The 54,471-nt window shown below is 72.2% G+C and carries 46 protein-coding genes; 30 read left to right on the top strand and 16 right to left on the bottom strand.

The window, feature by feature from the left end; translation table 11 throughout:
* Positions 1–59: 59 nt before the first annotated feature.
* The 12 genes from LZF96_RS22010 (at position 60) to pgi (ending at position 13,922) form a co-directional block, all read left to right on the top strand.
* Positions 60–713: an MBL fold metallo-hydrolase gene (locus LZF96_RS22010; RefSeq protein ID WP_233875744.1), complete on the top strand. Its 654-nt coding sequence runs from the start codon at positions 60–62 to the stop codon at positions 711–713.
* 54 nt (positions 714–767) lie between these two features.
* Positions 768–2,813, top strand: a complete 2,046-nt coding sequence (gene uvrC / locus LZF96_RS22005) for an excinuclease ABC subunit UvrC (protein WP_233875742.1) — start codon at positions 768–770, stop codon at positions 2,811–2,813.
* Positions 2,814–3,116: 303 nt separating this feature from the next.
* Positions 3,117–4,055 carry an RNase adapter RapZ gene (rapZ, locus tag LZF96_RS22000; protein WP_233875740.1) on the top strand — a complete coding sequence of 313 codons (939 nt, stop codon included), beginning with the start codon at positions 3,117–3,119 and terminating at the stop codon, positions 4,053–4,055.
* A complete protein-coding gene (gene yvcK / locus LZF96_RS21995; protein WP_374203305.1) occupies positions 4,055–5,134 on the top strand; it encodes a uridine diphosphate-N-acetylglucosamine-binding protein YvcK in 1,080 nt (359 codons plus the stop codon). The genes rapZ and yvcK overlap by 1 nt, the downstream gene beginning before the upstream one ends.
* On the top strand, positions 5,125–6,102 hold the full coding sequence (gene whiA / locus LZF96_RS21990) for a DNA-binding protein WhiA (RefSeq protein ID WP_233875738.1): 978 nt from the start codon (positions 5,125–5,127) through the stop codon (positions 6,100–6,102). The genes yvcK and whiA overlap by 10 nt, the downstream gene beginning before the upstream one ends.
* 373 nt (positions 6,103–6,475) lie before the next feature.
* Positions 6,476–7,480, top strand: a complete 1,005-nt coding sequence (gene gap / locus LZF96_RS21985) for a type I glyceraldehyde-3-phosphate dehydrogenase (protein ID WP_233875736.1) — start codon at positions 6,476–6,478, stop codon at positions 7,478–7,480.
* A 154-nt stretch (positions 7,481–7,634) separates the two neighbouring features.
* Positions 7,635–8,858, top strand: a complete 1,224-nt coding sequence (pgk, locus tag LZF96_RS21980; protein ID WP_233875734.1) for a phosphoglycerate kinase — start codon at positions 7,635–7,637, stop codon at positions 8,856–8,858.
* Between the two features lie 257 nt (positions 8,859–9,115).
* A complete protein-coding gene (tpiA, locus tag LZF96_RS21975; RefSeq protein WP_233875732.1) occupies positions 9,116–9,892 on the top strand; it encodes a triose-phosphate isomerase in 777 nt (258 codons plus the stop codon).
* A gap of 246 nt (positions 9,893–10,138) precedes the next feature.
* The gene (gene secG / locus LZF96_RS21970) at positions 10,139–10,369 is read left to right on the top strand and encodes a preprotein translocase subunit SecG (protein ID WP_233875730.1); all 231 of its coding nucleotides are present in this window, start codon (positions 10,139–10,141) and stop codon (positions 10,367–10,369) included.
* A 149-nt stretch (positions 10,370–10,518) separates the two neighbouring features.
* Entirely contained in the window at positions 10,519–10,854 is a 336-nt protein-coding gene (locus LZF96_RS21965; RefSeq protein WP_308294262.1) for an RNA polymerase-binding protein RbpA, read from the top strand.
* Positions 10,855–11,081: 227 nt separating this feature from the next.
* Positions 11,082–12,074 (top strand): class I SAM-dependent methyltransferase, encoded by a 993-nt coding sequence (locus LZF96_RS21960; RefSeq protein ID WP_233875727.1) that lies wholly within the window; start codon positions 11,082–11,084, stop codon positions 12,072–12,074.
* Positions 12,075–12,245: 171 nt separating this feature from the next.
* Complete coding sequence (gene pgi, locus LZF96_RS21955) at positions 12,246–13,922, top strand: glucose-6-phosphate isomerase (protein ID WP_233875725.1); 1,677 nt, start codon at positions 12,246–12,248, stop codon at positions 13,920–13,922.
* A gap of 166 nt (positions 13,923–14,088) precedes the next feature.
* On the opposite strand, the gene pgl is transcribed toward pgi, so the two are convergent.
* The 5 genes from pgl to tkt are packed head-to-tail and all read right to left on the bottom strand — an operon-like array spanning position 14,089 to position 20,789.
* Entirely contained in the window at positions 14,089–14,892 is an 804-nt protein-coding gene (gene pgl / locus LZF96_RS21950; protein WP_233875723.1) for a 6-phosphogluconolactonase, read from the bottom strand.
* Positions 14,889–15,992, bottom strand: a complete 1,104-nt coding sequence (opcA, locus tag LZF96_RS21945; protein ID WP_233875721.1) for a glucose-6-phosphate dehydrogenase assembly protein OpcA — start codon at positions 15,990–15,992, stop codon at positions 14,889–14,891. The genes pgl and opcA overlap by 4 nt, the downstream gene beginning before the upstream one ends.
* The gene (gene zwf, locus LZF96_RS21940; RefSeq protein ID WP_233875719.1) at positions 15,989–17,551 is read right to left on the bottom strand and encodes a glucose-6-phosphate dehydrogenase; all 1,563 of its coding nucleotides are present in this window, start codon (positions 17,549–17,551) and stop codon (positions 15,989–15,991) included. Before zwf ends, opcA begins: the two co-directional genes overlap by 4 nt.
* On the bottom strand, positions 17,548–18,678 hold the full coding sequence (gene tal / locus LZF96_RS21935; protein WP_233875717.1) for a transaldolase: 1,131 nt from the start codon (positions 18,676–18,678) through the stop codon (positions 17,548–17,550). The genes zwf and tal overlap by 4 nt, the downstream gene beginning before the upstream one ends.
* Positions 18,679–18,710: 32 nt before the next feature.
* Positions 18,711–20,789: a transketolase gene (gene tkt / locus LZF96_RS21930; RefSeq protein WP_233875715.1), complete on the bottom strand. Its 2,079-nt coding sequence runs from the start codon at positions 20,787–20,789 to the stop codon at positions 18,711–18,713.
* Between the two features lie 674 nt (positions 20,790–21,463).
* Between tkt and LZF96_RS21925 the strand changes: the two genes are divergently transcribed.
* Together LZF96_RS21925 and LZF96_RS21920 are read left to right on the top strand one after the other, a co-directional pair.
* On the top strand, positions 21,464–22,441 hold the full coding sequence (locus tag LZF96_RS21925; protein ID WP_374203304.1) for a heme o synthase: 978 nt from the start codon (positions 21,464–21,466) through the stop codon (positions 22,439–22,441).
* Between the two features lie 111 nt (positions 22,442–22,552).
* Positions 22,553–22,984 (top strand): hypothetical protein, encoded by a 432-nt coding sequence (locus tag LZF96_RS21920; RefSeq protein ID WP_308294261.1) that lies wholly within the window; start codon positions 22,553–22,555, stop codon positions 22,982–22,984.
* Between the two features lie 232 nt (positions 22,985–23,216).
* Here the strand turns inward: LZF96_RS21920 and LZF96_RS21915 are convergent, their stop codons facing one another.
* From LZF96_RS21915 to LZF96_RS21905, 3 genes are all read right to left on the bottom strand, one after another.
* On the bottom strand, positions 23,217–24,299 hold the full coding sequence (locus LZF96_RS21915; RefSeq protein ID WP_233875708.1) for a heme A synthase: 1,083 nt from the start codon (positions 24,297–24,299) through the stop codon (positions 23,217–23,219).
* Between the two features lie 156 nt (positions 24,300–24,455).
* A complete protein-coding gene (locus tag LZF96_RS21910; protein WP_233875750.1) occupies positions 24,456–25,187 on the bottom strand; it encodes an ABC transporter permease in 732 nt (243 codons plus the stop codon).
* An 83-nt stretch (positions 25,188–25,270) separates the two neighbouring features.
* Complete coding sequence (locus LZF96_RS21905; protein WP_233875706.1) at positions 25,271–26,194, bottom strand: ABC transporter ATP-binding protein; 924 nt, start codon at positions 26,192–26,194, stop codon at positions 25,271–25,273.
* 17 nt (positions 26,195–26,211) lie between these two features.
* On the opposite strand from LZF96_RS21905, the gene LZF96_RS21900 reads away from it, so the two are divergent.
* A complete protein-coding gene (locus LZF96_RS21900; RefSeq protein WP_233875704.1) occupies positions 26,212–26,910 on the top strand; it encodes a hypothetical protein in 699 nt (232 codons plus the stop codon).
* Positions 26,911–27,151: 241 nt separating this feature from the next.
* On the opposite strand, the gene LZF96_RS21895 is transcribed toward LZF96_RS21900, so the two are convergent.
* The 8 genes from LZF96_RS21895 to LZF96_RS21860 form a co-directional block, all read right to left on the bottom strand.
* The gene (locus tag LZF96_RS21895; RefSeq protein ID WP_233875702.1) at positions 27,152–28,465 is read right to left on the bottom strand and encodes a Gfo/Idh/MocA family protein; all 1,314 of its coding nucleotides are present in this window, start codon (positions 28,463–28,465) and stop codon (positions 27,152–27,154) included.
* A 63-nt stretch (positions 28,466–28,528) separates the two neighbouring features.
* Positions 28,529–29,821 carry an extracellular solute-binding protein gene (locus LZF96_RS21890; RefSeq protein WP_233875700.1) on the bottom strand — a complete coding sequence of 431 codons (1,293 nt, stop codon included), beginning with the start codon at positions 29,819–29,821 and terminating at the stop codon, positions 28,529–28,531.
* A gap of 56 nt (positions 29,822–29,877) precedes the next feature.
* A complete protein-coding gene (locus tag LZF96_RS21885; protein WP_233875697.1) occupies positions 29,878–30,738 on the bottom strand; it encodes a carbohydrate ABC transporter permease in 861 nt (286 codons plus the stop codon).
* 58 nt (positions 30,739–30,796) lie between these two features.
* The gene (locus tag LZF96_RS21880) at positions 30,797–31,765 is read right to left on the bottom strand and encodes a carbohydrate ABC transporter permease (protein ID WP_233875695.1); all 969 of its coding nucleotides are present in this window, start codon (positions 31,763–31,765) and stop codon (positions 30,797–30,799) included.
* Positions 31,762–32,919, bottom strand: coding sequence for a Gfo/Idh/MocA family protein (locus tag LZF96_RS21875; RefSeq protein ID WP_233875693.1), 1,158 nt, complete (start codon positions 32,917–32,919; stop codon positions 31,762–31,764). Before LZF96_RS21875 ends, LZF96_RS21880 begins: the two co-directional genes overlap by 4 nt.
* Positions 32,916–34,124 carry a mandelate racemase/muconate lactonizing enzyme family protein gene (locus LZF96_RS21870; protein WP_233875691.1) on the bottom strand — a complete coding sequence of 403 codons (1,209 nt, stop codon included), beginning with the start codon at positions 34,122–34,124 and terminating at the stop codon, positions 32,916–32,918. Before LZF96_RS21870 ends, LZF96_RS21875 begins: the two co-directional genes overlap by 4 nt.
* Positions 34,121–35,026 carry a 5-dehydro-4-deoxyglucarate dehydratase gene (locus LZF96_RS21865; RefSeq protein WP_233875689.1) on the bottom strand — a complete coding sequence of 302 codons (906 nt, stop codon included), beginning with the start codon at positions 35,024–35,026 and terminating at the stop codon, positions 34,121–34,123. Before LZF96_RS21865 ends, LZF96_RS21870 begins: the two co-directional genes overlap by 4 nt.
* A gap of 76 nt (positions 35,027–35,102) precedes the next feature.
* Positions 35,103–36,023, bottom strand: coding sequence for an NAD(P)-dependent oxidoreductase (locus LZF96_RS21860; protein WP_233875687.1), 921 nt, complete (start codon positions 36,021–36,023; stop codon positions 35,103–35,105).
* 119 nt (positions 36,024–36,142) lie between these two features.
* On the opposite strand from LZF96_RS21860, the gene LZF96_RS21855 reads away from it, so the two are divergent.
* The 15 genes from LZF96_RS21855 (at position 36,143) to LZF96_RS21785 (ending at position 54,364) form a co-directional block, all read left to right on the top strand.
* On the top strand, positions 36,143–37,201 hold the full coding sequence (locus LZF96_RS21855; protein WP_233875685.1) for an aldose epimerase family protein: 1,059 nt from the start codon (positions 36,143–36,145) through the stop codon (positions 37,199–37,201).
* Complete coding sequence (locus LZF96_RS21850; protein ID WP_233875683.1) at positions 37,192–38,187, top strand: LacI family DNA-binding transcriptional regulator; 996 nt, start codon at positions 37,192–37,194, stop codon at positions 38,185–38,187. Before LZF96_RS21855 ends, LZF96_RS21850 begins: the two co-directional genes overlap by 10 nt.
* A gap of 649 nt (positions 38,188–38,836) precedes the next feature.
* Positions 38,837–39,733 (top strand): helix-turn-helix transcriptional regulator, encoded by an 897-nt coding sequence (locus tag LZF96_RS21845; RefSeq protein WP_374203303.1) that lies wholly within the window; start codon positions 38,837–38,839, stop codon positions 39,731–39,733.
* Positions 39,730–41,151: a Fe-S cluster assembly protein SufB gene (gene sufB / locus LZF96_RS21840; protein WP_233875681.1), complete on the top strand. Its 1,422-nt coding sequence runs from the start codon at positions 39,730–39,732 to the stop codon at positions 41,149–41,151. The genes LZF96_RS21845 and sufB overlap by 4 nt, the downstream gene beginning before the upstream one ends.
* 169 nt (positions 41,152–41,320) lie before the next feature.
* Positions 41,321–42,502 (top strand): Fe-S cluster assembly protein SufD, encoded by a 1,182-nt coding sequence (gene sufD, locus LZF96_RS21835; protein WP_233875678.1) that lies wholly within the window; start codon positions 41,321–41,323, stop codon positions 42,500–42,502.
* The gene (locus LZF96_RS21830; RefSeq protein WP_233875676.1) at positions 42,499–42,855 is read left to right on the top strand and encodes a non-heme iron oxygenase ferredoxin subunit; all 357 of its coding nucleotides are present in this window, start codon (positions 42,499–42,501) and stop codon (positions 42,853–42,855) included. Before sufD ends, LZF96_RS21830 begins: the two co-directional genes overlap by 4 nt.
* A gap of 7 nt (positions 42,856–42,862) precedes the next feature.
* Positions 42,863–43,627 carry a Fe-S cluster assembly ATPase SufC gene (sufC, locus tag LZF96_RS21825; protein ID WP_233875673.1) on the top strand — a complete coding sequence of 255 codons (765 nt, stop codon included), beginning with the start codon at positions 42,863–42,865 and terminating at the stop codon, positions 43,625–43,627.
* A gap of 123 nt (positions 43,628–43,750) precedes the next feature.
* Complete coding sequence (locus LZF96_RS21820) at positions 43,751–45,007, top strand: cysteine desulfurase (protein WP_233875671.1); 1,257 nt, start codon at positions 43,751–43,753, stop codon at positions 45,005–45,007.
* A gap of 90 nt (positions 45,008–45,097) precedes the next feature.
* Positions 45,098–45,604, top strand: coding sequence for a Fe-S cluster assembly sulfur transfer protein SufU (sufU, locus tag LZF96_RS21815; RefSeq protein ID WP_233875669.1), 507 nt, complete (start codon positions 45,098–45,100; stop codon positions 45,602–45,604).
* A gap of 43 nt (positions 45,605–45,647) precedes the next feature.
* Positions 45,648–45,977 (top strand): metal-sulfur cluster assembly factor, encoded by a 330-nt coding sequence (locus tag LZF96_RS21810; RefSeq protein ID WP_233875667.1) that lies wholly within the window; start codon positions 45,648–45,650, stop codon positions 45,975–45,977.
* Between the two features lie 303 nt (positions 45,978–46,280).
* Entirely contained in the window at positions 46,281–47,750 is a 1,470-nt protein-coding gene (locus tag LZF96_RS27170) for a glycosyltransferase family 29 protein (RefSeq protein WP_233875665.1), read from the top strand.
* Positions 47,747–50,095 carry a glycosyltransferase gene (locus LZF96_RS21800; RefSeq protein ID WP_233875663.1) on the top strand — a complete coding sequence of 783 codons (2,349 nt, stop codon included), beginning with the start codon at positions 47,747–47,749 and terminating at the stop codon, positions 50,093–50,095. Before LZF96_RS27170 ends, LZF96_RS21800 begins: the two co-directional genes overlap by 4 nt.
* 193 nt (positions 50,096–50,288) lie before the next feature.
* Complete coding sequence (gene dapD, locus LZF96_RS21795) at positions 50,289–51,275, top strand: 2,3,4,5-tetrahydropyridine-2,6-dicarboxylate N-succinyltransferase (protein WP_233875661.1); 987 nt, start codon at positions 50,289–50,291, stop codon at positions 51,273–51,275.
* 152 nt (positions 51,276–51,427) lie between these two features.
* The gene (locus tag LZF96_RS21790) at positions 51,428–52,990 is read left to right on the top strand and encodes a hypothetical protein (RefSeq protein WP_308294260.1); all 1,563 of its coding nucleotides are present in this window, start codon (positions 51,428–51,430) and stop codon (positions 52,988–52,990) included.
* Positions 52,991–53,101: 111 nt separating this feature from the next.
* Complete coding sequence (locus LZF96_RS21785) at positions 53,102–54,364, top strand: serine hydrolase (RefSeq protein ID WP_233875659.1); 1,263 nt, start codon at positions 53,102–53,104, stop codon at positions 54,362–54,364.
* The last annotated feature ends 107 nt before the right edge of the window (positions 54,365–54,471 follow it).

Genomic DNA, 54,471 nt, shown 5'->3' with positions numbered 1-54,471 from the left:
CCACCCCGCCCCACCACTGCCCGTCCTCCCGTCACGGGCACCGGAAAGGACCGCATCCCATGACCTACACCGGTCGGGTCGCCGTCGGCGGCCCACCCGACGTCCACGAACTGACCGACCTGCTGATCAGCAAGGTCGCCGTCGGTCCGATGGAGAACAACGCCTACCTCCTGCGCTGCCGGACCACCGGGGAGCAGCTCCTGATCGACGCCGCCGCGGAACCCGGCACCCTGCTGCGCCTCATCGGCCCGGACGGCCTCACCGGTGTGGTCACCACCCACCGCCACGCCGACCACCGGCAGGCGCTGGCGGAGGTCGTCGCCGCGACCGGCACCCCCACCCTCGCCGGCCGTCACGACGCCCCCGGCATCCCCGAGCCCACCGACCGCCCGTTGGACGATGGCGACACCGTCACCGTGGGGCGCTGCGAACTGCTGGTGCGGCACCTGGTGGGCCACACCGAGGGATCGGTGGTCCTGATCTACGACGACCCGCGCGGCCACCCCCACGTCTTCGTCGGCGACTGCCTGTTCCCCGGTGGTCCCGGCCGGACAACACGGCCGGAGGAGTTCAACTCCCTCATGGACGATCTGGAGGCCAAGGTGTTCGGCGTCCTCCCGGACGAGACCCGGGTCTACCCCGGCCATGGCAACGACACCACCCTCGGCGCCGAACGTCCCCATCTGCCCGAGTGGCGCGAACGCGGCTGGTGAGCACCCGACCCGGACGGGGCGGGGTTGTCGGCGCCGCCGATTAGGGTGGTCGGCATGGCCGATCCCTCCACCTACCGCCCCGCGCCGGGAGAGGTGCCGGACACCCCCGGTGTCTACCGCTTCCGCGACGAGCACCGTCGGGTGATCTACGTCGGGAAGGCCAAGAGTCTGCGCCGCCGGCTGGCCTCGTACTTCCAGGACATCGCCGCCCTGCACCCGCGCACCGCGACCATGGTCACCACCGCCGCCTCGGTGGAGTGGACGGTGGTCTCCACCGAGGTGGAGGCCCTCCAGCTGGAGTACGGCTGGATCAAGGAGTACGACCCCCGGTTCAACGTCAAATACCGCGACGACAAGAGCTACCCCTCCCTCGCGGTCACCCTGAACGAGGAGTTCCCCCGGGTCCGGGTGATGCGCGGCCCCAAGCGGCGCGGGGTGCGCTACTTCGGCCCCTACCCCCACGCCTGGGCGATCCGCGAGACCGTGGACCTGTTGTTGCGCGCCTTCCCCGTCCGCACCTGCTCCGACGGCGTCTTCAAGCGCGCCCGTCAGGTGGGCCGGCCCTGCCTGCTCGGCTACATCGAGAAGTGCGCCGCTCCCTGCACCGGCCGGGTCACGCCCGACGAGCACCGGGAACTGGCCGAGCGGTTCTGCGAGTTCATGGCCGGCCGCACCGGCACCCACCTGCGCCGGCTGGAGGGGGAGATGGCTGCGGCGGCCGAGGCGATGGAGTACGAGCGGGCCGCCCGGCTGCGCGACGACATCGCCGCCCTGCGCCGCGCCATGGAGAAGAACGCGGTGGTACTGGACGACGCCACCGACGCCGACCTGCTCGCCGTCGCCGCCGACGAACTCGAGGCGGCGGTGCAGATCTTCCACGTGCGCGGCGGCCGGGTGCGCGGCCAACGCGGCTGGATCAGCGACCGGGTCGAGGACGTCTCCGTCGCCGGTCTGGTCGAGCACGCGCTCCAGCAGCTCTACGGCGACGAGTCCGGGGCCGGGGAGGACGTCGGTGGCGGGGGAGGAGTGCCCCGCGAGGTGTTGGTCCCCGAGTTGCCCGGGTCCGCCGAGGCGTTGACGGACTGGTTGGCGGAGCGGCGCGGGTCGCGGGTCGAGCTGAGGGTGCCCCGGCGAGGGGACAAGAGGGAGCTGTTGGCCACCGTCACCCGCAACGCCGAGCACGCCCTCGCCGTCCACAAGACCAAGCGCGCCTCCGACCTGACCACCCGCTCCCGTGCGCTGGAGGAGATCACCGAGGCGCTGGGCCTGGACTCGGCGCCGCTGCGCATCGAGTGCTTCGACATCTCCCACCTGCAGGGGGAGGAGGTCGTCGGCTCGATGGTGGTCTTCGAGGACGGCCTCGCCCGCAAGGGCGAGTACCGGCGGTTCAAGATCCGGGGCTTCGAGGGCCAGGACGACGTCCGGGCCATGCACGAGGTGGTCTCCCGCCGCTTCCGCCGGTACCTCAGGGAGATGGAGAACACCGACGAGTGGTCCACCGGCGACACCGGCGACACCGGCGCGCCGGGCACCGCGCCCGCCCCCGGCGGGGACGACGAGCCACTCCCCACCGGCACCGTCCGGGACGAGGAGGGTCGCCCGCGCCGTTTCGCCTACCCGCCGCAGCTCGTGGTCGTGGACGGCGGCCCCGCCCAGGTGGCCGCCGCCCGTCGGGCCATGGACGAGCTGGGCATCGACGACGTGGCCGTCTGCGGCCTCGCCAAGCGGCTCGAGGAGGTCTGGCTGCCGGACGAGGAGGACCCGGTCGTGCTGTCCCGCACGAGTGAGGGCCTCTACCTCCTGCAGCGGGTCCGAGACGAGGCCCACCGCTTCGCCATCCGCTACCAGCGCACCCGCCGTTCGGCCACCGTGCGGCGCGGCCCGTTGGACGACGTGCCCGGTCTCGGCGAGACCCGTCGCACGGCGCTGCTGCGCCACTTCGGCTCGCTCAAGCGGCTGCGCGCCGCCGACGTGGACCAGCTGTGCGAGGTGCCGGGCATCGGCCGACGCACCGCCGAGACGATCGTGGCCGCCCTCGCCGCCGAGCCGGTCCCCGCCCCCGCAGTCAACACCGCCACGGGTGAGATCATCGAGGGGTGAGGTGTGACGGGAGCCACGCCCCCGATGCCCCCCGCCGTCCCTTTCCGGGGTGTGCGGCGGAGGGGACGGGGCAGGTGGCACCATCGGTGGCGGAGGAGCGGATCGTGATCGACCGGCGAGCCGGGACGACGATCCGCCCGATCGGCGCGTCCGCGCGCCCATCGGGCCCCTCCCGTCCGAGCCGGCCCGTGCCCGTACGGGTCGTCGCACCGTCCGCACATCCGTCACCACGGTTCACCGATGAGTCGTGCCCAACCCGCCGCGCGTCACACCGTGCGGCGACCGCCCCGGGGGAGCCCCACGATGAGTGATCAGACACCCGAGACCGCCACCACTCCCGACGGGCGCGAACCCGGCCCCGCCCCGCTTCTCGAGGAACCGACCCTGCCCGAACTGGTGATCATCTCCGGGATGTCCGGGGCCGGCCGCAGCACCGCGGCCAAGTGCCTGGAGGACCTGGGCTGGTTCGTCGTCGACAACCTCCCGCCCGCCCTGATCACCACCATGGTGGACCTGGGCGCCCGCTCGCAGGGCAACGTGGCCCGGATCGCCGTCGTCGTCGACGTGCGGGGCCGCGGGTTCTTCGACAGCCTGCGGGAGTCCCTGGCCGACCTCACGGCGATGGGCGTCACCCGCCGCACCGTTTTCCTGGAGGCATCCGACAACGCCCTGGTGCAGCGGTTCGAATCGGTCCGCCGCCCCCACCCCCTGCAGGGGGAGGGGCGCATCGTCGACGGCATCGCCGCCGAGCGGGACCTGCTGCGCGAACTGCGCGGCGACGCCGATCTGGTGATCGACACCTCCTCGCTCAACGTGCACGAGTTGCGGGCCAAGATGAACGCCCACTTCACCGGCAACGACGAACCGGAACTGCGTGCCACCGTGATGTCCTTCGGGTTCAAGTACGGCCTGCCGGTGGACGCCGATCACGTCGCCGATGTCCGCTTCCTGCCCAACCCGCACTGGGTGCCGGAGCTGCGGGCGTACACCGGGACCAGCGACCGGGTGGCCGGCTACGTGTTCGACCAGCCGGGTGCGAAGGACTTCCTGGAGCGTTACGCCGAGTTGTTGGAGCTGATCACGGCCGGCTACAAGCGCGAGGGCAAGCGCTGGGTGACCATCGCGATCGGCTGCACCGGCGGAAAGCACCGGAGCGTGGCGATGTCCGAGCGATTGGCCCGCAGGCTGTCCGCGGCGGGGATGGAGACCTCGGTCGTCCACCGCGACATGGGACGCGAGTAATGCCGACGGGCGGCCGGGGGCCGTACCGATCATCCGGCGGGGCGCGCCCGGTACGGGTCCTGCGCCCCGGCCGCGCTCCCGGGCGCCCCGGTCGCGACGGGCGCGGTGCCGGCCCGCCCAAGGTGGTGGCCCTGGGTGGGGGGCGGGGCCTGTCCGCCTCGCTCACCGCCCTGCGCCGAATCACCGGCGACGACCTCACCGCGGTGGTGACCGTCGCCGACGACGGCGGTTCCAGCGGCAGGCTGCGGGACGAACTCGGGGTGCTCCCGCCCGGCGACCTGCGCAAGGCCCTCGCCGCGCTGTGCGGTGACGACGACTGGGGCCGTACCTGGGCGAGCCTGGTGCAGCACCGCTTCACCAGCCACGGGGACCTGCACGACCACGCGGTGGGCAACTTGCTGATCGTGGCGCTGTGGGAGCAACTGGGCGATCATGTCGCCGCGTTGGACCTGGTGGGCAGGTTGCTGCGGGCCCGGGGGCGGGTACTGCCGATGGCCGGTGTGCCACTGGAACTGTGCGCCGAGGTGCGCGGCCACGACCCGGATCGCCCCGACGACACGACCTCGGTGTACGGACAGGCGACGGTGGCGTTGACCCCCGGCGAGGTGCAGCGGGTGCGGTTGGTTCCCCCCGATCCGCCGGCCGTTCCCGAGGCCGTGGCCGCCGTCCGGGAGGCCGACTGGGTGATTCTCGGTCCCGGTTCCTGGTTCACCTCCGTCATTCCCCACCTGCTGGTACCCGACCTGCTCTCGGCCCTCACCGAGACCCGGGCCCGCAGGGTGCTGTGCCTCAACCTCGCGCCGCAGCCCGGTGAGACCGACGGGTTCTCACCGCAGCGTCATGTGGAGGTTTTGGTACAACACGCCCCTAAACTCACCTTCGACGTGGTGTTGGCCGACACGGCCGCCACCCGGGACCACCAGGCGGGCCTCGAGGAGGCCGCCGAACGGATCGGGGCAGTGGTTCAACGGGCCCCGGTCGCGGCGCGCGACACCACGCCCCGGCACGACCCGGAGCTGTTGGCCGCGGCGTACGACCGTATTTTTCGGATGCACGGAAGGATCGGCCCATGGCGATGACGGCAGCGGTGAAGGACGAGATCTCGCGTCTCCCGGTGACCCGCACCTGTTGCCGCAAGGCGGAGGTATCCTCCATGCTGCGGTTCGCCGGCGGATTGCACCTGGTGAGCGGACGCATCGTGATCGAGGCCGAGTTGGACACCGGCATCGCCGCCCGCCGATTGCGCCGCGACATCCTGGAGATCTTCGGCCACGGCTCCGACCTGGTGGTGATGGCCCCGGGTGGTCTGCGCCGGGGCAGCCGTTACGTGGTGCGGGTGGTCGCCGGCGGCGATCAGCTGGCCCGGCAGACCGGACTGGTGGACAGCCGGGGACGCCCCATCCGGGGCCTGCCGCCGCAGGTCGTCTCGGGCGCGGGCTGCGACGCCGAGTCCGCCTGGCGCGGTGCCTTCCTCGCCCACGGCTCGCTCACCGAGCCCGGCCGCTCCTCCTCCCTGGAGGTGACCTGCCCCGGTCCGGAGGCAGCTCTGGCCCTGGTGGGGGCCGCCCGCAGGCTCCAGATCGCAGCCAAGGCCCGCGAGGTGCGCGGGGTGGACCGGGTCGTGGTCCGCGACGGTGACGCCATCGGCGCCCTGCTCACCCGCCTGGGGGCGCACGAGGCGGTGCTGGCCTGGGAGGAGCGCCGGATGCGCCGCGAGGTGCGGGCCACCGCCAACCGGCTGGCCAATTTCGACGACGCCAACCTGCGGCGCTCGGCCCGGGCCGCGGTGGCCGCCGGCGCGCGGGTGCAGCGGGCCCTGGAGATCCTGGGTGACGACGTGCCCGAGCACCTCGCCGCCGCCGGCCGGCTGCGGATGGATCACAAGCAGGCGTCGCTGGAGGAGTTGGGCGCGCTCGCCGACCCACCGCTGACCAAGGACGCCGTCGCGGGGCGGATCCGACGTCTGCTGGCGATGGCGGACAAGCGGGCCGGGGACCTGGGGATGCCCGGCACGGAAGCGTGCCTCACCGAGGAGATGGTGGGCTGACCCCACCGGCCGTCCGGCGCCCGTCGGAACGGCGGCCCTTCCCGCCCGGCCCGCCCCCGTGTCGGGCGCGCCGGGGTTCCCGGCGGCTCCGACGCGTTCCCGGTGGCCCCGGGACGCCCGACACGGCGGACCGCGGTTCCGACGAGTGGCCGCGGGACGGAGTGAGCGTCGGCGGCGGCCGGGCGGACGCCGCGCAGACCGATTACCGAACAGTAGTCCCCGACCGTCGAGAACGGGCCGTTCGGCCCACCGGTGTACCGGCCCGCCGATGTCACCACCCGGGGCCCGGCGCGGTAGGGTCGGAAGTGGTCGGGGACATCCCAAACAGCTTCGTCGGTGTCCGTCACCGGCGTACCAACGAGGAGATCGGTTCGTGACGATCCGCGTAGGCATCAACGGCTTCGGCCGCATCGGCCGCAACTACTTCCGCGCACTCCTGGAGCAGGGGGCGGATGTCGAGATCGTGGCTGTCAACGACCTGGGTGACACCGCGACCACCGCCCACCTGCTGAAGTACGACACGATCATGGGTCGCCTCCGGGGCGAGGTCTCCCACACCGCCGACACCATCACCGTCGACGGAAAGACCGTCAAGGTCCTGTCCGAGCGTGACCCCGCCGACATCCCGTGGGGCGACCTCGGCGTGGACATCGTCATCGAGTCCACCGGCATCTTCACCAAGCGCGACGACGCCGCCAAGCACCTGACCGCCGGTGCGAAGAAGGTCCTCATCTCGGCTCCGGCCAAGGACGAGGACTTCACCGTGGTCATGGGCGTCAACCACGACGACTACGACCCGGCGAACCACCACGTCATCTCCAACGCCTCCTGCACCACCAACTGCGTGGCGCCGCTGGCGAAGGTCGTGGACGAGAGCTTCGGGATCGTCAAGGGCATGATGACGACGGTCCACGCCTACACCAACGACCAGCGCATCCTGGACTTCCCGCACAAGGACCTGCGCCGCGCCCGGGCCGCCGCCGAGAACATCATCCCCACCTCCACCGGCGCCGCCAAGGCCACCGCCCTGGTGCTCCCGCAGCTCAAGGGCAAGCTGGACGGCATCGCCATGCGTGTCCCGGTCCCCACCGGCTCGGTCACCGACCTGGTACTCGAGGTCGGCCGCGAGGTGACCCGCGACGAGGTCAACGCCGCTTTCCAGAAGGCCGCCGAGGGGCAGCTCAAGGGAATCCTGGAGTACACCGAGGACCCGATCGTCTCCTCCGACATCGTCAACTGGCCCGCCTCCTGCACCTTCGACTCCCTGCTCACCATGGCGCAGGGCAACCAGGTCAAGGTCGTCGGCTGGTACGACAACGAGTGGGGCTACTCCAACCGTCTGGTGGACCTCACCGTCTTCGTCGGCGAGAAGCTCTGACCGCGGGCGACACCGCGGTGTGACCGCGATGTGACCGACAGGGCCCGTGCACCGAGCACGGGCCCTGTTCCCTGCGGCGCCCGCCCCCGGCGGGTGCCGGACCGTCGCCGTCCCGCGTTCCCCGCCCAGTACCCCCACCGACAGGAGCCGATCCGTGCAGACTCTCGACGACCTCATCGACCGGGGCGTGGCCGGGCGCCGCGTTCTGGTCCGTGCCGACCTCAACGTCCCCCTCGCCGGCGCTCCCGGCGAGCAGTCCATCACCGACGACGGCCGCATCCGGGCCGCCGTTCCCACGATCACCCGTCTCGCCGGGGCCGGCGCCCGGGTGATCGTCGTCTCCCACCTGGGCCGCCCCAAGGGTGAGCCCGACCCCCGCTACTCGCTGGCCCCCGTCGCGACCCGGCTCGGGGAACTCCTCGACCGTCCGGTCACCTTCGCCGGTGACACCGTCGGCCCCGCCGCGCGGGCGGCCGTCGACGGCCTGGCCGACGGTGACGTGGCGCTGCTGGAGAACCTGCGCTTCAACCCGGGTGAGACGGCGAAGGACGACGCCGAGCGCGGCGCCTTCGCCGACCGCCTCGCCGAACTCGCGGACCTGTACGTCGGCGACGGCTTCGGCGCCGTGCACCGCCGGCACGCCTCGGTGTGGGATCTGCCGGCCCGCCTGCCGCACGCCGCCGGCGGCCTGATCGCCACGGAGGTCGGCGTGTTGCGCCGGCTGACCGAGAACGTCGCGCGCCCCTACGCCGTCGTCCTGGGCGGTGCCAAGGTCTCCGACAAGCTCGGGGTGATCGACCACCTGCTGGAGCGCGCCGACCGCATCCTGATCGGCGGCGGCATGGTCTTCACCTTCCTGGCCGCCCGTGGCCACTCGGTGGGCTCCTCGCTGTTGCAGGAGGACCAGCTCCCGCAGGTCCGCGAGTACCTGCGCCGCGCCGAGGAGCTGGGCGTGGAGTTCGTGCTGCCGGTGGACATCGTGGTCGCCGAGGGCTTTCCCGACCTGGACACCAAGGCCCCCGCCCACCCGGAGACGGTGCCCGCCGACGCCATGCCGGAGGGCCGGATGGGTCTGGACATCGGTCCGGAGTCCCGCAAGCTCTACGCCTCCCGCCTGGCGGACACCGCCACCGTGTTCTGGAACGGCCCCATGGGCGTCTTCGAGCACCCGGACTTCGCGGAGGGCACCCGGGCGGTCGCGCAGGCGCTGCTCGACGGGAACGCCTTCACCGTCGTCGGCGGCGGCGACTCGGCCGCCGCCGTCCGTCTGTTGGGATTCGACGAGACGGCTTTCGGCCATATCTCCACCGGTGGTGGGGCGAGCCTGGAGTACCTGGAGGGCAAGACCCTGCCGGGGCTGGCGGCGCTGGAGGACTGAGCCGCCCCGCCCCGGGCGCCGCCCGGCGGTGCCCGGGGCGCGCGGATCACGACACGCGCCGGTGGGCACACCGACCCGCCGCCGGCATCCGCCCCCGGGCGTCCGGTGTCCTGTTCGGCACCGGACGCCGCCCGCCCCCGGGAGGACGCGGACGGACACGCGACCGGAGTGCCGGGTACGACCGGCGCGACGACCGCAACCAGCACGACGAGCACGACGACCGCAACGATCACGACGATCACGAGGACACGCCACCGATGACCACTCGCACGCCCCTGATGGCGGGCAACTGGAAGATGAACCTCAACCACCTCGAGGCCATCGCCCACGCCCAGAAGCTCGCCTTCGCCCTGGAGGACAAGGACTACGAGGCCGTCGAGGTCGCGCTCCTGCCCCCCTTCACCGACCTGCGTTCGGTGCAGACCCTGGTGGACGGGGACAAGCTCAAGCTGCGCTACGGCGCGCAGGATCTCTCCTCCGAGGACTCCGGAGCCCGCACCGGCGAGATCTCCGGTGCCATGCTCGCCAAGCTCGGTTGCTCCTACGTGGTCGTCGGCCACTCCGAGCGTCGCCAGTACCACGGCGAGAACGAGGAGACCTGCAACGCCAAGGTCCGTGCCGCCTTCCGGCACGGCCTGGTGCCGATCCTGTGCGTCGGCGAGGGACTGGACGTGCGGAAGGCCGGCGAGCAGGTTCCGCACACCCTGGCGCAGCTCGACGGCGCGCTGCGCGACCTCCCGGACGAGCAGGCCGCCCGCCTGGTGATCGCCTACGAGCCGGTCTGGGCCATCGGCACCGGTGAGGTCGCCACCCCGGAGAACGCCCAGGAGGTCTGCGGGGCCATCCGGACCCGCCTGGCCGAGCTGTACAACCCCGGGGTCGCCGAGCAGGTGCGCATCCAGTACGGCGGTTCGGTCAAGGGCGACAACGTCGCCGCGATCATGGCGCAGCCCGATGTGGACGGCGCCCTGGTCGGTGGCGCGTCCCTGGACGCCGACGAGTTCGTCCGCGTCGTCCGCTTCCGCGACCGCTGAGCCCGGGCCCCGGAGCGGCGGCCCGATCACCGGTCGCCGTGCCGGGGTGCCCGGTGTCGTTTCCCGGTGGCGTCCCCGGCCCCGTGCCCCGGGGCCGGCCGTCCCCGGCCGGTCTCCCGATCCTCGTGCAGCGGGGGACGTCCTCCGGGCTCCAACCTGTACATTGGTGGGCGTCCGACCGGCGTCCGGGCCGCCCGCGCCGCGCACACATCCACCACGCGTCCGTCTCCAGAGAGTGGGTCCACCGTGATCACGGGGTTCTCGATCGCCCTCATCCTGTTCAGCTTCCTGCTGGGGCTGCTGGTGCTCATGCACAAGGGCAAGGGTGGCGGCCTCTCCGACATGTTCGGTGGCGGTATGCAGTCCTCCGTCGGCGGTTCCTCGGTGGCCGAGCGGAACCTGGACCGGATCACCGTCGTCGTGGCCCTGATCTGGTTCGCGATCATCGTGGTGCTGGGGCTGCTGGTCAAGAGCTGACCCCGGGTCGGAAACCGACCCCCGCGACGAACCGAACCGGCCGGGGTCGATCACACCCCGGCATCGTTCGTTACCACGGGTCCTGCGTACGCGTTGAACCTCACATACACTGGGGCAACTTCGCAGCACGTGAGGCAGGGAGTCAGACCGTGGCAGGTGGCAACGCGATTCGGGGCAGCCGGGTCGGAGCGGGGCCCATGGGCGAGGCCGAGCGCGGTGAGTCCGCGCCCCGTCTGAAGGTCTCGTTCTGGTGTGCGAACGGACACGAGACACGGCCGAGTTTCGCCAGCGACGCGCAGATCCCGGACGGTTGGGACTGCCCGCGGTGTGGCTTCCCCGCCGGCCAGAACCGGGACAATCCCCCGGACCCGCCCCGCAACGAGCCCTACAAGACGCACCTGGCCTACGTGCGGGAGCGACGCAGCGAAGCCGACGGGGAGGCCATCCTGGCCGAGGCGCTGGCCAAGCTCCGCGGCGAGATCTGATCCCCTCGGGGATCGGTTTCACCCACTGACCCCTCTCCGGTTTCCGTCGGATCATGCCGGGAAAACCCGGACTTCCGGAATCCCGACGTCCCGATCCGCCGTGGTCCGTCCACTCCGGGACCGACCGGGGACCGGCGGGGGAACGGCGGTTTGCCTCCGGGAGAAGGTCCTGTGAAGCCCGCGCCGCCCGCGCCGCGTATCCCCGCCGGGCTCACTAGCGTGCTCCCATGACCAAGCCCCCCCTTCTGCTCAGGCGAGCCCTTCGACCGGTCGCCCGGGTGCTCGACTCGCGCATCGACCGTCGCATCCGTCGCACCGCCGGCGACCGGCAGGGCACCGTGACCGAACTGCGGCGCACCGTGGAGGAACTCCGGGCCGAGGTACGGGCCCTGCGGGCGGGCGGCGCCCCGGTCGCGGCGTCCGACGGCCCCTACGACCCCGCCGGCGACCCGGTGGTCCGGGCCACCGTGGAGGCGATCTTCGGGCCCGAGGGCCGGCGGGACCGCCGGGTCGATCCCGACCGGATGCGGCTGCTCGCGGCCGAACTCGCCGATCTCGGCGACCCGCGCGGCGTCGCCCCGCGCGAGACGGTCATCGCCCACCGCACGCTGGTGGAGGTGGAGAACCGGGGTGTGGGTCGTATCGCCGGCTCCACCCCCAACATCGTGGGCAAGCTCGCCGCCGTCCCCCTGCTGCGCCCGCCGAACGGGGAGATCCTCGAAATCGGTTGTCTGTACGGGCTGTTCGCCGGTGCCCTGGTCCGGCAGGTACTGCGCACCGGCACCGACTACCGGCTCACCCTGGTGGACCCGGTCGCCTCCCGACAGCTCCAGGGCGGCAGGGAACTCGGGGAGGACGCCTCGGGGGTGCCCATCACCGAGACCCTGGTGCGCTCCAACCTCGCCCTGGCGGGTGTGGACCCCGACCGCTTCCGGCTGTGCCGGGGCCTGTCGGGCGACCCGGAGGTGCGCGCGGCGGCCTCCGACCGCTCCTACGGGTTGGTCGTCGTGGACGGCGACCACACCGCCGAGGGCGTGGCGGCCGACCTGGAGTGGGTGGAGACGATCACCGCGCCCGGCGCGGTGGTGGTCCTCGACGACTACGGTGCCCGGCAGTGGCCCGGCGTGCAGGAGGCCACCGATCGGCACCTCAAGCGCGGCGACGGCCGACTGGAATGGATCGGCAGGGTCGCCACCAGCGCCTTCCTACGGGCGCGCTGACCGGCGCGACGGCGCCGGCGGCACGGAGCGGGGCCGTTCGGCGCCGCGCGGTTCGACCTCGTCCGACGGCCCCGGGGCACGCGGCCGTGCGTCCGGTCCCGACCGCCGCGATCGACTAGCGTGGGCCCCGGCGGGGACCGCACACGGCGAGAGATGGGCTGGACAAGCACGATGAACGCAGCAGGCCGGACGGGGCTGGACCGGATGCCGGAGTGGCACGCCCTGGCGAAGCACCGGGAGGAGCTGGGGGAGGTCGGCCTCCGGGAGCTGTTCGCGAAGGACCCGGGGCGGGCGGAGCGCCACACGGTACGGGCCGGTGACCTCCACATCGATTTCTCCAAGCACCTGATCACCGACGAGACGCTGGGGCTGCTGCGCGGGTTGGCCGTCGCGACGGACGTCGAGGGGCTGCGGGACGCGATGTTCCGCGGGGAGCGGATCAACACCACCGAGGACCGGGCGGTGCTGCACACCGCCCTGCGGGCGCCCCGTGGCGCGGAGATCCGGCCGGCCGTCGGCGACGGCGGGGAATCCGAGAACGTCGTGCCCGCCGTGCACGCGGTTCTGGACCGCATGGGTGCCTTCGCCGAGCGCGTCCGTTCCGGGGAGTGGACCGGACACACCGGTCGGCGCATCCGCACGGTGGTCAACATCGGCATCGGCGGCTCCGACCTGGGGCCGGCCATGGCCTACGAGGCACTGCGCCCCTACTCCACCCGTGAGGTGGAGATCCGTTTCGTCTCCAACGTGGACGGCTCGGACCTGCACGAGGCGCTGCGCGGGTTGGACCCCACCGAGACGCTGTTCGTGGTCGCCTCCAAGACCTTCACCACCATCGAGACCATCACCAACGCCCGTTCCGCCCGGGCCTGGCTGCTGGAGGGCATCGGCCCCGACACCGGCGAGGAGGCGGTCGCCCGGCACTTCGTCGCCGTCTCCACCAACGCCGACGAGGTCGCGGCCTTCGGCATCGACACCGCCAACATGTTCGAGTTCTGGGACTGGGTCGGTGGCCGGTACTCCTACGACTCGGCGATCGGCCTGGCGCTGATGGTCGGCATCGGACCGGACAACTTCCACGACATGCTCGCCGGCTTCCACACCGTCGACGAGCACTTCCGCACCGCCCCGCCGGAGGCCAACGCCCCGCTGCTCATGGGGCTGCTGGGCATCTGGTACAACGCCTTCCACGACGCCCAGTCGCACGCGGTGCTGCCCTACTCCCACTACCTGGGGAAGTTCCCGGCCTACCTCCAGCAGTTGGACATGGAGTCCAACGGCAAGTCCGTGGACCGGGACGGCGAGCCGGTGCGCTGGCAGACCGGACCGATCGTCTGGGGCACTCCCGGTACCAACGGCCAGCACGCCTACTACCAGCTGCTGCACCAGGGCACCAAGCTGGTCCCGGCCGACCTGATCGGCTTCGCCCGGCCGGTGGCGGAGCTCTCCCCCCGCCTGCGGGACCACCACGACCTGCTGATGGCCAACCTCCTCGCCCAGGGCCAGGCCCTGGCCTTCGGCAAGACCGCCGAGGAGGTCCGCGCCGAGGGCGTGGCGGAGGAGCTGGTACCGCACCGCACCTTCCGGGGCGACCGCCCCACCACCACGATCCTGGCCCCCCGACTGACCCCTTCCGTGTTGGGCCAACTCGTCGCGCTGTACGAGCACAAGGTCTTCGTGCAGGGCGCGGTGTGGAACATCGACTCCTTCGACCAGTGGGGCGTCGAGCTGGGCAAGGTGCTGGCCAAGCGGGTGGAGCCGGCGCTCACCGAGGGGACGGAGGTGCCCGGGCTGGACGCCTCCACCACCGCCCTGGTGGCCCGCTACCGGGAGCTGCGCGGGCGCTGACGCCCGGTACCGGCGGCCCCGCCGGGGGCGATCCGCGCCGGCCCGTCGGTCGAACCCACGACGGCCCCCGTCCCACCGGAGAACCGGTGGGACGGGGGCCGTCGTGACATCGGGGTCGTGTCACCCGCCGCCGGTCGTCGAACGCCCGTCGGGGACGCGGGACCGCTCAGCCGGCGGCGGGCGGGTGGATCCGCTCGGGCAACTGCGCGGCGGCCGAGATGTCCAGCAACCACAGCGTCCGGTCCAGGCCGTGCACGCCCGCCGCCGGCACGGTGTCGCCGTCCGCGCCCGAGAGGGCGGTGGCCACCGCCCCCGCCTTGTCCTTCCCGGCGGCCAGCAGCCAGACCTCGCGCGCCCCCCGGATGGCGGGGCGTGTCAGGGTGACCCGCTCGGCCGGGGGCTTCGGCGCACCGCGCACCGCCACCACCGTGCGACCGGTCTCTTCGAGGGCGGGGTGATCGGGGAAGAGCGAGGCGACGTGGGTGTCCGGGCCCACGCCCAGCAGCAGCACGTCGAACCCCGGGAGGCCGCTCGCGTCCGGCGAGGCCGCCGCGAGTTCGGCGGCGTACCGCTCGGCGGCGGCCTCCACCGCCCCGAGCGCGGCCGGGTCGGTGTCGGGGGCGACCGCCGGCATGGCGTGCACCCGGGCCGGATCCAGCGGCAGCGAGTCCAACAGGGCCTCGCGGGCCTGCGTCTCGTTGCGATCCGGGTCACCGGCCGGCAGGTACCGCTCGTCACCCCACCACAGGTCAACCCGGGACCAGTCCACGGCCTCCCGGGCCGGGGCGGCGGCCACGGCCCGCAACAACGCGATGCCGTTGCGTCCTCCGGTCAGCACCACCGACGCCGAGCCCCGTTCGCTCTGCGCGTCGACGATCCGGGTCAGCAGACGGGCGGCGGCCGCCGCCGCGAGCAGTTCCGCGTCACGGTGCACCAGTACCCGGGGGATCACCCGTCCCGGAGCGGTCATCGCCTGTTCCCCTTCCGGGCGGTGAGCTTCCACGAGGTGCCCGAGCGGGTGTCACCGGGGGACTCGCGGGACTCCCGCCCCGGCGCGTCCCCGGCGGTCGTGCTCTCCCCGGTGTCCGGGGCGGGGGTACCGCCCCCGTCCTCCCCGGAGCCGTCCCCGGTCTCCGCCGGCTCGGTGTGCCGCAGCCGGGAGGTGTCGAAGCGCACCGCCTGCGCGTAGGCGACATCCGGATCCAGCCGCCGCAGCTCCTCGGCGATCAGCTCGGCCGTCCCGCGCCGCTGCAGCGCCACGTGCCGGTCCGGCTGACCGGGCATCTCCAGCCCGCCCAGGGCCCCGGTGGGCCGGGTCAGGGAGATCATGCCCTCGGCCGTGGCCAGCCGCACCGCCGTGATCCCCGGACCCTCCGTCAGTACCCGCTCCACGGGCACCTCCAACCGCGCCCCGAGCCACATGGCGAGCAACTCGGCACTGGGATTGTGCTCCTCGCCCTCGACCACCGCCGACCGCACACGGCTGTGCCGCTGATCCAGGGCCGAGGCCAGTACGCTGCGCCACGGCGTGATCCGGGTCCAGGCCAGATCGGTGTCACCGGGGGAGTAGCCCTTGGCGCGCACCTCCAGGGCCGCGATCGGGTCCTCGGTGGAGGCCGCGTCGGAGATGCGGCGCTGCGCCAGGGACCCCAGCGGGTCGTCGGCCGGGCGCTCCGGGGCGTCCTCGGGCCACCAGACCACCACCGGCGCGTCCGGCAGCAGCAGCGGCAGTACCACGCTGTGGGCGTGCGCGGCGAGCTCGCCGTGCAGGCGCAGCAGCACGGTCTCCCCGCTGCCGGCGTCGGCCCCGGCCCGGACCTCGGCGTCGAGCCGGGCCACGGCCCGGTCGCGGGGCGAGCGTCCGGGACGCCGCACCACCACCAGGATGCGCGAGGGGTGCTCCTTGGACGCCTCTCCCGCCGCCTTCAGCGCGTCGTAGTGATTGCCCTCGTCGGTGACGATGACCAGGGTCAGGACCATGCCGATGGCCGGCGTGCCGGTCGCCCGCCTGGCCTGCACCAGGGCCGCGTTGATCCGACTGGAGGTGGTGTCCGTGAGGTCGATGTTCATGGCCGTCGCCAACTCCGTCCGTCCCTCGCGAGCATCTCGTCGGCCGCCTTCGGTCCCCAGGTCCCGGCGGTGTACGGTTCCGGCCGGCCGCCGGCCGCCCAGAACTCCTCGACCGGGTCGAGGATCTCCCAGGACCGCTCGACCTCGTTGTGCCGGGGGAAGAGGTTGGCGTCGCCCAGCAGCACGTCCAGCAGCAGCCGCTCGTACGCCTCCGGGCTGGACTCGGTGAAGGACTCGCCGTACGCGAAGTCCATCGTCACGTCCCGGATCTCCATCTGGGTGCCGGGCACCTTGGAGCCGAAGCGGATCGTCACGCCCTCGTCCGGCTGCACCCGGATCACCAGCGCGTTGTTGTTCAACTCGCGGGTGTCGGTGGCGTCGAACGGTGAGTAGGGGGCCCGCTGGAAGACCACCGCGATCTCGGTGACCCGCCGCCCCAGCCGCTTGCCGGTGCGCAGGTAGAACGGCACCCCCGCCCACCGCCGGTTGTCGATCTCCAGCTTCAGCGCCGCGTAGGTGTCGGTCACCGACCCGGGGTCGATGCCCTCCTCCTGGAGGTAGCCCGCCACCCGGGTCCCGCCCTGCCACCCCGCCGTGTACTGCCCCCGCACCGTGGTGCGGGCCGGATCGGAGGGGAGCCGCACCGCGTTCAGCACCTTGAGCTTCTCGGTGACCAGCGCCTTGGCGTCGAAGGAGACCGGCTCCTCCATCGCGGTCAGCGCCAGCAGTTGCAGCAGGTGGTTCTGGATGACGTCGCGCGCCGAGCCGATGCCGTCGTAGTACCCCGCCCGACCGCCGATGCCGATGTCCTCGGCCATGGTGATCTGCACGTGGTCCACGTAACTGCGGTTCCACAGCGGCTCGAACATCGTGTTGGCGAAACGCAGCGCCAGGATGTTCTGGACCGTCTCCTTGCCCAGGTAGTGGTCGATCCGGAAGACCTCGTGGTTGGCGAAGACGCCGTGCACGGTCCGGTTCAGCTCGCGGGCGGAGGCCAGGTCGTGCCCGAAGGGCTTCTCGATGACGGCCCGTCGCCAACTGTCGCCCTTCCCCTCGGACAGGCCGTGCTTCTTGAGCTGCTGCACCACCAGGGGGAAGAACTTCGGCGGCACCGACAGGTAGAAGGCGAAGTTGCCGCCGGTGCCGCGCTCCTTGTCCAGGCGGTCGATGGTGTGCCGCAGGGTCTCGAAGGCGGAGTCGTCGTCGAAGACGCCGGGTACGAACCGCATCCCCTCGGACAGCTGCCGCCAGACCTCCTCCCGGAACGGCGTGCGGGCGTGCTCCTTGACGGAGTCGTGCACGACCTTCGCGAAGTCCTCGTCCTCCCAATCCCGGCGGGCGAAGCCGACCAGGGAGAAGCCCGGTGGGAGCAGACCCCGGTTGGCGAGGTCGTACACGGCGGGCATCAGCTTCTTGCGGGACAGATCCCCGGTCACCCCGAAGATGACCAGGCCCGACGGCCCCGCGATCCGCGGCAGCCGTCGGTCCCCGGGGTCCCGCAGCGGGTTGGCGCCGGGGGCGGGGGTGGTGCCCCCGGACGCCGTGGTGTCGCCGCTCACGCGTCCTCTCGACCTTCCTCCGGCGCGAGCCTTTCCAACTCGGCGCGGGTGGAGTCGAGCAGGTCGTTCCAGGCGCTCTCGAACTTCTCGATGCCCTCGACCTCGAGGAGCTTCACGACCTCGTCGTAGGAGATGCCGTGCTCGGCCAGGGCGTCGATGTCGGCCCGGGCGAGCTCGTGGGTGCCGCTGATGGTGTCACCGGTGATCTCCGCGTGATCCTCGGCGGCCCGCAGAGTGGCCTCCGGCATCGTGTTGACGGTGCCGGGGGCGACCAGTTCGGTGACGTAGAGGGTGTCGGGGTAGGCCGGGTCCTTCACGCCGGTCGAGGCCCACAGCGGACGCTGGACGTTGGCGCCCTCCCGCGCCAGCTCCTCCCAGCGGGGGGAGGAGAAGACCTCCTCGTAGGCCCGGAAGGCGAGGCGGGCGTTGGCCAGCCCGGCCTTCCCGCGCAGCGCCTTCGCCTCCTCGGTGCCCAGGGCGTCCAGCCGCTTGTCGATCTCGGTGTCCACCCGGGAGACGAAGAACGACGCCACCGAGTGGATGCCGGAGATGTCCAGCCCCTTCTCCCGGGCCCGTTCCAGGCCGGTGAGGTAGGCGTCCATCACCGCGCGGTACCGCTCCAGGGAGAAGATCAGCGTGACGTTGACGCTGATGCCCAGGGCGATCGTCTCGGTGATGGCGGGCAGTCCGGCCTCGGTGGCCGGGATCTTGATCAGTGTGTTCGGCCGGTCCACCAGCCAGGCCAGCTGCTTGGCCTCGGCGACGGTGGGGGCGGTGGCGTGCGCCAACCGCGGGTCCACCTCGATGGAGACCCGGCCGTCCCGGCCGTCGGTGGCGTCGAAGACGGGACGCATGACGTCGCAGGCGTCCCGCACGTCCGCGGTGGTGATCATCCGCAGCGCCTCCTCCACGGAGACGCGGCGCACGGCGAGGTCGGCGACCTGCTGCTCGTACCCCTCGCCGGCGGAGATGGCCTTCTGGAAGATCGCGGGATTGGTGGTGACCCCGACCACGTGCTGCTGGTCGATCAGCTCGCCCAGGTCACCGGAGGTGATCCGGCTGCGCGAGAGATCGTCCAGCCAGATCGCGACGCCCTCCTCGGAGAGCCGCTTGAGTGCCTCGGTCATCGGTAACGCAACTCCTCTGTCTGGTATCGGGGTCAGCGCTCGGCGGCGGCCAGCGATTCCCGGGCCGCGGCCGCGACGGCCCCGGCGGTGATGCCGAACTCCTCGAACAGCTTGCGGTAGTCGGCGGAGGCGCCGAAGTGCTCCAGGGAGACCACCCGACCGGCGTCGCCGGTCCAGCGGTACCAGCTCATCCCGATGCCCGCCTCCACGGCGACCCGGGCGCGCACGCCGGGCGGCAGCACGCTGTCGCGGTACGCCTGCGTCTGCTCCTCGAACCACTCCGCGCAGGGCATCGAGACCACCCGGGTGGGAATGCCCCCGGCCTGCAGTTCCTCGCGGGCGGCCATCGCCAACTGCACCTCGGAACCGGTGCCGATGAGGATCACCCGGGGCTCGCCGCCCTCGGCCTCGGCGCGGATGTAACCACCCCGGGCGGTGTCCTCGTCCGCCTCGTACGTCGGCACGTTCTGGCGGGTGAGCGCCAGGCCGTGGGGGGCGGACCGCTCGCCGTGGCGGCGCAGGATCTCGCGCCAGGCGATGACGGTCTCGTTGGCGTCGGCCGGCCGCACGACGTTCAGGCCGGGGATGGCGCGCAGCGCCGCGAGGTGTTCGACCGGCTGGTGGGTGGGGCCGTCCTCGCCCAGACCGATGGAGTCGTGGGTCCACACGTACGTCACCGGCAGCTGCATCAGCGCGGCCAACCGCACCGCGGGGCGCATGTAGTCGGAGAAGACCAGGAAGGTGCCGCCGTACACCCGGGTGTTCCCGTGCAGGGCGATGCCGTTCATGGTCGAACCCATCGCGTGCTCGCGGATCCCGAAGTGCAGGGTCCGACCGTAGGGGTCGGCACCGGGCAGCGGGTTGCCCTCCGGAAGGAAGGAGGACGTGGCGTCGATGGTGGTGTTGTTGGAACCGGCGAGGTCGGCCGAGCCGCCCCACAGCTCCGGGATCACCGCGCCCAGGTCCTTCAGCACCTGGCCGGAGGCCTTGCGGGTGGCGACGTCCTTGCCCGGCTCGAAGGTGGGCAGGGCCTTCTCCCAGCCCTCGGGCAGCCGGCCGGCGCGGATCCGCTCCCACTCGGCGGCCCGCTCGGGCTCGGCCTCCCGCCAGGCGGCGAACCGCTCCTCCCACTCGGCGCGCAGCGCCCGGCCGCGCTCGCGGGCACCCCGGACGTGCTCCAGCACCTCGGGCTCCACGACGAAGTCCCGCTCGGGGTCGAAGCCCAGCACCCGCTTGGTGGCGGCCACCTCCTCGGCGCCCAGCGCGGAGCCGTGGGCGGCCTCGGTGTTCTGCGCGTTGGGGGCGGGCCAGGCGATGATCGAGCGCGCCGCGATGATCGAGGGACGGGAGGTCTCCGCCCGGGCGGCGACCATCGCCTCGTGCAGGGCGACGGGGTCGAGGTCGCCGCTCTCGGCCTGCGGCACCCGCTGCACGTGCCAGCCGTACGCCTCGAAGCGTCCGAGGACGTCCTCGCTGATGGCGGTCTCGGTGTCGCCCTCGATGGAGATGTGGTTGTCGTCCCACAGCAGGACCAGGTTGCCCAGCTTCTGGTGACCGGCGAGGGAGGCGGCCTCGGCGGAGACGCCCTCCTGGAGGTCGCCGTCACCGGCGAAGACCCAGATGGTGTGGTCGAAGGGGGACTCGCCGACCGCCGTGTCGGGGTCGAACAGGCCACGCTCGTAGCGGGAGGCCATCGCCATGCCCACGGCGTTGGCCACACCCTGCCCCAGCGGGCCGGTGGTGGTCTCCACGCCGACGGTGTGACCGTGCTCCGGGTGCCCCGGGGTCCTGCTGCCCCAGGTGCGGAAGGCCTTGAGGTCCTCGAGCTCCAGGCCGTAGCCGGTCATGTAGAGCTGGATGTAGAGGGTCAGACTGCTGTGGCCCACGGAGAGCACGAAGCGGTCGCGGCCCGCCCAGTCCGGGTCGGAGGGGTCGTGCCGCATCAGCTTCCGGAAGACGAGGTGGGCGGCCGGGGCCAGGCTCATCGCCGTCCCCGGGTGCCCGTTGCCGACCCGCTGCACGGAATCCATGGCCAGGACGCGGACGGTGTCCACGGCTCGCCGGTCCAGTTCTGTCCAGTCGAGTTCGCTGCTGTTCGATGTGGTGCTCACCCTGCTTCAGGGCTCCTCTCCGGATAGTGAGGCCGGGGCCGTGGCGTTCTCCCGAACTTTCGGGAGGCGGGGCCATCGGCGGGGTCGAGCCTACCCCCGGGGCCCGGGCCCGACCGCCTGTGTTCGTTCACCGGGACAAGAACTGGCGAGAACCCGGGTAACCCTTGCCGAGCTGGTGTTTTCCGGAGTTTTTCGTTGCTTTCCCGAACGCCTCGTCCGGTCGGTCCGGAGCCGGCCCGATCCCGGGGTTCCCGTCCGTCCCGATGGAGGCGGCGGGGCACGCCACCGTCCGTTCCCGCCGTGCCCGCCTCGCTCCTCGTCCACCACTTCTCCAGGGTGCCGCGCGTCACCCGTCCCCGCCTCCCGGCGCGCCGGGAGGCGGGGACGGGGCGCGACGGGGACGCCGGGGGCGGAGGCGCGGCACCCGGCCCGGAGCCGGAACAGCCGGGGTGGAAGCCGGAACGGCCGGGTTCGGAACGGTGCGGGCCGGGGATCGGGGGTGCGGAAATGGGGTGGGATCGACACGGCGGACCCCGGCGACAAGCGGGGTATCTCGGGCGTCTAGAGTGGCGTGGTACGCGCGGGCCGGTGGCCCGCCTCGCGCCGCCCCGGGGAGTCGAAGGCCCCGCCGGAAGAGCGCGAGTCGCCGATGTCGCACTTGATCAGGGGTGTCCGTGACGGCCGTCGAATCCCGACCCGTGGAGCAGCGCAGCGCGGGGCCCGGTCAACCGCCTCCGGCGGGTCCGGGGAATGCCCGGGCCGGTGCCGGCTTCGCCGATCGGGTCAAGGCGTTCGTCGCGCTCACCAAGCCCCGCATCATCGAACTGCTGCTCATCACCACGATCCCGGTGATGTTCCTCGCCGAACAGGGTGTGCCGAACCCGTGGCTGGTCCTGGCCACCTGCGTCGGCGGTTACCTCTCGGCGGGTGGGGCGAACGCCCTGAACATGTACCTGGACCGGGACATCGACGCGCTGATGTCCCGGACCGGGAACCGTCCGCTGGTCACCGGGATGGTGACCCCGGTGGAGTGCCTGGTCTTCGGGATCTCCCTGGCGGCCGTCTCCACCCTCTGGTTCGGGCTGCTGGTCAACTGGCTCTCGGCCGGTCTGGCGCTGGGCGCCCTCCTCTTCTACGTCGTGGTCTACACGATGATCCTCAAGCGGCGGACCTCGCAGAACATCGTCTGGGGCGGCATCGCCGGCTGTATGCCGGTGCTCATCGGCTGGTCCTCGGTGACCGGCTCGCTCTCCTGGGCGGCGGTCGTCCTCTTCCTGGTGATCTTCTTCTGGACCCCCCCGCACTACTGGCCGCTGTCGATGCGGGTCCGCGAGGACTACGCCCGGGTCGGGGTACCGATGCTCCCCGTCGTGGCGACCAACACCGTGGTGGCCCGGCAGATCGTGATCTACAGCTGGGTGATGGTGCTCGTCTCGCTGGCCCTGGTGCCCCTCGGCTACGCGGGTTGGTTCTACGCCACCGTGGCGATCCTGGCGGGCGCCTGGTGGTTGTGGGAGGCGCACGCCCTGCGCGCCCGCGCCCGGGCGGGGGTGACCGGCGCCAAGCTCAAGGAGATGCGGCTGTTCCACTGGTCGATCACCTACGTGTCGCTGCTCTTCCTGGCCGTGGCGATCGACCCCTTCGTGAGCTGAACCGGGCCGTTCGTTCCCCGGTCCGGCGGGCCGTCCTCCCGACGCGGGGGACGGCCCGCCGTCGTTCCCGGTACCTGGCGACCCCTGCTACCGGTCGGTAGCATGGTGGGCATGGCCGACACCCCCGAAACCGAGACCCCCGCCGGCACCCCGACCGGCGCCTCCGCCCCCGCCGCGGGCGACGCCGGAGGGAAGGCGACAGCCGATCGCGGGACCACCCGGCTCGCCGGGCGCATCCGGGCCTTCGCCGCCGAGCACGGCGGCTCCGCCGACGCCTCCATCGCCCACCTCGGCGTCAGCGGTTACCGCCTGGTGCTGGTGGGCGCCGACGGCGCCTGGGGCGACGTGGTGACCGACGAACGGGAGAGGGCGCTCGCCGCGGCGGCGCTCGCGGGTGTCACCGTTCACGAGGCGTTCGACGGTGAGATGGCGAGCCGGGTGCGCACCGGCCCCTACGAGTGGAGCCGCATGGCCGGCAGCCAGATCGGCGGCCCCGCCAACCCCTCCGCCGATACCCCCACCGGGACCTCCGGCACCCCTTGAGGACCCTCGCCTCCCCGGTCCGGGGTTGAGCGGGCCGTGTCACGGCGACCGGGTGCCGCGTTCCCGGTGCCCGGACCCCGCGGGGTTGTCCGAGGGGAGCGGGACGGACGCGCCGCGCACGCGAAGGGGCCCGGTGCTCCGCCCACCGATCGGTGGGCGGAGCACCGGGCCCCTTCGCGGGTATCGAATTCGCGGGGGTCGAACGATGTCCCCCGGCGCGGTGCCGGGGGCCTCAGACCCCGGCGGGCGCGCGGTCCCCGTCCCCGGCCGGGTTCGCGTCGCCCTTTTCGGCGCTCGCGCCGGCCGGTACGCGGATCTCCCCGGCGGTTCCCGTTCCCAGCGGGGTCGCGGGCGCGCGATCCCCGTCCGTCGGCCGCCCCGGCACCGGGCCGCGATCGCGCAGCGAGAGCACCAGACGGATCATCGCGACCCAGGTCAGGGCCGCCCCCAGCAGGTGGATGCCCACCAGCAGCTCGGGCTCGTCGAGGGCGTACTGCACATACCCCACGGCCCCCTGGGCCAGCAGCACGATCAGCAGATCCCGGGCCCGGGCCCGGGGGCCGGCCGGGGCGTCCATCAGCCGCATCCCCACGATCACCGCGATGGTGCCGAGGACCACGGCCCAGGCGAGGGCGGCGTGCAGACGGGTGATGACCTCCCAGTCGAAGGGCATCCGGGTGATCTCACCGGGGTCACCCGCGTGCCGACCGCTGCCGGTGACCGCGGTGCCCACCACGACGAGCGCGCCGCAGACGGCGGTGACCGCGTACACCACGCGGCGCACCGGCGGGCCGACCAGCGGATGGGGCGTCTCGTCGCCCTCCCGGGCACGCCGACGGGTGAGGGTGGTCAGCGTGATCAGCGCGGTGGCGAGCAGGAAGTGCGCGGCGACCGAGAAGGGGTTCAGGCCGGTGAGGACCGTCACCCCGCCCACGATGGCGTTGGCCAGCACCACGCCCACCTGGTACCAGCCCAGCCGGGTCACCGACCGCCGGCGGGGGTTCGCGCACCGGGAGGCGACGATCACCCACCCGATCGCGGCGGCCAGCACGTACGTCAGCAGCCGGTTGCCGAACTCGATGACCCCGTGGATGCCCATCTCCGGGGTGGTCATCAGACTGTCCCCGGTGCACTTGGGCCAGGTGTCGCAGCCCAGGCCGGAACCGGTCAGCCGCACGGCGCCGCCGGTCACCACGATGACCACGCTCATCACCAGGGCGGCGTTGGTCGCGAGGCGGAGGGTCCGGGGGCTCGGGGTCCACCGTCGGTCGAGGGCGGCGAGCGGGTTGCGCAGGGCGGTCAGCAGTTCACGCACCCGTTCATGGTGACACGGGCGAATCGGGCACCCGGCACGGGGTCCGCGGATGGGACGGAACCCACCCCGGGTGCCACGGGGCCGGGATCGCGGTCCCCGGCTCGGTATTCCTCGGACCGGTGCTCCGAGGATCCCGAACACGGCGGACCCGCCGGCTCACTCCCAGCGGAAGAAGCGCGCCGCCGCCGCGAGGGAGACCACCGCCCAGGTCGCCAGGATCGCCACCGGCCCGAGCGGCAGGGCCGCGCCGTCCGCCAACACGGCCCGCAGGCCGTCGGCGAGTGCGGCCGAGGGACCGAAGGCCAGCACCTCCGCCACCGGTGAGGGGAAGTTCTCCAGCGGGATCACCACCCCGCCGCCCACCAGCAGCAGGACGAAGACCAGGTTGGCGGCGGCCAGGGTGGCCTCCGCCCGCAGGGTGCCCGCCAGCAACAGCCCGGGGCCGGCGCAGGCGGCGGTGCCCAGCAGGATCAGCAGGGCGGCGGAGAGGGGGTTGCCGCGCGGTTCCCACCCCAGTGCCAGGGCGACCGAGCAGAGCAGCAGGACCTGCACCAGCAGGGTGGCCAGTACGGCGCCGGTCTTCGCGGTCATCAGTCCCGCGCGGGGCAACGGGGTGGAGCCCAGACGTTTGAGGACGCCGTAGCGCCGCTCGAAGCCGGTGGCGATGGCCTGACCGGTGAAGGCGGTGGAGAGGACGGCCAGCGCCAGCACGCCGGGGGTCAGGAACTCCAGTCGGCCGACCCGGTCGTCCCGGCCGGCGCCGAGGTCGATCAGGTCCAGACCGCTGAAGACGACCAGGATCAGGGTCGGGATCACCATGGTCAGCAGCAGTTGTTCACCGTGCCGCAGCAGCATCCGCGTCTCCAGCGCGGTCTGGGCGGCGATCATGCGCGGCAGGGGGGCGGCGCCGGGACGCGGGGTGAAGCCGCCGGGCCCCCCGGCGGGGTTCCCGGCGGTGGTGGGACGGTCGGTCACGGTCGCAGCTCCCTGCCGGTCAGATCGAGGAAGACATCCTCCAGGCTGTGCCGGCGGGTGGTGATCCGGTCGGCCAGCACGCCGTGCTGCGCGCACCAGGCGGTGACGGTGGCCAGCACCTGCGGGGTGATCCGCCCGGTGATCCGGTACCCGCCGGGGACCGGTTCGGCGGTCTCGCAGCCCTCGGGCAACGCGTCGGCCAGTGCCTTGAGGTCCAGGCCGGGGCGCCCGGAGAAGCGGAGGGTGTCGGAGCCGCCCCGGCACAGCTCCTCGGGGGTTCCCTCGGCGATCACCCGGCCGCCGTCGATGATGGCGACCCGGTCGGAGAGCTCCTCGGCCTCGTCGATGAGATGGGTGGTGAGCACGACGGTCACGCCGTCCCGGCGCAGCTCCCGGATCAGCTCCCGGGTGAGATGGCGTCCCCCGGGGTCCAGGCCGGCGGTGGGTTCGTCGAGGAAGACCAGTTCGGGCCGGCCCACCAGGGCCAAGGCCAGGGCCAGCCGCTGCTGCTGTCCGCCGGACAGTCGGCGGTAGGGGGTCCGGCCGCAGGAGTCCAGCCCCAGCCGTTCGCCGAGCGCGTCGGGATCCAACGGGTGTGCGTGCAGCCGGGCGACGTGCCGCAGCATCTCCATGGCCCGCACCCCGGGGTAGACACCGCCGTTCTGCAGCATCACGCCGACGCGGGGGCGCAGCGCGGGCCCGTCGGCCACCGGGTCCAGGCCCAGGACCCGGACGGTGCCGGCGTCCGGGACCCGGTATCCCTCACAGCTCTCCACGGTGGTGGTCTTGCCGGCGCCGTTGGGGCCGAGGACGGAGGTGACCGAGCCCCGGGGAACGGTCAGATCCAGACCATCGACGGCGATCCGCCGGCCGTAACGCTTCACCAGGCCGGTGATCTCGACCGCCGCGTCGTTGCTCATGCGGGGAGTGTACGGCGGTGGATCGACCGAGCCGGGAGGTGGGGTCCGGGCTCACCGGGGGAGCGGGAGGAGGCGCCGGAGGCGCGGACGGGAGGACTCCCGGCAGCCGATCGCCGTTCGACTTCGATGCTCCTCGGCGCACCGACAAGGACTACTACGACGGCCTGGTCGACGCGAAGCGCGGCGCGGAGTACGTCACGGTCTCGTGGAACCACTTCCACGACCACTGGAAGACCGTGCTGGTGGGGCACACCGACAACGCCTCCCCGGCGCCGGACCGGATCACCCACCACCACAATTACTTCCGGAACGTCAACAGCCGCGTCCCGCTCGTCCGGTACGCCGACCTCCACCTGCTCAACAACGTGATGGAGGACGTCACCGGTTCGGCGACCAACGCCCGCAACGGTGCCCGGGTCATGATCGAGGGCAACCACCACACCCGGGTCGGCGGCGGGAACAACGACCCCCACGCCAACCGGGTCGAGGGCCCGGTGGGCTGGTGGTACGGCAGCGGCGGGACCGGTCACCGGAACCCGCGGGACAACACCTTCGTGGACACCCCGCACGAGCACCTCTCCTCCACGACCGGCCGGACCCCGCCCTACGCCTACGAGGTGGACAGCCCCGGGGTCGCCCGGCACCGGCTCCTGGAGTACGCGGGCGTCGGCGAGGTGGACGTGACCCCGCGACCCCGTGACGCCGCGACCCCGTGACGCCGGGGAGAGCCGGACCCCATCGGATCGCCCCGGTGGTCACGGCGGGTGACACACGGACGGGCCCGACCCCCGCGGGGGTCGGGCCCGTCCCGTTCGGGGTCCGGCCCACCGGGAGAGCCGTCCGGCTGCAACCCTTTGCAGGTTTCCGCGTCCGTCCGGGTGGTGGTCGGAACGCGTCCGGGCCCCGACGGGTGGGTCGTCCCGTCGGGGCCCGGACGCGCGAAGGGCCGGGGAGCGGTCAGCTCCCGGCCGGCGGCACCAGCCGGGTGCCGGCGTCGGTGAGCACCACCGGCAGCCCGGTGCGGGCCGAGACGTTGCCCGCCGCCCCGATCAGCACGCTGCGGATGCCGTCGCGGTACCCCGCCTGGCGGGCCAGCGGGTCCTCGCCCGACCCCCGGAAGACGTCGTCCAACAGCAACCGGTCCCCGCCACCGTGCCCGCCGGCGCCCTGCTCGATGGGCACCTCCCCGGCCTCGCTCCAGTGCGGGTGCAGCACCAACTTCTCCCACGCCCCCGCCGCGTGCTCCTTGCTCGCCGCGCTCGGGTCGATCGCCGCGTGCGGCGGCGTCCAGGACCGCTCGCACACCTCCAACTCCAACCGCCCGGCGGTGCCGTTGAAGGAGACCCGGTACCCCTCCCACGGCGCGTGGGCGTTGAGCGAGTAGGTCAGCAGGGCGCGGTTGTCGTACCGCACCAGCATCGACATGTTGTCCTCGATGTCGATGTCGTCCGCGAAGACGTCCCGGTCCCGGACGTACCCGTCCTCGTGCTCGGCGTCCAGGTAGAGCCGCTTGAGCCGCTCGTCGGCGGAGATGTCGAGGATGAAGGGGTCGGAGCCGAGGCCCGGGCTGCCCTGGCCGCGCTCCGGGCGCTCGACCACACCTCGCGAACGCGCGTTCTCACCACCGTAGAAGCGCAGCTCCGACTGGGCGAAGACCAGTTCGGGGCGGGCGTCCAGCCACCAGTTCACCAGGTCGAAGTGATGGGTCGCCTTGTGGACGAACAGACCCCCGGAGGAGTCCTTCTCACGGTGCCAACGCCGGAAGTAGTCGGCGCCGTGGATGGTGTCCAGGACCCATTCGAAGTGCACCGAGGTGACCTCGCCGATCCGGCCCTCCGCGATCAACCGGCGGACGGCGGAGTTGCGAGGGGAGTAGCGGTAGTTGAAGGTCACGATGATCCGGCCGGTGCTGCGCTCGGCCGCCGCCGCGATGGCCTCGCAGCCGGCGGCGTCCACGGTCAACGGCTTCTCCACCACCACGTCGCGGCCGGCGTCCAGGGCGGCGCAGACGTAGTGGGCGTGGGTGGCGTCCACCGTGGTCACCACCACGGTGTCGGCGTCCTTGATCATCTCGTCGAAACCGTCCGGCCCGAAGGTCGGCACGCGATCGCGGCCGGCGGCGGCGATCCGGTCGTTGTAGTACTCCATCCGGGTCCGGTTGGTGTCGCACAGGGCGACGATCTCACCGGTGTCGCTCCAGTCCCCGAGCAGCGCGTCCACATACATCTGCGCGCGATGGCCGAGGCCGACGAAGGCGTAGCGGCGGTTCACGTGAGGTTCTCTCTTCCGGATCGGGTCGGACACGCGTGGTCGGTCCGGGGCGGCGGGTGGTGCTCAGCCGAGGGTGTTGTCGGCCTCGTTGAGGAAGGCGGAGGCGGCCTCCTCGGGCGTCATCCGCTCGAAGATGACCTCCTCGCCGTAACGCTGGAGCATGTCCGGGATCTCACCGGCGCCGGCCGGGTAGGCCCGCGGCGGGTCGGTCAGCTCACCCTCCATGCCGGAGATGAACTCCAGCGAGGCGATGTCGGTCTCCGGCATCTCGTCGCGGATCTCGTCCAGCACCGCGTCGTTCATCGGCAGACCGCGGTCGCTGCCCAGAATGCGGGCGACATCGGGGTCGTTGGCCAGGAAGTCGATCAGCTTGCCGGCGGCCTCCTGGTGGGAGCCGGACTCGGCGGCGGCCCAGAACATGGTGGGCTGCAGGAACATCCCACTGGTGTCGGAGCCGGCATCCTTCGGCATCCGCAGCACCTCCACCTCCTCGCCCGAGCCGCTGGTCATGGCGTTGAGCTGGTTGCTCCACCACATGCCCATCGCGCCGGTGTTGGTGGCGATGAGCGAGGTCTCCACGCCGGTGGAGCCGATCTCGCTGCTCCGGGCGGCGTCGGGGGATGCCTCGGCATCGATCAGGTCCAGGTGCGACTGGAACCAGTCGGCGAGGGTCTCCTCGGAGATGCCCATGGCGTCCTCCGTGTAGAAGTCCTCGCCGCGCTGGTTCGCGAACACCCGCAGGTAGGCGTCGTTGAAGTTGATCTGGGTGCCGTAGACGCCGCTGTCGGTGTTCTCGGTGATCTGCGTGCTCAGCTCGAGGTAGTCCTCCCAGGTCCAGGAGGTGTCGTCCGGCACCTCCAGGCCCGCGTCCTCCAGGATCGCCTTGTTCAACATGACGGCGAAGGTGTTGGCGCCGGTCGGGATGGCGTACTGGACGTCGTCCACGTTGCCCGAGGGCAGCAACTGGGTGTTCAGGTCCGAGGTGTCCACCAGGCCGCCGAGGTCCGCCAGGGAACCGCGCCGGGCGAACTCGCCCAGACGGCGGATCTCGATGGCGAAGACATCGGGGGCGTCGTTGGAGGCGACCTGGGTGGTCAGCTGGTCGTAGTAGGAGTCCCAGGCCGAGTACTCGCCCTGCACCTTGATGTCGGGGTTCTTCTCCTCGAAGAGGGCGATCGCCTCCTCGGTGATGCGGTGCCGGGAGTCGTCACCCCACCAGCTGAACCGGATGGTGACCTGACCGTCGCCGCCGTCCCCCGAGCCGGAACCGCTGTCGTCACCGGCACAGGCGGCGGAGAAGGTCAGTGCGCCGGTCACCAGCAGCACCGGCCAGATTCTCTTCTTGTGGTGGAACACGGAACTCTCCTTTGAATTCGGGTCGTGCTCGTGCAGTGTGGCCGATGGTCCGCGACTTACTTCAGGCCCGTGGTCGCGATACCGCGGACCAGGTACCTCTGTCCGGCGAGGAAGAATCCGAAGATCGGTCCCAGGGACAGCACCGAAATGGCGAACATGGGTCCCCAGGAGGATTCGCCACTCGAGTCGAGGAATGTGCGCAGCGCCACCGGGACGGTATGCACATCGGGGTTTGTCAGGAAGATCAACTGGCTCAGGAAGTCGTTCCAGGTCCAGATGAAGGTGAAGATGGCGGTGGTGGCCAGGGCGGGCATGGACAGCGGAATGATGATTCGGCTGAAGATGCGCCAGTGGCCGGCCCCGTCGATGAGTGCCGCCTCGTCGAGGTCCCTGGGAAGTGTACGGATGAACTGCACCATGAGGAAGATGAAGAACGCGTCCGTCGCCAGGAATTTCGGCACGATCAACGGATAGAACGTGTTGATCCAGCCCAACTCCGAGAACAGGATGTACTGCGGCACGATCACCACGTGCAGCGGCAGCATGATGGAGCCGAGCATCACGGCGAACCAGAAGCGCTTCAGCGGGAATTCCAGCCGGGCGAAGGCGTAGGCCGCCAGCGAACAGGCCAGGAGGTTCCCGATCACCGCCCCGGCGGTGACGATCGCCGAGTTCATGAAGTAGTGGCCGAACGGGTGCCGCAGGGCGTTCCAGCCGGCCCCGAAGTTCTCGAAGGTGATGCTGGTGGGGATGAGGCCCTGCTCGCGGAAGATCAGCTCCTCCGGCTTCAGCGCACTGGAGATCATCCACAGCAGCGGGTACAGCATCGCCAGGCCGAAGAGGATCAACCCGATGTGGGTGAGGAGCTTCTTGCCGCGCACGGCCAGCAGTGCGCGGGCCAGCGGGGTGTCGTTCATCGGAGCGGCGTGGGCGTCCGATCCGGACCGCTTTCCGGAGGCCGGCTTCGTACGGGTTTTATTTGTCATTGTAGAACACCCAATACTTGGACATCAGGAAGTTCACGGCGGTCAGGGAAGCGATGATGAGCACCAGGACCCACGCCATCGCGGAGGCGTATCCCATCTGCCAGGCGTTGAATCCGCGCTCGTACACGTACATCGTGTAGAAGAGTGTCGAGTCCGCCGGGCTTCCGTTTCCACCACTGACCACATACGCCTGGGTGAAGGACTGGAAGGCGTTGATCAGCTGGAGGATCAGGTTGAAGAAGATGATGGGAGTCAGCAGGGGAAGCGTAATGGAGAAGAACTGTCGAACCCTCCCCGCGCCGTCGATCGAGGCCGCTTCGTAATAACTTCCCGGAATCTGCCGGAGGCCGGCCAGGAAGATGACCATCGGTGAGCCGAAGGTCCAGACATTCAGCACGATCAGGGTGCCCAGAGCGGTGTCGGGATTCGACACCCAGCTCGTTCCCTGGATTCCGAAGAAACCGAGGAAGTCGTTGACCAGACCGTCCGCGCCGAACACCTTCCGCCACAGGATGGCGATGGCCACGCTGCTGCCCAGCAGCGAGGGCAGGTAGTAGATCGACCGGTAGATCGGCAGTCCCCGGACACCCCGGTCCAGGATCAGCGCCAGCGCCAGGGCGAAGGTCAACTGCAGCGGCACCGAGACGAACACGTAGATCGCCGTGTTGGTCAGGGCCTTGACGAACCGCGGGTCGTCGAACATCCGCGTGTAGTTGTCCAGGCCCACCCACTCGTGGTCGCCCAGCAGGCTGTAGTCCGTGAAGGACAGGTACAGCGACGCCAGCAGCGGGCCCGCGGTGATCGCGATCAGGCCCACGAACCACGGGGCCAGGAAGGCCAACGCGGTCAGCGCCTCCCTGCGCCGCTTGAGCCGGCTCTGCCGCATGTGCTCGGGATCGGGCAGGACGGGAAGGGGTTGTGGCAACGCCTGTTTCGGCGGCACCTGTACGGCGGTCATGCGGGCCTCCCGATGAGTCCGGGGAAGTGCGGCAGCTCGGAGAAGAGCGCGCACTCCCCGGCCGCGGTGGTGACGAGTTCGGTGATCCCGGGCACCACCCGGCGACGGGCGCCGTTCTCACCCGGCAGGTCGTCCGCGGGGAGGGTGGTGGGATCGGGTGCGGTGCGGACGGCCTCCAGGACACGCGTGAAGGAGCGGGTCGCGGAGAGCGGTACCGTCAGCGGGGGCCGGTCGGCGGAATCCGGCGCGGCCAGGTGGTCGACGAGGGTGCGCAGCAGCACCTCGCGGCCGTGCGTGGTGGTCACGGCCGGCTCGCCGTCGCGTTCCAACGTGACCTCGTCCAGGGTGTAGCGCAGCACGATGCGGCCCCGCTCGCCGTGGACGGTGATCTCCGGTGGACGCTGCTCGGGCGCGGCCAGGGTGACCGCCACCACGAGCGGGGCGCCCGCCGTGGTCCCGCCGGCGGTGCGCACCCGTAGGCAGGAGGTGTCGTCGGCCTCGATGTCGAAGGCCCGGTACAGCTCGGTCTCGATCGAGGTGATCTCCCCACCGTCCAGCGCCAGCACGGTGGCCACCGCGTGGGCGAAGGGATTGGTGAGGGCACCGTCCACGACATCCACACCGTCCAGGGTGCGGCGGCCGGCCCAGGCGGCCCGCCCGTAGTAGGCGGTGTCCCGGGACCAGGCGCCGGCGCAGCCGATGCCGCGGATCGCCCCGATCGCCCCGTCGGCGATCAGTTCGCGCACCGCGCGCGGCGCCCCCGAGCCCAGCGACTGGAAGCCCACCTGGACCACCCGGTCGTACTCGGCGCAGGCGGCCGTGATCCGGTCGAACTCCGCCAGCGAGGAGGCCGGCGGCTTCTCCAACTGCACGTGGGCCCCGGCGGCCATCGCGCGGACGGCCAGGTCGGCGTGGGTGTGCAGGGGGGTGGCGACCACGGCGATGTCCGCGCCGGTGTCGGCCACCAGTGCCCCGAGGTCCGCCGAGTGCTCCGGCTCGCCGAGGCCGGCCGTCTGCTCGGGCGTCGCGGGACGCAGGTCGCAGACCCCGACCAGTTCGGCGGCGCCCTCGGCGGTCAGCTCCCGCAGGACCGGGAGATAGGTGCGGCCGTACCCGTGGATCCCAGCCACCACCACCCGCAGCGGTTCGCTCATCGGACACCCCCGGTGCGCGGCTCCGGGTCGTCCGCGACCACGGTCAGGCCGGTGGTGTCGAAGTCCATCCCGAGCCCCGGGGCACCGGTCAGCCTCAGCGACGGCCCCTCGATCCTCACCGGAAACGGCTCGCGCAGCAGGCCGAGGGCGGCGAAGGACGCCTCCTCGACCTCCTCCACCATCGAGGGGGAGGGCAGCGCGCAGGCCAACTGGCCCGAGATGTCCGGCAGCAGGTGCGGGTAGACGGGTACGTCGTGCACCCGGGCCAGTTCGACGATCCGGCGGAAGGGGGTGATGCCGCCGACCCGGGCGAGGTTGGGCTGCACCACGTCGCAGGCGCCGGCGGCCAACCAGTCCCGGAAGCCGTGCACGGTGCGGATGTTCTCACCGACCGCCAACGGGACGCCGCACTCCTCGCGCAGCCGCAGGTGGCCGGTGAGGTCGTCGGCCGGCAGCGGCTCCTCGATCCAGTGCGGGTCCAGGTCGGCCAGCGCCCGCAACGCCCGCCGGGCGCGGAAGAGGTCCCAGCGCTGGTTGGCGTCGATCATCAGCCGCACGTCGGGGCCGACGACCTCGCGCACCGCCGCCACCCGCTCGACGTCGCGGGCCGGGTCGAGGTGGCCCACCTTGATCTTCACGGCCGGGTACCCGGCCGCGGCCCAGCGCCGGGCCTGGGCGACCAGTTCCCCCAGCGGGTAGTGCAGGTTCACGCCACTGCCGTAGACCGGCACGGAGTCCCGGCGCCGTCCCAGCTCGTCGGCGAGACAGTGGCCGGCCGCGCGGGACCGCAGATCCCACAGGGCGGTGTCCACCGCGGCCATCGCCAGCGTGGGGATGCCACCGCCCCCGGCCTCGTGCAGGTGCGCCCACAGCGCGTCCCACACCGTCTCGGGGTGGGCGGGCAGCCCGATCAGGGCGTCGCGCACGTCACCGGTGAGCAGCGCGTGCACGGCGGTGGCGCCGATCTGCGGGGTCCAGGTGAAGCCGGTGCCGGTGCGACCGTCGGCCAGGGTCACCTCGGCGAGGATCACGTGGTTGGCCGGCACGTCCGGCCCCCAGGGCCGGGGCAGGTCCACGCGGAAGGCGCGGGCCCGCAGGCCGGTCATCGGCGGGGGCCCGGTCGGGGAGGCCGGGGGAGAGGGGGTGATGCCGCCGAAACCGGTCACCCCCGTCTCCCGGACGGACGGGGCGGAGGGGGCGGTCACGACGCGGTCCCCACCAGGGCCAGTCCGGCGTCGATGATCCGGGACAGCTCGGCCAGGTGCTCCGGGGCGAGGTCGGTCAGCGGCGGGCGCACCGCTCCGGGGTTGTGCCCGCGCAGCCGCAGCCCGGCCTTCACCATCGACACCGCGTAGCCGGGGACGGTGCTGCGCAGCTCCACCAGCGGGGCGTAGAACTCCGTCAGCAGTCGCCCGACCAGCTCCGGGTCCTCGTCCAGCGCGCGGTTGAAGGCGGCGGCGACCTCGGGAACGAAGGCGAAGGCGGCCGAGGAGTAGAGGTCCACGCCGATCGCCCGGTAGGCGGGCTGGGTCAGCTCGGCGTTGGGCAGGCCGTTGAAGAAGGTGAAGTCCTCGCCGATCGCGGCGCGCACCGCCAGCACGATGCGCTGGATGCGGTCGATGTCGCCCAGCCCGTCCTTCAGACCCACCACGCCCGGGATCCGCGCCAGCTCGACGGCCTCGGCGGGGGAGAGGACCAGCGGTCCGCGCTGGTAGAGGATGACCGGCAGCCCCACCGAGGCGACGGCGGCGACGTACGCGTGCAGCCCTTCGGGGGGACCCTGCGTCAGCCACGGCGGGAGCAGCAGCAGGCCGTCCGCGCCGGCGTCGGCGGCGGCCCGGGCGTGGTCCAGCGCGGTGCCGAGCGGGCCGCCGGCTCCGGCGAACACCGGCACCCGGCCGGCGGTCTCGCGGACGGCGGTGCGCACCACCAGGGCCTGCTCGTCGCGGGAGAGCGAGGTCAGCTCACCGGTGCCGCAGGCGGCGAAGACGCCGCCGGTGCCGTGTTCCACACCGTCGACCACGTGACGGGCGAGGGCATCGGTGTCCACCTCCCCACTGCTGTCGAAGGGGGTGACCGGGAAGAAGAGGACTCCCGTGAGTTTCATCGGATTCCCATCAAGATCGTGCCGGGGGGTTGTGGCGGGTCGGCGCCCCGTTTCGGTGGGGCGCGGGGACCGGGGCTCAGGCGGTCCGGTCGGCCGGTTCCGTGACCGGCTCGGTGACCAGTTCGGTGCGCCAACTGCGGGTCGCCCTCCAGCCCAGGAGGCGCTCGGCCTTGGCGCTGGAGAAGGCGGGCTCGGTGCCGGTCAGGGCCGCGGCGGCCTCCGTCGTTCCGGGGTGGAAGCGCGGCAGCAGCTCGGCGAGGGGTTCGCGGGCCAGCGCGTCGGCCGCGCCGGCGAAGAAGACCTCCCCGTTGGGGATCGAGGGAAGCGCCTCCATGAGGCGTTCGACCAGGTCGGAGCCGTCCCGGGCGTCCAGGTAGTTGAACAGCGAGGCGGCGGAGAGCCCGGGGTCGTCCAACCGCTCGGTGAGGGTGTGGCCGGTCTGGGTCGGGGCGCCGGCCCACTCCTCGGGGGCGATCACGAAGCAGGGCCGGATCGCCGCGAAGCGGGTGGCGTCCCCGGCGGCGAGCGCGAAGGAGGCCATGGTCTGCTCGGCGGCGAGCTTGGAGAGGCTGTAGGCGTTCCACGGTCGGGCGGGGTGGGCCTCGTCCAGGGGGAGGTACGCGGGGGACCAGCCGCCCGGGGCGCCGTATCCGATCACGGTGGGGCTGCTGGCGACGATGACGCGCGGGACTCCCAGTCGGACCGCCGCCTGGCATACATTGAAGGCTGCGGAGGTGTTCACCCGGTAGGTCAGGGCGTCGGTGCGGCCGAAGGGCGTGGCGATGGCGGCCAGGTGGACGATCGCCTCCGGTCGGTACCGGGCGACCACCTCGAAGGCCTCGCCGGTGTCGGTGACGTCCGCGGGGAGCACCGCGGCGCACGGTCCCCGGGAGCCCGGCGTCAGGTCCACCCCGATGACCTCGTGGCCACGGGACGCCAGCGCGGAGACCACGCTGCGTCCGAATCGCCCGGCACTGCCGGTCACGAGCACCTTCATTGGTCCCGGTTCTCCCATCGACATAACAAGCGGTTGCAGAACCGTGGCGTAACAGGAGAGAAACGTCAAGACTTCCTGCAGGTATTCTTTACAACCGTTTGCAGGTTACTGTGACTCGCGTGAGAGACGACTTCGGCCGTACCCCCGACGGCACCCCGGTCCGACGACACACCCTGCGGGCCCACGGCATCACCGCCGCGGTGCTCACCTACGGCTGTGTCATCCAGTCGCTGCGCGTCCCCGACGCCCGCGGGGACGAGGGCGGCGTCGTCATCGGCCTGGACTCCATGGAGGACTACGTCGCGCGCAGCCGGTACTTCGGCGCCGTCGTGGGCCGGTACGGCAACCGCATCGCCCGGGCCCGCTTCACCCTGGACGGCCACGAGTACAAGCTGCCCCGCAACCACGGGCGCAACGGCCTGCACGGCGGCCCGCAGGGCTTCGACAAGCGGGTCTGGGAGGCGGTCGAGGTCGACGAGTCGCGCCTCGTGCTGGAACGCGTGAGCCCGGCCGGCGAGATGGGCTACCCCGGCGAGCTGCGGGCCCGGGTGACCTACACGCTGGCCCCCGGCCCCGACGGCGGCGAACTGCGTATCGACTACCACGCGGTGACCGACGCGCCGACCCACGTCAACCTCACCAACCACAGCTACTTCAACCTCGCCGGCGGCGGCACCGTGGACGACCACGTGCTCACCCTGGACGCCGACCGGTTCCTGCCGGTGGACGAGGAGTTCATCCCCGAGGGGAAGCCCGAGCCGGTGGCCGGCACCCCCTTCGACTTCACCGCGCCGCACCGGATCGGCGGGCGCATCGCCGACGACCACCCGCAGTTGAAGGTCGCCGGCGGCTACGATCACTGCTACGTCTTCCGCGCCCCCGCCCGCGACGACGTACCGGTACCGGTGGCCCGGGTCACGGAACCGACCTCCGGCCGTATCATGCTGGTCTCGACCACCGAGCCCGGAATGCAGTTCTACTCGGGGAACATGCTGGCCGACGCCGAGTACGGCAGGGGTAGCGGGCTGTGCCTGGAGACCCAGCACTTCCCCGACTCGCCCAACCGGCCGGACTTCCCCTCCACCGTGCTGCGCCCGGGCGAGGAGTACACATCGACCACGGTCTACCGTTTCGCGGCGGGGGGACCGACGGGGGAGGCGGCACCACAGTGGCCGTAACGATTCGTGATGTCGCGCGGGCCACGGGGGTGCACGTCTCCACCGTCTCGCGCACCTTCTCCGCCCCCAACCTGGTCAGTGGCCCCACCCGGGAACGGGTGATGGCCATCGCCGCCGAGTTGGGGTACCGCCCCAACCAGGCGGCCCGCGCGCTGACCACCGGACGCACGCACAACCTCGGGTTGATCGTCTCCGACATCGCCAACCCCTTCTTCCCTCCCCTCATCAAGGCGGCCCAGGCGTACGCCCGGGAACGGGAGTACCACGTCTTCGTCGCCGACACCGACGAGGACCCCCAGGCGGAGGAGGAGTTGATCCGCACCCTCGCCAAACAGGTGGACGGCGTGGTGCTGGTCGCACCCCGACTGACCAACCAGGCCATCGAACGGCTGGGCCTGGAGTTGCCCTTCGTCGTGGTCAACCGGCGGGTCAAGGGGTTGTCGGCGGTGCTGATGGACATCGGCCACGGCACCGAGTTGGCGGTCGACCACCTCGCCGGCCTCGGCCACCGCCGGCTCGGCCTCCTCGGCGGTCCGCGCGGGTCCTGGAGCAGTGAGCAGATGAAGCGTGCCGCGGCGGTGGCCGCCGAACGCGCCGAGCTCGGCCTGACCGTCATCGGGCCGAACGCGCCCACCGAGCGCGGCGGCATCGCCGCGGCGTCGGCGGTCCGCGACAGCGGTGTGACGGCGGTGATCGCCTACAACGACCTGGTGGCCATCGGGCTCATCGAGGGACTGGGGGAGTTGGGCCTGGAGGTGCCGGCGGACATGAGCGTCGTCGGTGTCGACGACACGGTGGCCGGTCGGCTCAACCGTCCCAAGCTCACCACCATCGTCATGCCCACCCCGGCGGCCGGTCGCACCGCCGTCGACCTGCTGCTCCAGGCCGTGTACGAGGACGGCCGGACGGCCGCGCAGGCCACCCTGGCCACCGATCTGGTGGTGCGCGAGTCCACCGCCGCGGCGCCCGGGGCGGCCGGGGCCTGATCCGGCCCCGGCCGGGGCCGGGCTCCCGCGCCCCGGCGGAAGCGTGCCGCGCCCCGCCGTCCCTCCCCGCCCCGTCGGCACCGGCGTCCGGCACCGGCGTACGGCGTCGCCGGGCGGACGGCACCGGGGGCACGGTTCTCCCGGTCGGCGGTCCCCGCGCCCGGCCCCACCGGCCCGCGCCGAACCCGCGTCGGTGCCGGAGCCGTCCCGGAGTCGGTTGCGGCCCTCTCCGCGCACCGACTGTTCCGCGAGGGTCCCCGACCCTCCCGTGCCACCGGCCGGCACCCGGGGTTCCCCGGCCGGTCCCCCTGTCCGGGAACCGGCCTTTCGGGGCCCGCCCCGGACTCCCCCGTCCCGGAGGCCGTGGCACGCCCGGGGAGGACGGTGTGGAATCATGCCGGGGTCCTTCGCGGGGCGCCGGCGGGCCGCCGACGGCTCCGTCCCACCGGTCGAATCGCGCCCCGGCCACCGGTGTCCGCGTCCCGGGCCTCCCGGCTCCGTCGCCGGCGCCCCGGCGGGGGAGGGGCGGCGCGCGTCCCGGGACCGGGTGCGCGCCCCTCCGGTTAGGCATGCCTTACGTGACGCACGGCATTCCGGCTCGCGAGGGGCCGGCTTGCCCGCCGCCGGCGAATTACGCAACAATGGTGTTGTGAAAAACCGGAGCGAGCACGCCCAGCGGGAGGGAAGCCGGTCGGTCGACGCGACCACCGAGGCCCCGCACCCCGGCCTGTCCGCCTCCGAGGAGCAGCACGGCACCCGTGACCGGGTGGCCCGCTCCATACTCGACCACGGTCCCTCCAGCGCCGCCGAGCTGGCCGAACGGCTGGGTCTCACCCAGGCCGCCGTTCGCCGACACCTCGACGCGCTCACCGCCGACCGGATGGTGGAGGCGCGCGAGCGCCGGGTCCGCGGCGCCCGGGGGCGCGGCCGTCCCGCGAGGGTGTTCGCGTTGACCGACGAGGGCCGGGAGTCCTTCGAGCAGGCCTACGACCAGCTGGCCGTCGACGCCCTGTGGTGGATCGCCCGCGGCGCCGGTGGCGGCGAGCTGGGCGAGGCCGCCGTGCTCGCCTTCGCCCGGGCCCGTGCCGCCGCACTCGCCGAGCGCTACCGCGCCGAGATCGAACGGGCCGAACCGCACCGCCGCACCGCAGCCCTGGCCACCGCGCTCAGCCGGGACGGCTTCGCGGCCGCCGCCCGCTCGGCCCCCGCGCCGGGCGGCGAGCAGCTGTGCCAACACCATTGCCCGGTGGCCCACGCCGCCGAGCGCTTCCCGCAGCTGTGCGAGGCGGAGACCGAGGTCTTCTCCCGCCTGCTCGGCACCCACGTGCAGCGGCTGGCCACCATCGCCCACGGCGACGGGGTCTGCACCACGTTCGTGCCGTCCACCACACCCGGGGACCAACCGCGTGACCATCATCGGCACGCGGCCCGGTCCCCGTCCCGCGGCGGGAGACCCACCGGGGCCGCCCCCGGCGGCCCGGGAACCGCACCGAACACCACCACGAAGACCGCATCACCACGTACTGCCGGGAGGAACCCCGCATGACGCTCCCCACGGAGACCGCTCACCCCGAACTGGAGGGTCTGGGCACCTACGAGTACGGCTGGGCCGACTCCGACGCCGCCGGCGCCTCCGCCCGGCGCGGCCTCTCCGAGGACGTCGTTCGCGACATCTCGGCGAAGAAGTCCGAGCCGGAGTGGATGCTCGCGCTCCGGCTGAAGGCGCTGAAGCTGTTCGGGAAGAAGCCCATGCCCAACTGGGGGTCCGACCTCAGCGGCATCGACTTCGAGAACATCAAGTACTTCGTCCGCTCCACCGAGAAGCAGGCCACCTCCTGGGAGGACCTGCCCGAGGACATCAAGAACACCTACGACAGGCTGGGCATCCCGGAGGCGGAGAAGCAGCGTCTGGTCGCCGGCGTCGCCGCCCAGTACGAGTCCGAGGTGGTCTACCACCAGATCCGCGAGGACCTGGAGAAGCAGGGCGTCCTGTTCCTGGACACCGACACCGCCCTGCGGGAGCACCCGGAGACCTTCCGCGAGCACTTCGGGACCGTCATCCCGACCGGCGACAACAAGTTCGCCGCGCTGAACACCGCGGTGTGGTCGGGCGGCTCGTTCATCTACGTGCCCAAGGGCGTCCACGTGGACATCCCGCTGCAGGCCTACTTCCGGATCAACACCGAGAACATGGGCCAGTTCGAGCGGACCCTGATCATCGTGGACGAGGACGCCTACGTCCACTACGTCGAGGGCTGCACCGCCCCGATCTACCAGTCCGACTCGCTGCACTCGGCGGTCGTGGAGATCATCGTCAAGAAGGGCGGTCGCTGCCGCTACACGACGATCCAGAACTGGTCGAACAACGTGTACAACCTGGTGACCAAGCGGGCGGTGGCCTACGAGGGCGCCACCATGGAGTGGGTCGACGGCAACATCGGCTCCAAGGTCACCATGAAGTACCCGGCCGTCTACCTGATGGGTGAGCACGCCAAGGGCGAGACCCTCTCGATCGCCTTCGCCGGCGAGGGTCAGCACCAGGACGCCGGCGCCAAGATGGTCCACATGGCGCCCCGCACCTCCTCCAACATCGTCTCCAAGTCGGTGGCCCGCGGCGGCGGCCGGACCTCCTACCGGGGTCTGATCGAGATCGCCGAGGGCGCGGAGGGCTCGAAGTCCAGCGTGCTCTGCGACGCGCTGCTGGTGGACACGATCTCCCGTTCCGACACCTACCCCTACGTGGACGTCCGCGAGGACGACGTCACGATGGGGCACGAGGCGACCGTCTCGAAGGTCAGCGACGACCAGCTCTTCTACCTGATGAGTCGGGGCATGTCCGAGGACGAGGCGATGGCGATGATCGTGCGCGGCTTCGTCGAGCCGATCGCCAAGGAGCTGCCGATGGAGTACGCGCTGGAGCTCAACCGCCTGATCGAATTGCAGATGGAGGGCGCGGTCGGCTGACGCCGTCCGGCTCCCGGTCCGAGGGGGCGGCCATCGCGCAGGTGACCGCCCCCATCGGGCCGCCCCGGCCGGGACCCCGGGCACCCGCCCGGGGCAGAACCCTTCGCCGACCGCCCGCCGCGCCGACGGCGCCGACCCGCAGACCCAGAAAGCGAGCACGACGACTGCCATGGCTGAGGCCCAGACCCTTCCGGCCGGTGCCACCACCACCGGATCCATCGCGGTGGCCGCGGATTCCACCGTGGCCACCCGGATGAGTGCGCCGCCGTCCTTCGATGTGGCCGACTTCCCGGTGCCCCGGGGCCGCGAGGAGGAATGGCGCTTCACCCCGCTCGAGCGCCTGCGCGGCCTGCACGACGAGCCGACCGACCCGGCCGGTTCCGTCAAGTTCGACATCACCGCCCCCGACGGCGTGACCGTCGAGCGGGTGGGACGCGACGACGCCCGCCTCGGCCGTGCCGGCAAGCCGGTCGACCGGGTCGCCGCCCGCGCCTACAGTTCCTTCGAGAGCGCCACCGTGGTCACGGTGGCGAAGGAGCGCGTCCTCACAGAGCCGATCCGGATCTCGCTGCACGGCGAGGGCGGGGTCACCTTCGGTCACACCGTCTTCGAGCTGGAGCCCTTCGCCGAGGCGATCATCGTTCTGGACCACACCGGTGACACCGTGCGGGCGGCCAACGTCGAGTTCGTCGTCGGTGACGGCGCCAAGCTCACCGTCGTCTCCGTCCAGGACTGGGACGACACCGCCGTGCACTGCTCCCAACACAACACGCTGGTCGGCCGGGACGCCCGCTTCACCTCGGTGGTCGTCACCTTCGGCGGTGACCTGGTGCGGCTGCACCCGCGCGTCACCTACACCGGCCCCGGCGGCGAGGCGGAGTTCTACGGGCTGTACTTCACCGACAACGGCCAGCACCACGAGCACCGGCTGTTCGTCGACCACGGCGCCCCGAACTGCCGCAGCGACGTCGCCTACAAGGGCGCCCTGCAGGGGCGTGACGCGCACGCGGTGTGGATCGGCGACGTGCTGATCCGCGCGGCCGCCACCGGCACCGACACCTACGAGCTCAACCGGAACCTCGTCCTGACCGACGGTGCCCGGGTCGACTCGGTGCCCAACCTGGAGATCGAGACCGGCGAGATCGTCGGTGCCGGCCACGCCTCCGCCACCGGCCGTTTCGACGACGAGCAGCTCTTCTACCTCACCTCGCGGGGCATCCCGACCGAGGAGGCCCGCCGCCTGGTCGTCCGCGGCTTCTTCGCCGAGCTGGTGCAGCGCATCGGCGTCCCGGACGTGGAGGAGCGGCTGGTGGCCAAGCTGGAGGCCGAGCTCGAGGCGTCCATCGGATGAGCGCCGTGCCCGCCGGGAACACCGAGAGCTTCGTGAAGGCCTGCGCGCTGGGGGACCTCGGGGAGGACACCCCCCACCGCGTGGAGATCGAGGGCGTGCCGATCTCCGTCGTGCGCACCGGGGGCGAGGTCTTCGCCGTGCACGACATCTGCTCGCACGCCAACGTATCGCTCTCCGAGGGCGAGGTGGAGGACTGCATGATCGAGTGCTGGCTCCACGGTTCCATGTTCGACCTGCGGACCGGGCAGCCCTCCGGGCCCCCGGCCTCGCGCCCCATTCCCGTATACCCTGTCAAGATCGAAGGAGACGGCCCCGGCGCAGCCGTGCTCGTCTCCGTCACCCAGGAGTCCTGAGTTCCCCATGGCAACGCTTGAGATCCACGACCTGCACGTCTCCGTCGAGACCGAGACCGGCTCCACCGAGATCCTGCGGGGCGTCGACCTGACCGTGAAGCAGGGCGAGACCCACGCCATCATGGGGCCCAACGGCTCCGGCAAGTCCACCCTGGCGTACTCCCTCGCCGGTCACCCGAAGTACACCGTCACCGGCGGCACCGTCACCCTCGACGGGGAGGACGTGCTGGAGATGTCGGTGGACGAGCGGGCCCGCGCCGGCGTCTTCCTCGCCATGCAGTACCCGGTCGAGGTGCCCGGCGTCTCGGTCTCCAACTTCCTGCGCACCTCCGCCACCGCGATCCGGGGCGAGGCCCCGAAGCTGCGGACCTGGATCAAGGAGGTCAAGGAGGCGATGGCCCGGCTGGAGATGGACCCCTCCTTCGCCGAGCGCAACGTCAACGAGGGTTTCTCCGGCGGTGAGAAGAAGCGCCACGAGATCCTCCAGCTGGAGCTGCTCAAGCCGAAGATCGCGGTCCTCGACGAGACCGACTCCGGCCTGGACATCGACGCCCTGCGGGTGGTCTCGGACGGCGTCAACCGGGTCCGGGAGGGCGGTGAGGTCGGCACCCTGCTGATCACCCACTACACCCGTATCCTGCGGTACATCAAGCCCGACCACGTGCACGTCTTCACCAGGGGGCGGATCGTGGAGTCCGGCGGCCCCGAGCTGGCCGACCAGCTGGAGGCCGAGGGCTACGAGCGCTACGTCAAGGGCAGCGCCTCCGCGTGAGTCCCCGCGCGGCCCCGCGCCGCGGGGGCGTCCCGACGACCGATCGGTCGTCGGGACACCGAAACCGAAGCGGCCCGTCCCGTACCGCGGGACGGGCCCCGCGAGCTACCGAAAGGAGGGGGCGTGACGCAGCTGACCGGCCTCCTCGACACCGAGGCGATCCGCAAGGACTTCCCCGCTCTGGACCGCACGGTCCACGACGGTCGGCGCCTGGTCTACCTGGACAACGCGGCGACCTCGCAGAAGCCGCGCCAGGTGCTGGACGCCCTCACCACGTATTACGAGCGGCACAACGCCAATGTCCACCGTGGCGTACACGTGCTCGCCGAGGAGGCCACGGCGCTGTACGAGGGCGCCCGTGACCGGGTCGCGGCCTTCATCAACGCGCCCAGCCGTGACGAGGTGATCTTCACCAAGAACGCCTCGGAGTCGTTGAACCTCGTCGCCAACATGCTGGGCTGGGCGGACGACCCCTACCGGGTGGACGAGCGCACCGAGATCGTCATCACCGAGATGGAGCACCACTCCAACATCGTGCCCTGGCAGCTGCTGTCGCAGCGCACCGGCGCGACCCTGCGGTGGTTCGGTCTCACCGACGACGGCCGCCTCGACCTCTCCAACATCGAGGAGGTCATCACCGAACGGACCAAGATCGTCTCGTTCGTGCTGGTCTCCAACATCCTGGGCACCGTCAACCCGGTGGAGACCATCGTGCGCCGGGCCCAGGAGGTCGGCGCGCTGGTGCTCATCGACGCCTCGCAGGCGGCACCGCACCAGGTGCTGGACGTGCAGGCGCTGCAGGCCGACTTCGTCGCCTTCACCGGTCACAAGATGTGCGGTCCCACCGGCATCGGCGTGTTGTGGGGTCGGCAGGAGCTGCTGGAGGATCTGCCGCCGTTCCTGGGCGGCGGGGAGATGATCGAGACCGTCTCGATGAGCTCCTCCACCTACGCCCCGGCCCCGTACAAGTTCGAGGCGGGCACCCCGCCGATCGCGCAGGCGGTCGGACTGGGCGCGGCCATCGACTACCTGTCCGGCATCGGGATGGAGCGGATCGAGGCCCACGAGCACGCGATCACCGCCTACGCCCTGGAGCGGCTGGCCTCCGTGCCCGACCTGCGGATCATCGGCCCGACCGACATCCGGGACCGGAGCGCGTCGATCTCCTTCACGTTGGGGGACATCCACCCCCACGACGTGGGGCAGGTGCTCGACGAGCTGGGGATCGCGGTGCGCGTCGGACACCACTGCGCCCGTCCCGTGTGCCTGCGCTACGGGGTGCCGGCGACCACCCGGGCCTCCTTCTACCTGTACTCCACACCGGGTGAGGTGGACGCGTTGGTCGAGGGTCTGGAACATGTCCGCGACTTCTTCGGTTGACGCCACGGGCATCCGATGGGTCGGGTGCCCCACCGTCCGTGACAGCGGTGCGACCCGACGGGGTCGTGGCCGGAGCGCGAGGATGACGCGATGAAGTTGGAATCGATGTACCAGGACGTGATCCTGGACCATTACAAGAACCCGCGCGGCCGGGGCCTGCGTGAGGGGGACGCCGAGGTCCACCACGTCAACCCGACCTGCGGTGACGAGATCACCCTGCGAGTCCGGCTGGACGGCGACACCATCGCGGACATCAGCTACGAGGGCCAGGGCTGTTCCATCAGCCAGGCGGGTGCCTCGGTCCTGAACGAACTGCTGGTCGGCACGACGATCGCCGACGCGCGGCGGGTGCAGGAGTCCTTCCTGGAGCTGATGCAGTCCAGGGGGCGGCTCGAGCCGGACGACGAGATGGAGGAGATCCTCCAGGACGCCGTCGCCTTCGCCGGGGTGTCGAAGTACCCGGCGCGGGTGAAGTGCGCACTGCTGGGCTGGATGGCCTGGAAGGACGCGACCGCGCAAGCGGCCGGCGGGGAGGAAGTGACCGCGCGGGCGGGCGGCGGGGAGAACGCGTCCGCGCGGGCGGGCGGCGGGAAGTGACCGCGCGGGCCGGCGCGGTGAATCATCAGAATCGGGAGATCCCATGACCGAGACCACCATCACCCCGGCCTCCGAGGAGGAGGTGCGCGAGGCGCTCTACGACGTCGTCGACCCCGAGCTGGGCATCGACGTCGTGAACCTCGGCCTCATCTACGGGGTGCACGTCGACGACGCCAACATCGCCACCATCGACATGACCCTCACCTCCGCGGCCTGTCCGCTCACCGACGTGATCGAGGACCAGGCCCGGACGGCCACCGAGGGGCTCGTCAAGGAGTTGCGGATCAACTGGGTCTGGATGCCCCCGTGGGGTCCGGACAAGATCACCGACGACGGTCGGGAGCAGTTGCGGGCCCTGGGCTTCAACGTCTGAGGGTCCCTCCGGGGACCCATCCGGACGGGTGCCGTCGGCCCGTCCCGCCCCACCGGTCCCCCGGACCGGTGGGGCCTCGTGTTGGCGGGACACCCGGCGGGGACATCCGGGGCCGGCAGGCACACGTCGGCCCCGGTCCGCCGGTGGTTCGCGGGGAATTCGACTGCCCTCCGCCGACTCTTCATCCCGGTCGTGGAATCCCGTTCACCCTCCGTACACCCCACGCACCGCATCGCGTCACAGCCCGCTCCTACGCTGCGGTTCAGCCGACGCCGGGACCCCGGCGTGTGGGGAGGAGTGCTGGTGCAGTTCACAATCGGAAGGTCGACGCGACGCAAATCCGCGTCGGCGGGGGAGGGGCGGGCCGAGGCGTCCGCCCTGGCCGAACGGATGGCCGACTGCGCCGTCGTCGGGGGCCAGCTGGTCGGCAACGCCGACCCCGCCCGGGCCGGCCTCGGTGAGGCGGTCCGGGCGCTGCTGGCAGCCTACGCAGAGGCGCTCACCGATCCGACACGCTCCGGCGTCCTCCTCGCCGACGACAACCGCTGGCCCAAGGAGCACCCGGCCGTCTTCGAGGGGTTGCTGCGGGTCGGGCAGGCCGCGGTGGACACGGGTGTCCCGGAGGCCCTGGAGCTCGCCCGTCGGGTGACCGACACCGTCCTCGGCGCCCGGGAGGGCTCCCGGGCCGGCTGGCGACTGCGCGCGCGGGTGCTGGAGGCGCTCGGTGACGACCGGGGGGCCGTCGAGGCCCACGGTCGTTATCTGGCTCTGTGCACCATCGACGATGTCGGCACCGGTGCCCGGATCACCGCGTTGCGGGAGAGCCGGGAGCAGTTGGAGAAGTGTGTCGCGGAGTTGCTGCGGGCCTGCCCCGGCGCCGCCCGCCACACCGCCGCCCCGCCCACCGAGTCGCGGGCCGCGGCCGGCCGTGCCCGGGACGCCGGTGACCTCGCCGGCGCGGCGGAGCACCTGATCGCCGCCTCGGCGGCGATGTTGGCGGCGGATCGTCCGCTCGGTGAGCTGAGCGAGGCGCTGACCGCCGTGTTCGACCACCGCCCCCCCGCCGGGTCGGAGGGCTTCGACCCCCTGGCCGATCCCCGGCTCGTGGAGATGTACTCCACCCATCGGCGGCTGCTGGCCCGGGAATCCACCCCCGATCCGCTGCTCGGCGACACCTCGGTGATCGGGCTGAGCGATTTCCGCAACCTGATCACCGGTAGGAGCGTCTGCCTGGTGGCCAACTCGCAGCGGGTCGCGACGAGTGGGATGGGCAAGGAGATCGACGACTACGACCTCGTCGTCCGCTTCAACTCCTTCCGTGTCGACGCCCCGAACACCGGTCGGCGCACGGACATCCACGCGACCATCCACAAGCACAACTTCAACTGGGACGTACCCGTGGACACCCGGCTGGTCTTCGGGGGCAAGCAGGGGGCCTGGCTGCAGTCCGTACGCCGGCGCCTGGTGCCGGGCGCCCAGCGGCACGTAAACGACCGGAGCCTGCGCTGGCCGGTCCGCGAGATCGGCCGGGTGACCGAGGAGGAGTGGCCCTCGATCCCCACCAGCGGATTCAACATGCTGTGGCTGCTGGACTTCCTGGACGTCAACCCGCGCCTGGACCTGATCGGTTTCGACTTCTACGCCTCGGGTGCCTATCGCCTCCAGGGCGCGATGAAGCTGCCGATCACCTCCGTCCACGAGTACCGGCGGGAACGCGAGTGGATCATGGAGCGGGCCCGCCACGCCGATGAGATGAGGATCGCCCTCCGATGAGCACGACCCCGACGGGGACCGCCGCCGCGGTCGCGACCCAACCCCTCAAGCGCCGTATCGCCTTCGCCTCGTACGTCGACGAGAACTACCTGCCGGGCTTCCTCGTCCTGTTGCGCAGCCTCGCGCTGTCCAACCCCCGGGTGTGCGAGGACTTCGTGGTCCTCCACGACGACCTGCGGCCGGCCTCGGTGGAGCGCATCCAGGCCCTCCACCCCCGGATCGTGCTGCGCCGGGTCCGGGACGAGCACTACGCCGACTTCGTGAAGGGCGACCCGCACAACTACCTGGTGCGCAAGGCGTACTTCATCCTCGATGTCTTCGGCATCCGGGACTACGACACGATCATCACCCTGGACACCGACATGGTGGTGCCGGGGGACATCTCCGAACTGCTGACCATGCGGGAGGGACTGGGCGCCGTCGCGCAGTTCTTCCAGGGGCGGGACAAGCTCAACAGCGGCCTGCTGGTCATCCAGCGCGACCACCTCACCGACGAGTTCTGTGAGCGGATCGATCGGATGGGACGCTCCGGCGCGTACGAACTGGACAAGCACGACCAGGGCATCCTCAACGCCCTCCTCGAGGGCGACTTCGTGCGCCTCGACCCCCGCTACAACTTCGTCAAGCGACGCCTGTCGGGCAACAGGCCGGTGCCGGAGGACGTGGCGATCCTGCACTTCACCGGCCGTCACAAGCCGTGGAGCGGCGGCGAGATCGGCTACGAGGCGGCCGAGGAGGTCTGGCGGCGCCACGACCTCCCGGACGCCGACTTCCACGCGGAGTTCTTCGCCCTGCCCGGCGAGAAACACCCCGAACTGGTGGCCCACCTCGGTCGCCGCGCGCTCGCGGTCGGCGCGGGACCCGGCACCGCGCAGCAGGTCGCCGCGGCCCTGCTGGAACTGGGGCGCTACCGCGAGGCGATCACGGTGCTGGAGGGCGTCCGGGTCCCCGCCGAGCGGGCCCGCACGCACGCCCTCCTGGGACAGGCCCTGATGGCGGACTCCCGGTACGCCGAGGCGGAGGCCCACCTGCTGCTCGCCGCGGCCTCCCCACCGGTGACGCCCAAGGCGATGGGCCGGCTGGCCCAGCTGCGCTGGGTGCTGCACGACGACGAGGGGGCCCGTCGGTACGCCCTCGCCGGACTGGCCGCCGACCCCACCGACCGCATGTGCGGCATCCTGCACCGGCGCACCGCGCAGGCGCCCCCCGCCGACACCGCGGACGACGAGCGGGCCGGTCGCCAGCTGGCCCACGTGGCGTTCTACATGGACCAGCAGGGCAACGCCGGCGACAAGGTGCTCCCGGACGCCGTGCGGCGCTGTTTCGGCCCCGACATCGGCCCCGGCGCCTGGCACCCCGAACACGTCCACCGGCACGTGGACGCCGCCGCGCTGGCCCGGATCAACCGGCGGCGGGGCCTGGTGGTCGGCGGCGGGGGCCTGTTCATCCCCGACACCTCGCCCAACGGTCACAGCGCCTGGCAGTGGAACGTCACCGACGAGACCATGCGCGCCATCGAGGTGCCCCTGGCGGTGTTCGCGGTCGGGTACAACGCCTTCGAGGGACAGGCGTACGCCCGGGAACGCTTCACCGAGAGCCTGCGCACCCTGGTCGAGCGGGCCGATTTCCTCGGCCTGCGCAACCACGGCTCCGTCGAGCGGGTGCGCGCGCTGCTGCCGGCCGCGTTGCGGGAGAAGGTCGTCTTCCAACCCTGCCCGACGACGGTGGCCCGGCAGATCGTGCCCGGGTGGCGCGACCCCGCCGAACGCGCCGACACGGTGATGGTCAACTGCGCCTTCGACCGGTCCGGTCTGCGCTTCGGCCACGATTACGAGCACTTCCTGGCCCAGATGGCCCGGGCGATCCGGATCCTGGGGGAGGAGGTCGAGGTCCGGTACGCCGCGCACGCCGTCACCGACGAGAAGTTCGTGTTCGACCTGCGCCGGGTGCACGGCATCACGCTGCCGGTGGACCCCATGTACGACTGGGACACCCCGCGGATCCTGGCCGAGTACGCCCGCACCCGGCTGGTGATGGGGATGCGCGGCCACGCGGGGATGATCCCCTTCGGCTGCGGGACGCCCATCATCAGCCTGATCTCGCACCCGAAGCTGGCGTACTTCCTGAGTGACATCGACCGCCCGGAATGGGGCGTCTCGGTGCACGAGCGCGACCTCGGCGACCTGCTCGCCGAGCGCGCCCGCGACCTGCTGGCGAACCAGGAGGCCACGGTCGCCGACGTGCACGACCGGCAGCGGTGGCTGTGGAAGGTGACCCGGGACAACCTGGGGGCCCTCGGCCGGCTCTTCGGCACCACGCCGGCCGTGGAGGCGGTCATCGGCTGACGCACCGACGGCCCCCGCGCCCGCGCGGAACGCGACCCCGGGCGGGATCCGGAACCCCTCCGGGTCCCGCCCGGGGTCGCGGGGTCCCACCGCCCCGTCCCCCGGGGTGGCGCGGATCGCCGGCACCGGACGCGCGGATCGGGAAGGCGGGACCGGTTCGCGACCCGGGCGGGCCGCCGGTTAGCGTGACCCCATGACCGCACGTGCTCACTCCACCACCGGCGCCGTGGCCGCCGGCCTCGCCACCCTCACCACCGACGGCACCGTCCTGGACACCTGGTTCCCCGCCCCGGAACTCCTCGATGAGCCGGGTCCGACCGGCACCGAGCGGCTCTCCGCCGATCGGACCGGCGAACTGCTGGGCGAAGCCGCCCTCGACGCCCTCGGTCCCGATCCCCGCCGCGGGGTCGAGGTGGTGGCGGTCCGCACCGTGATCTCCTCGCTGGCCGACAAGCCCGTCGACGCCCATGACGCCTATCTGCGGCTGCACCTGCTCAGCCACCGACTGGCGCGACCCAACACCCAGAACCTGGACGGCGTCTTCGGCCTGCTCGCCAACGTCGCCTGGACCAACCTCGGCCCGGTGCCGATCGACCGGGTGGACCACGCCCGTCTCGCCGCCCGCGCGGGCGGCGTACCGCTCATCGTCACCGGCGTCGACAAGTTCCCCCGGATGACCGACTACGTGGTGCCCTCCGGCGTGCGCGTCGGCGACGCCGACCGGGTGCGGCTGGGGGCCCACCTGGCCTCCGGCACCACCGTCATGCACGAGGGATTCGTCAACTTCAACGCCGGCACGCTGGGCAACTCCATGGTGGAGGGGCGGATCAGCGCCGGAGTGGTGGTCGGTGACGGGTCCGACATCGGTGGCGGCGCGTCGATCATGGGCACCCTCTCGGGCGGCGGCAAGGAGACGATCTCGATCGGCGAGCGCTGCCTGCTCGGCGCCGAGGCGGGCATCGGCATCTCGCTGGGTGACGACTGCGTCGTCGAGGCGGGCCTGTACGTCACGGCCGGTACCCGGGTCACCCTCCCGGACGGATCGGTGGTCAAGGCACTGGAGTTGACCGGCGCGAGTGACCTGCTCTTCCGCCGCAACTCCACCACCGGCACCGTCGAGGTGCTCCAGCGCACCGGTTCCTGGGGCGGCCTCAACGCCGCGCTGCACAGCAACGATTGACGGCGCGTCGGGCCCGGACCCCGAACGCCGAACGGCCCGGCGGGATCGTCATCGATCCCGCCGGGCCGTTCCTTTCGACGGCGCGCGGGAGGTGGGAGGGCGCACTAGGCTGGGCCCGCCGTGTTCGTACCGTGAGAAGGAGTTCCCCCACTGTGATCGGTGACCAGCCCGCCGTGATGCCGCCCGTGCGGCTTCCCCGGGAGGCCGAACTGGCCGCTGCCGTGCTCGCCGCCCCGCTGCCCTCCCGCGCGCTTCGGCTGGCCCGCGAGCTGATCGTCCCGGAAGGGGCGGTCCGCGACTCCGACGCCGGCGGTGAGGAGGGCATCCCCCTCGAGCCGAACCTGGACCCGACCGAGAAGCACCTGGCCCGCGCGGTGGAGTTGTTGGACCTCACCGACGAGCCCGAGGGACCCGCGACGGCGGCCGAGGCGTGGGCGTTCGCGATCGAGACCGGGCTGATCGGCATCGTCGGTGAGGGAACCTCGCGGCGCGCCGTCCCGGGCCCGGCCCTCGACGGGTTCGGGCCGGACTCCCCGACCGAGGTGCTGGACGGCTGGTACGGCTCGGTGAACGCCGTACTCGCCGAGGTGGCCTCCGCCTTCGTGCTGCAGGACTCCCTGGTGGACGAGACGGGGGAGACCCCGCACCTGGCCGGGGTGGGGGAGGACAACGGCTTCCTGGAGGCGGCCCTGGCCGCGCTCTACATGATGACGGTGAGCGCGCCCGCCGACGCCGCCGACGCCATGGTGCCCCTGCCGGTGGTCGCGGCCGGACTGCTCTTCCCCGAGGAGCCGGAGGCCCCCGATCTCGAGATGCTGGAGCAGGTCTCGGTGGTGATGACCCGGTTGGACTCGCAGTTCGCGGTCCTCGCCCCCACCGGGATGCTCGATCACGAGGGAATGGACCCGACCCTGCTCACCGGGGCCGACGAGGACGGCGAGGGGGATCCGGCGAGTGACGCGAACGCCGATTCCGCGCCCGTCGGAGGCGGTGACCCGGATGCCGACGGGTTCCACCCCGACGAGGAGGAGGAGCGCCGATACGGCCGACTGCGGCTGACGCCCCTCGGCCTGTACGCGATGCGGCGGCGCCTCTCGGAGGCCGGCATGGACGCCCCCGTCGTCGGGGAGGCCGCCGAGGCGGACGCCTCCCGGCTGCTGACGCTGCTCGCCGCCTACCCCGAGGACGCGGCCCGTTCCGAGGCCGGGGGATGGCTGGACCGCCGCGAGCCGGAGAAGGCCGCCCGGGAACTGCTGGCCGCCGCCCGGGGCACGGACGCCGCCGCTCCCGGCAGGCGACTGGAGTGCCAGTCGGTGCTCTCGCTCCTGGGCCCCGAGGCCGCTCCGGCGCTGCGCGAGGTGCTGGACGACCCGGAGTTGGGCGGTCTCGCCCGGGTGTGGCTCACCGAGCACGGGGTCGAGGGGGTGCCCGCGCCGTCGGAGGAGATGGTCTTCTGGCTGACGGTGGACACCCTCGCCGCCCGGGTCGGGGCCCGCGCGCCGGGGTTCGCCGCAGGGGAGTTCGACGAGGAGAACGACCTGCGTGAACTGGTCGACGGATTGGTGGGCCACCACGCCGACTTCTTCGACCGCGCCTGGCGGGTGGACCACCCGGCCACCGGTGACGTGCTGGAGGCGATGAGCCGACTGCACCCCGACCGCCGGATCGCCAAACAGGCGCGGCGGGCCGCCTTCCGCGCCCGTTCGCGGGGGTGACCCGGGGGTCCCACCGTTTCGTTCCTCACCCTTTCGTGTGATTCCGGGCGAGTCCGGTGGGTCATGTTCCGCGAGCCGCCCGGAGACGTCGGCGGCCGGGGAGGACGAGGGATGAGCACCACCACGGGTTCCGGTCCCCGCGCCCCGGGGAACACCGCGATGTCCGCCGGGAGGGGTTCGGGCGCCGACCCGGACCCCTCCGTCCCCGTCGGGGAGGTCGCCCCCGGTTTCGAGCCGGTGGTCGAGGAGCGCGCCGCCCTGCTGCGGGAGACCCCCGTTCACGCCGCCCAACCCGCCGTCCACCTGCGCGGGGAGCGGGTGGTGGACCTGGCGGGTGGCCCGGGCATCGACCGCGACTCCCTGCTCGCCGTCCACTCCTCCGCCAAGGGGACGGCCTTCCTGGTCGTCGCCCTCCTGCTCGCCGACGGCACCCTCGACGCCGATCGGGAGGTTCCGCCACCGGTGGCCCGCCTTCGCCGCCGGGAGGAAGGGCGGGGTGAGCCCGCGGGACCTGTTCCCCCATCGTGCCGGCGCCATCGGGGTGGAGGGCGGCTTCACCACGGGGGGACCGGCCGAGGACCGGATCGTCGCCGAGCGGGTCGGTGCCCCTCGCCCCTGGTGTCGGGCCGGCTCCACCTTCGGCTACCACGCCCTGCCCATCGGGCGCCGGCCGGCGAGGTGGTCCGGCGCGCCTCCGGGACCACCCCGCGCGAACTGTACGAGGAGCGGATCCGCGCCCCGGGACCCGGACTTCCGACCGGGCCTGCCCGCCGAACTCGACCACCGTTTCCCGGCGCCGCTCCCGCCCCCGCCCGTCCCGGGGCACCCGGACGACACCGGCGGCCCCGGGCGCGCGACGGCCGACGACGGCCTCGCCGGCACGGCGTGCAACGGGAACGCGCTGTGCCGCTGGAGCCGTTGCCCCGCGAACGGGTGATCCGGGCGTCCGGCCCCTCCTCGGTCGGCGCGGTCGCCTCCGCCCGGGGGCCGGCCGGGAGGTACGCGGCCGCCGTCGACGGCCTCGACGGGCGTCCCCCGCTGCCGGGGCGGATCGGGGTGCCGCGGGTCGCCCGGCCACAGGTGATGGGCCACGACGCGGTGGTCGGCGGATACCGGGCCCACGGCCCGGGCTTCATGGTCGGCCCGCGGCTCCCCGGCGCGGACTCCTTCGGCCACGACGGCGCCGGCGGCTCGATGGCCTTCGCCGACCCGCGCAGCGGGCCGGCCCTCGACTGCGCCCGCCGGACGCTTCCCCGGCCGGCGGGCGCCGGACCCGACGCGAAGCGGTTGGCCCGGGTGGCCCGGCGTCGCGCGCTCGCCTCCGAAGCCGCCGCCGAGGGCGCCGCGCCCCGTGGACGGGGATCGGTTCGGTAACGGCATCGCATCGTGTTACACATCGAAAACCCGGGGGCCCCACCGAGCAGGCAGTATCCCTCCGGGATCCCTTCAACCCCCCATCCCCTCCCCGCTTTCCCCACACC

The organism is Streptomyces sp. ST2-7A (assembly GCF_021390475.1).
In the GTDB taxonomy this organism is placed as follows: domain Bacteria; phylum Actinomycetota; class Actinomycetes; order Streptomycetales; family Streptomycetaceae; genus Streptomyces.
The sequence above is the reverse complement of the archived record's forward strand: the minus strand, read 5'-3'. Positions and strand labels throughout refer to the sequence as shown.

Bases quoted from the DNA above. Each gene is read 5' to 3' on its own strand.
- LZF96_RS22010 (WP_233875744.1), top strand. From the start codon at position 60: ATGACCTACACCGGTCGGGTCGCCGTCGGCGGCCCACCCGACGTCCAC.
- opcA (WP_233875721.1), bottom strand. From the start codon at position 15,992: ATGAACATCGACCTCACGGACACCACCTCCAGTCGGATCAACGCGGCC.
- sufD (WP_233875678.1), top strand. From the start codon at position 41,321: ATGGCTGAGGCCCAGACCCTTCCGGCCGGTGCCACCACCACCGGATCC.
- yvcK (WP_374203305.1), top strand. From the start codon at position 4,055: ATGCCGACGGGCGGCCGGGGGCCGTACCGATCATCCGGCGGGGCGCGC.
- LZF96_RS21920 (WP_308294261.1), top strand. From the start codon at position 22,553: ATGGCCGACACCCCCGAAACCGAGACCCCCGCCGGCACCCCGACCGGC.
- LZF96_RS21800 (WP_233875663.1), top strand. From the start codon at position 47,747: ATGAGCACGACCCCGACGGGGACCGCCGCCGCGGTCGCGACCCAACCC.
- pgi (WP_233875725.1), top strand. From the start codon at position 12,246: ATGAACGCAGCAGGCCGGACGGGGCTGGACCGGATGCCGGAGTGGCAC.
- LZF96_RS21910 (WP_233875750.1), bottom strand. From the start codon at position 25,187: ATGATCGCCGCCCAGACCGCGCTGGAGACGCGGATGCTGCTGCGGCAC.
- LZF96_RS21810 (WP_233875667.1), top strand. From the start codon at position 45,648: ATGACCGAGACCACCATCACCCCGGCCTCCGAGGAGGAGGTGCGCGAG.
- LZF96_RS21960 (WP_233875727.1), top strand. From the start codon at position 11,082: ATGACCAAGCCCCCCCTTCTGCTCAGGCGAGCCCTTCGACCGGTCGCC.
- LZF96_RS21830 (WP_233875676.1), top strand. From the start codon at position 42,499: ATGAGCGCCGTGCCCGCCGGGAACACCGAGAGCTTCGTGAAGGCCTGC.
- rapZ (WP_233875740.1), top strand. From the start codon at position 3,117: ATGAGTGATCAGACACCCGAGACCGCCACCACTCCCGACGGGCGCGAA.
- LZF96_RS21865 (WP_233875689.1), bottom strand. From the start codon at position 35,026: ATGAAACTCACGGGAGTCCTCTTCTTCCCGGTCACCCCCTTCGACAGC.
- tpiA (WP_233875732.1), top strand. From the start codon at position 9,116: ATGACCACTCGCACGCCCCTGATGGCGGGCAACTGGAAGATGAACCTC.
- LZF96_RS21785 (WP_233875659.1), top strand. From the start codon at position 53,102: ATGAGCACCACCACGGGTTCCGGTCCCCGCGCCCCGGGGAACACCGCG.
- LZF96_RS21885 (WP_233875697.1), bottom strand. From the start codon at position 30,738: ATGAACGACACCCCGCTGGCCCGCGCACTGCTGGCCGTGCGCGGCAAG.
- sufU (WP_233875669.1), top strand. From the start codon at position 45,098: ATGAAGTTGGAATCGATGTACCAGGACGTGATCCTGGACCATTACAAG.
- pgl (WP_233875723.1), bottom strand. From the start codon at position 14,892: ATGACCGCTCCGGGACGGGTGATCCCCCGGGTACTGGTGCACCGTGAC.
- sufC (WP_233875673.1), top strand. From the start codon at position 42,863: ATGGCAACGCTTGAGATCCACGACCTGCACGTCTCCGTCGAGACCGAG.
- LZF96_RS21860 (WP_233875687.1), bottom strand. From the start codon at position 36,023: ATGAAGGTGCTCGTGACCGGCAGTGCCGGGCGATTCGGACGCAGCGTG.
- tal (WP_233875717.1), bottom strand. From the start codon at position 18,678: ATGACCGAGGCACTCAAGCGGCTCTCCGAGGAGGGCGTCGCGATCTGG.
- LZF96_RS21905 (WP_233875706.1), bottom strand. From the start codon at position 26,194: ATGAGCAACGACGCGGCGGTCGAGATCACCGGCCTGGTGAAGCGTTAC.
- dapD (WP_233875661.1), top strand. From the start codon at position 50,289: ATGACCGCACGTGCTCACTCCACCACCGGCGCCGTGGCCGCCGGCCTC.
- sufB (WP_233875681.1), top strand. From the start codon at position 39,730: ATGACGCTCCCCACGGAGACCGCTCACCCCGAACTGGAGGGTCTGGGC.
- whiA (WP_233875738.1), top strand. From the start codon at position 5,125: ATGGCGATGACGGCAGCGGTGAAGGACGAGATCTCGCGTCTCCCGGTG.
- uvrC (WP_233875742.1), top strand. From the start codon at position 768: ATGGCCGATCCCTCCACCTACCGCCCCGCGCCGGGAGAGGTGCCGGAC.
- LZF96_RS21880 (WP_233875695.1), bottom strand. From the start codon at position 31,765: ATGACCGCCGTACAGGTGCCGCCGAAACAGGCGTTGCCACAACCCCTT.
- LZF96_RS21875 (WP_233875693.1), bottom strand. From the start codon at position 32,919: ATGAGCGAACCGCTGCGGGTGGTGGTGGCTGGGATCCACGGGTACGGC.